The 51,280-nt window shown below is 62.4% G+C and carries 57 protein-coding genes and 1 pseudogene (1 of these 58 cut by a window edge); 28 read left to right on the top strand and 30 right to left on the bottom strand.

Annotation, left to right across the window (positions count from 1 at the left end):
* The 4 genes in view from BX591_RS03250 to BX591_RS03265 are tightly spaced (at most 19 nt apart) and all read right to left on the bottom strand, a layout consistent with a single transcriptional unit that may run on beyond the window.
* Positions 1–416: the 5' portion of an MSMEG_0567/Sll0786 family nitrogen starvation N-acetyltransferase gene (locus tag BX591_RS03250; RefSeq protein WP_111929371.1), read on the bottom strand. 226 nt of this gene lie to the left of the window's left edge; 416 of the gene's 642 nt are visible here — the first part of the coding sequence; it begins with the start codon at positions 414–416; the stop codon falls past the left edge of the window.
* 2 nt (positions 417–418) lie between these two features.
* Positions 419–1,531, bottom strand: a complete 1,113-nt coding sequence (locus BX591_RS03255) for an MSMEG_0568 family radical SAM protein (protein WP_176343030.1) — start codon at positions 1,529–1,531, stop codon at positions 419–421.
* Positions 1,482–2,516, bottom strand: coding sequence for a Nit6803 family nitrilase (locus tag BX591_RS03260; protein WP_111929259.1), 1,035 nt, complete (start codon positions 2,514–2,516; stop codon positions 1,482–1,484). Before BX591_RS03260 ends, BX591_RS03255 begins: the two co-directional genes overlap by 50 nt.
* Before the next feature lie 19 nt (positions 2,517–2,535).
* Positions 2,536–3,018 (bottom strand): MSMEG_0572/Sll0783 family nitrogen starvation response protein, encoded by a 483-nt coding sequence (locus BX591_RS03265; protein WP_035546812.1) that lies wholly within the window; start codon positions 3,016–3,018, stop codon positions 2,536–2,538.
* Between the two features lie 361 nt (positions 3,019–3,379).
* On the opposite strand from BX591_RS03265, the gene BX591_RS03270 reads away from it, so the two are divergent.
* The 3 genes from BX591_RS03270 to BX591_RS03280 all read left to right on the top strand — a co-directional run bounded on the left by BX591_RS03270 (position 3,380) and on the right by BX591_RS03280 (position 8,470).
* On the top strand, positions 3,380–4,771 hold the full coding sequence (locus BX591_RS03270; protein WP_111929260.1) for an aminotransferase-like domain-containing protein: 1,392 nt from the start codon (positions 3,380–3,382) through the stop codon (positions 4,769–4,771).
* A 276-nt stretch (positions 4,772–5,047) separates the two neighbouring features.
* The gene (locus BX591_RS03275) at positions 5,048–6,847 is read left to right on the top strand and encodes a methyl-accepting chemotaxis protein (protein ID WP_111929261.1); all 1,800 of its coding nucleotides are present in this window, start codon (positions 5,048–5,050) and stop codon (positions 6,845–6,847) included.
* Positions 6,848–6,889: 42 nt separating this feature from the next.
* Complete coding sequence (locus BX591_RS03280; RefSeq protein WP_111929262.1) at positions 6,890–8,470, top strand: methyl-accepting chemotaxis protein; 1,581 nt, start codon at positions 6,890–6,892, stop codon at positions 8,468–8,470.
* A gap of 142 nt (positions 8,471–8,612) precedes the next feature.
* Here BX591_RS03280 and BX591_RS03285 read toward each other — a convergent pair whose 3' ends face one another.
* A complete protein-coding gene (locus tag BX591_RS03285; RefSeq protein WP_111929263.1) occupies positions 8,613–8,993 on the bottom strand; it encodes a DUF5594 family protein in 381 nt (126 codons plus the stop codon).
* A gap of 187 nt (positions 8,994–9,180) precedes the next feature.
* Here BX591_RS03285 and BX591_RS36740 point away from each other — a divergent pair, with 187 nt between their 5' ends.
* A complete protein-coding gene (locus BX591_RS36740; RefSeq protein WP_208459602.1) occupies positions 9,181–10,374 on the top strand; it encodes a hypothetical protein in 1,194 nt (397 codons plus the stop codon).
* Between the two features lie 98 nt (positions 10,375–10,472).
* Here the strand turns inward: BX591_RS36740 and BX591_RS03295 are convergent, their stop codons facing one another.
* The 4 genes from BX591_RS03295 to BX591_RS03310 form a co-directional block, all read right to left on the bottom strand.
* Positions 10,473–10,823, bottom strand: coding sequence for a ribbon-helix-helix domain-containing protein (locus BX591_RS03295; RefSeq protein ID WP_111929268.1), 351 nt, complete (start codon positions 10,821–10,823; stop codon positions 10,473–10,475).
* Between the two features lie 172 nt (positions 10,824–10,995).
* Entirely contained in the window at positions 10,996–12,582 is a 1,587-nt protein-coding gene (locus tag BX591_RS03300) for a GMC family oxidoreductase (protein WP_111929269.1), read from the bottom strand.
* 121 nt (positions 12,583–12,703) lie between these two features.
* Entirely contained in the window at positions 12,704–13,390 is a 687-nt protein-coding gene (locus BX591_RS03305; RefSeq protein WP_111929270.1) for a tat (twin-arginine translocation) pathway signal sequence, read from the bottom strand.
* A gap of 110 nt (positions 13,391–13,500) precedes the next feature.
* On the bottom strand, positions 13,501–13,899 hold the full coding sequence (locus BX591_RS03310) for a VOC family protein (RefSeq protein ID WP_111929271.1): 399 nt from the start codon (positions 13,897–13,899) through the stop codon (positions 13,501–13,503).
* 290 nt (positions 13,900–14,189) lie between these two features.
* On the opposite strand from BX591_RS03310, the gene BX591_RS03315 reads away from it, so the two are divergent.
* Positions 14,190–14,600 carry a DUF2000 domain-containing protein gene (locus BX591_RS03315; protein WP_111929273.1) on the top strand — a complete coding sequence of 137 codons (411 nt, stop codon included), beginning with the start codon at positions 14,190–14,192 and terminating at the stop codon, positions 14,598–14,600.
* A 71-nt stretch (positions 14,601–14,671) separates the two neighbouring features.
* On the opposite strand, the gene BX591_RS03320 is transcribed toward BX591_RS03315, so the two are convergent.
* The 3 genes from BX591_RS03320 to BX591_RS03330 are packed head-to-tail and all read right to left on the bottom strand — an operon-like array spanning position 14,672 to position 17,789.
* Complete coding sequence (locus BX591_RS03320) at positions 14,672–15,199, bottom strand: Lrp/AsnC family transcriptional regulator (RefSeq protein ID WP_111929275.1); 528 nt, start codon at positions 15,197–15,199, stop codon at positions 14,672–14,674.
* The gene (locus BX591_RS03325; protein WP_111929276.1) at positions 15,196–16,875 is read right to left on the bottom strand and encodes an acyl-CoA synthetase; all 1,680 of its coding nucleotides are present in this window, start codon (positions 16,873–16,875) and stop codon (positions 15,196–15,198) included. Before BX591_RS03325 ends, BX591_RS03320 begins: the two co-directional genes overlap by 4 nt.
* On the bottom strand, positions 16,872–17,789 hold the full coding sequence (locus BX591_RS03330; RefSeq protein WP_111929277.1) for an SDR family oxidoreductase: 918 nt from the start codon (positions 17,787–17,789) through the stop codon (positions 16,872–16,874). The genes BX591_RS03325 and BX591_RS03330 overlap by 4 nt, the downstream gene beginning before the upstream one ends.
* Before the next feature lie 168 nt (positions 17,790–17,957).
* On the opposite strand from BX591_RS03330, the gene BX591_RS03335 reads away from it, so the two are divergent.
* A complete protein-coding gene (locus tag BX591_RS03335; protein WP_111929278.1) occupies positions 17,958–18,662 on the top strand; it encodes a TetR/AcrR family transcriptional regulator in 705 nt (234 codons plus the stop codon).
* Positions 18,663–18,757: 95 nt separating this feature from the next.
* Here BX591_RS03335 and BX591_RS03340 read toward each other — a convergent pair whose 3' ends face one another.
* From BX591_RS03340 to BX591_RS03355, 4 genes are all read right to left on the bottom strand, one after another.
* Positions 18,758–20,110, bottom strand: coding sequence for a dicarboxylate/amino acid:cation symporter (locus tag BX591_RS03340; protein WP_167444489.1), 1,353 nt, complete (start codon positions 20,108–20,110; stop codon positions 18,758–18,760).
* A 116-nt stretch (positions 20,111–20,226) separates the two neighbouring features.
* On the bottom strand, positions 20,227–20,862 hold the full coding sequence (leuD, locus tag BX591_RS03345) for a 3-isopropylmalate dehydratase small subunit (RefSeq protein ID WP_111929279.1): 636 nt from the start codon (positions 20,860–20,862) through the stop codon (positions 20,227–20,229).
* The gene (gene leuC / locus BX591_RS03350) at positions 20,859–22,280 is read right to left on the bottom strand and encodes a 3-isopropylmalate dehydratase large subunit (RefSeq protein ID WP_111929280.1); all 1,422 of its coding nucleotides are present in this window, start codon (positions 22,278–22,280) and stop codon (positions 20,859–20,861) included. The genes leuD and leuC overlap by 4 nt, the downstream gene beginning before the upstream one ends.
* Before the next feature lie 13 nt (positions 22,281–22,293).
* Positions 22,294–23,172, bottom strand: coding sequence for an alpha/beta fold hydrolase (locus BX591_RS03355; protein ID WP_111929281.1), 879 nt, complete (start codon positions 23,170–23,172; stop codon positions 22,294–22,296).
* A gap of 94 nt (positions 23,173–23,266) precedes the next feature.
* On the opposite strand from BX591_RS03355, the gene BX591_RS03360 reads away from it, so the two are divergent.
* Positions 23,267–24,169, top strand: a complete 903-nt coding sequence (locus BX591_RS03360) for a LysR family transcriptional regulator (RefSeq protein WP_111929282.1) — start codon at positions 23,267–23,269, stop codon at positions 24,167–24,169.
* A 43-nt stretch (positions 24,170–24,212) separates the two neighbouring features.
* On the opposite strand, the gene BX591_RS03365 is transcribed toward BX591_RS03360, so the two are convergent.
* The 5 genes from BX591_RS03365 to BX591_RS03385 all read right to left on the bottom strand — a co-directional run bounded on the left by BX591_RS03365 (position 24,213) and on the right by BX591_RS03385 (position 27,988).
* Positions 24,213–25,124 carry a LysR family transcriptional regulator gene (locus tag BX591_RS03365; RefSeq protein ID WP_111929283.1) on the bottom strand — a complete coding sequence of 304 codons (912 nt, stop codon included), beginning with the start codon at positions 25,122–25,124 and terminating at the stop codon, positions 24,213–24,215.
* Between the two features lie 188 nt (positions 25,125–25,312).
* Positions 25,313–25,549 (bottom strand): tautomerase family protein, encoded by a 237-nt coding sequence (locus BX591_RS03370; RefSeq protein WP_111929284.1) that lies wholly within the window; start codon positions 25,547–25,549, stop codon positions 25,313–25,315.
* An 86-nt stretch (positions 25,550–25,635) separates the two neighbouring features.
* Positions 25,636–26,346, bottom strand: coding sequence for an SDR family NAD(P)-dependent oxidoreductase (locus BX591_RS03375; protein ID WP_111929285.1), 711 nt, complete (start codon positions 26,344–26,346; stop codon positions 25,636–25,638).
* Between the two features lie 218 nt (positions 26,347–26,564).
* Positions 26,565–26,966 (bottom strand): hypothetical protein, encoded by a 402-nt coding sequence (locus BX591_RS03380; RefSeq protein ID WP_111929374.1) that lies wholly within the window; start codon positions 26,964–26,966, stop codon positions 26,565–26,567.
* Between the two features lie 110 nt (positions 26,967–27,076).
* Complete coding sequence (locus tag BX591_RS03385) at positions 27,077–27,988, bottom strand: LysR family transcriptional regulator (RefSeq protein WP_111929286.1); 912 nt, start codon at positions 27,986–27,988, stop codon at positions 27,077–27,079.
* A 112-nt stretch (positions 27,989–28,100) separates the two neighbouring features.
* Between BX591_RS03385 and BX591_RS03390 the strand changes: the two genes are divergently transcribed.
* The 3 genes from BX591_RS03390 to BX591_RS36340 are packed head-to-tail and all read left to right on the top strand — an operon-like array spanning position 28,101 to position 29,167.
* Positions 28,101–28,580, top strand: coding sequence for a cupin domain-containing protein (locus tag BX591_RS03390; protein WP_167444490.1), 480 nt, complete (start codon positions 28,101–28,103; stop codon positions 28,578–28,580).
* 33 nt (positions 28,581–28,613) lie between these two features.
* Positions 28,614–29,021, top strand: a complete 408-nt coding sequence (locus BX591_RS03395; RefSeq protein WP_146749720.1) for a hypothetical protein — start codon at positions 28,614–28,616, stop codon at positions 29,019–29,021.
* Positions 29,018–29,167: a hypothetical protein gene (locus BX591_RS36340; protein WP_167444491.1), complete on the top strand. Its 150-nt coding sequence runs from the start codon at positions 29,018–29,020 to the stop codon at positions 29,165–29,167. Before BX591_RS03395 ends, BX591_RS36340 begins: the two co-directional genes overlap by 4 nt.
* On the opposite strand, the gene BX591_RS03400 is transcribed toward BX591_RS36340, so the two are convergent.
* On the bottom strand, positions 29,168–30,139 hold the full coding sequence (locus BX591_RS03400; RefSeq protein WP_111929289.1) for a LysR family transcriptional regulator: 972 nt from the start codon (positions 30,137–30,139) through the stop codon (positions 29,168–29,170).
* Between the two features lie 123 nt (positions 30,140–30,262).
* Between BX591_RS03400 and BX591_RS03405 the strand changes: the two genes are divergently transcribed.
* On the top strand, positions 30,263–31,120 hold the full coding sequence (locus BX591_RS03405) for an oxidoreductase (RefSeq protein ID WP_111929290.1): 858 nt from the start codon (positions 30,263–30,265) through the stop codon (positions 31,118–31,120).
* A gap of 9 nt (positions 31,121–31,129) precedes the next feature.
* Here the strand turns inward: BX591_RS03405 and BX591_RS03410 are convergent, their stop codons facing one another.
* Positions 31,130–31,984 (bottom strand): alpha/beta fold hydrolase, encoded by an 855-nt coding sequence (locus tag BX591_RS03410; RefSeq protein ID WP_111929291.1) that lies wholly within the window; start codon positions 31,982–31,984, stop codon positions 31,130–31,132.
* A 214-nt stretch (positions 31,985–32,198) separates the two neighbouring features.
* On the opposite strand from BX591_RS03410, the gene BX591_RS03415 reads away from it, so the two are divergent.
* From BX591_RS03415 to BX591_RS03425, 3 genes are all read left to right on the top strand, one after another.
* Complete coding sequence (locus BX591_RS03415; RefSeq protein WP_111929292.1) at positions 32,199–32,831, top strand: CGNR zinc finger domain-containing protein; 633 nt, start codon at positions 32,199–32,201, stop codon at positions 32,829–32,831.
* A gap of 164 nt (positions 32,832–32,995) precedes the next feature.
* Positions 32,996–33,361 carry an RcnB family protein gene (locus BX591_RS03420; RefSeq protein WP_111929293.1) on the top strand — a complete coding sequence of 122 codons (366 nt, stop codon included), beginning with the start codon at positions 32,996–32,998 and terminating at the stop codon, positions 33,359–33,361.
* Between the two features lie 18 nt (positions 33,362–33,379).
* Entirely contained in the window at positions 33,380–33,610 is a 231-nt protein-coding gene (locus BX591_RS03425; RefSeq protein ID WP_111929294.1) for a hypothetical protein, read from the top strand.
* A gap of 21 nt (positions 33,611–33,631) precedes the next feature.
* On the opposite strand, the gene BX591_RS03430 is transcribed toward BX591_RS03425, so the two are convergent.
* Together BX591_RS03430 and BX591_RS03435 are read right to left on the bottom strand one after the other, a co-directional pair.
* Positions 33,632–33,823, bottom strand: coding sequence for a hypothetical protein (locus BX591_RS03430; RefSeq protein WP_111929295.1), 192 nt, complete (start codon positions 33,821–33,823; stop codon positions 33,632–33,634).
* A 111-nt stretch (positions 33,824–33,934) separates the two neighbouring features.
* Positions 33,935–34,843 carry a LysR family transcriptional regulator gene (locus tag BX591_RS03435; protein WP_111929296.1) on the bottom strand — a complete coding sequence of 303 codons (909 nt, stop codon included), beginning with the start codon at positions 34,841–34,843 and terminating at the stop codon, positions 33,935–33,937.
* Between the two features lie 179 nt (positions 34,844–35,022).
* Between BX591_RS03435 and BX591_RS03440 the strand changes: the two genes are divergently transcribed.
* The 7 genes from BX591_RS03440 to BX591_RS37290 all read left to right on the top strand — a co-directional run bounded on the left by BX591_RS03440 (position 35,023) and on the right by BX591_RS37290 (position 42,750).
* Positions 35,023–37,143: a 3-hydroxyacyl-CoA dehydrogenase NAD-binding domain-containing protein gene (locus BX591_RS03440; RefSeq protein WP_111929297.1), complete on the top strand. Its 2,121-nt coding sequence runs from the start codon at positions 35,023–35,025 to the stop codon at positions 37,141–37,143.
* Positions 37,144–37,237: 94 nt separating this feature from the next.
* Positions 37,238–38,446: an acyl-CoA dehydrogenase family protein gene (locus BX591_RS03445; RefSeq protein ID WP_111929298.1), complete on the top strand. Its 1,209-nt coding sequence runs from the start codon at positions 37,238–37,240 to the stop codon at positions 38,444–38,446.
* A 12-nt stretch (positions 38,447–38,458) separates the two neighbouring features.
* Positions 38,459–39,610: an acyl-CoA dehydrogenase family protein gene (locus BX591_RS03450; RefSeq protein WP_111929299.1), complete on the top strand. Its 1,152-nt coding sequence runs from the start codon at positions 38,459–38,461 to the stop codon at positions 39,608–39,610.
* A 447-nt stretch (positions 39,611–40,057) separates the two neighbouring features.
* Complete coding sequence (locus tag BX591_RS03455) at positions 40,058–40,435, top strand: hypothetical protein (protein ID WP_111929300.1); 378 nt, start codon at positions 40,058–40,060, stop codon at positions 40,433–40,435.
* 491 nt (positions 40,436–40,926) lie between these two features.
* Entirely contained in the window at positions 40,927–41,247 is a 321-nt protein-coding gene (locus tag BX591_RS03460; protein ID WP_111929301.1) for a hypothetical protein, read from the top strand.
* A gap of 3 nt (positions 41,248–41,250) precedes the next feature.
* Positions 41,251–42,168, top strand: a complete 918-nt coding sequence (gene trfA, locus BX591_RS03465) for a plasmid replication initiator TrfA (protein WP_111929302.1) — start codon at positions 41,251–41,253, stop codon at positions 42,166–42,168.
* 345 nt (positions 42,169–42,513) lie between these two features.
* On the top strand, positions 42,514–42,750 hold the full coding sequence (locus BX591_RS37290) for a LysR substrate-binding domain-containing protein (protein ID WP_420849320.1): 237 nt from the start codon (positions 42,514–42,516) through the stop codon (positions 42,748–42,750).
* Here the strand turns inward: BX591_RS37290 and BX591_RS03475 are convergent.
* A pseudogene (locus BX591_RS03475) lies at positions 42,747–43,082 on the bottom strand (integrase core domain-containing protein); the annotation flags it as partial. The gene BX591_RS37290 and the pseudogene BX591_RS03475 overlap by 4 nt on opposite strands.
* A gap of 816 nt (positions 43,083–43,898) precedes the next feature.
* Between BX591_RS03475 and BX591_RS03485 the strand changes: the two are divergent.
* Positions 43,899–44,675, top strand: coding sequence for a hypothetical protein (locus tag BX591_RS03485; RefSeq protein WP_111929304.1), 777 nt, complete (start codon positions 43,899–43,901; stop codon positions 44,673–44,675).
* Between the two features lie 270 nt (positions 44,676–44,945).
* Positions 44,946–45,308, top strand: coding sequence for a DUF7673 family protein (locus BX591_RS03490; protein ID WP_111929305.1), 363 nt, complete (start codon positions 44,946–44,948; stop codon positions 45,306–45,308).
* 59 nt (positions 45,309–45,367) lie between these two features.
* On the opposite strand, the gene BX591_RS03495 is transcribed toward BX591_RS03490, so the two are convergent.
* Both BX591_RS03495 and BX591_RS03500 read right to left on the bottom strand, forming a co-directional pair.
* The gene (locus BX591_RS03495; RefSeq protein WP_111929306.1) at positions 45,368–45,607 is read right to left on the bottom strand and encodes a type II toxin-antitoxin system CcdA family antitoxin; all 240 of its coding nucleotides are present in this window, start codon (positions 45,605–45,607) and stop codon (positions 45,368–45,370) included.
* A 124-nt stretch (positions 45,608–45,731) separates the two neighbouring features.
* Positions 45,732–46,358, bottom strand: a complete 627-nt coding sequence (locus BX591_RS03500; protein WP_146749721.1) for a hypothetical protein — start codon at positions 46,356–46,358, stop codon at positions 45,732–45,734.
* A 525-nt stretch (positions 46,359–46,883) separates the two neighbouring features.
* Here BX591_RS03500 and BX591_RS03505 point away from each other — a divergent pair.
* The 5 genes from BX591_RS03505 to BX591_RS03520 all read left to right on the top strand — a co-directional run bounded on the left by BX591_RS03505 (position 46,884) and on the right by BX591_RS03520 (position 49,869).
* Positions 46,884–47,351, top strand: a complete 468-nt coding sequence (locus tag BX591_RS03505) for a hypothetical protein (protein WP_111929308.1) — start codon at positions 46,884–46,886, stop codon at positions 47,349–47,351.
* Positions 47,352–47,408: 57 nt separating this feature from the next.
* A complete protein-coding gene (locus BX591_RS03510) occupies positions 47,409–47,588 on the top strand; it encodes a hypothetical protein (RefSeq protein WP_111929309.1) in 180 nt (59 codons plus the stop codon).
* A 59-nt stretch (positions 47,589–47,647) separates the two neighbouring features.
* Entirely contained in the window at positions 47,648–47,773 is a 126-nt protein-coding gene (locus BX591_RS37120) for a hypothetical protein (RefSeq protein ID WP_276330760.1), read from the top strand.
* Between the two features lie 197 nt (positions 47,774–47,970).
* Positions 47,971–48,282 (top strand): helix-turn-helix domain-containing protein, encoded by a 312-nt coding sequence (locus tag BX591_RS03515; protein ID WP_111929310.1) that lies wholly within the window; start codon positions 47,971–47,973, stop codon positions 48,280–48,282.
* A 1,206-nt stretch (positions 48,283–49,488) separates the two neighbouring features.
* The gene (locus tag BX591_RS03520; protein ID WP_111929311.1) at positions 49,489–49,869 is read left to right on the top strand and encodes a hypothetical protein; all 381 of its coding nucleotides are present in this window, start codon (positions 49,489–49,491) and stop codon (positions 49,867–49,869) included.
* A gap of 338 nt (positions 49,870–50,207) precedes the next feature.
* Here the strand turns inward: BX591_RS03520 and BX591_RS03525 are convergent, their stop codons facing one another.
* Both BX591_RS03525 and BX591_RS03530 read right to left on the bottom strand, forming a co-directional pair.
* Positions 50,208–50,462, bottom strand: a complete 255-nt coding sequence (locus tag BX591_RS03525) for a hypothetical protein (protein WP_111929312.1) — start codon at positions 50,460–50,462, stop codon at positions 50,208–50,210.
* A 37-nt stretch (positions 50,463–50,499) separates the two neighbouring features.
* On the bottom strand, positions 50,500–50,973 hold the full coding sequence (locus BX591_RS03530) for a hypothetical protein (RefSeq protein WP_146749722.1): 474 nt from the start codon (positions 50,971–50,973) through the stop codon (positions 50,500–50,502).
* Between the last annotated feature and the right edge of the window lie 307 nt (positions 50,974–51,280).

Consider the following 51,280-nt stretch of genomic DNA (forward strand, 5'->3'; position numbering starts at 1 on the left):
CTCTGCACATGGGCGAGAAACGTGTCGCAACCTTGCGCGTGCGCGCTGCTAACCGCAAGCCGAATCAGCGTTGCGCCGATCTTGCCGTGGCGCCGGAACGCCGCATGCACCGCGAGCCGCGAGCCGAACCACACGTCGTCGTGATCGCGATGAATCCGCACCGTGCCAACCACCTGCTCCGGCATACCGGCCACGCAACTCACCGCCACCAGTTGCTGCGCGTGCCGATCGATCTCGTCGCGATCGTCGCCGACAAAAATGCCCTGCTCGATGCAGAACACCGCGCGCCGCAACTTGAACGCCTCATCGGCCTCCCAATCCAGCGTGGTCCACTTGATACGGAATTCGCTCGGCGTATAGGGCGCGGACTCAGTGTGGGAATCCCGCGCAATGCCTGCAATCGCTTCACCAAACATGATCACGCCTCGTACGATGAAAGCGACGAACACGCGCCGCATTTGCCGCAACCCGCCTTGATATCGCTCGAGCGCATCGCAGCGGCGTTGAGCATGCCGCCGAGCGGCTGCAACACCGATTTCATGAACTCAGACGTGGGCGCCGGATGATCCTCCAGCGGCGTACCGCTGATCGGCACGAACGGCACCACGAACGGATACACACCCAGTTCGATCAACTCGCGCGAGATCGTCAGAATCGCTTCCGCGCTATCGCCGAGTCCCGCGAGTATGTAAGTGCTGACCTGTCCACGTCCGAACACCGCAACCGCCGCCTCGAAGGCCTGCATATACCGCGACAACGGCACGCTCGCCTTGCCCGGCATGATGCGTTCGCGCAGCGCGGGCGTCACCACTTCGAGATGCATACCCAGCGTGTCGATCCCACTCGCTTTCATGCGCGCGAACCAGCGGTCGTCGTCGGGCGGCTCGCATTGCGCCTGGATCGGCAGATCGACCGCGGCCTTGATCGCGAACGCGCTCTCGCACAGAATCCGCGCACCGCGATCCGGCGTGGGCGGTGTGCCGGTGGTCAGCACCATATGCTTCACGCGGTCGAGCAACACCGCCGCGCGCGCCACTTCCGCCAGTTGCTCGGGCGTCTTGCGCGCGATCGTGCGTCCCGCCGCGAGCGACTGACCGATCGCGCAGAACTTGCAACTCTTGCGGCGGCTCTCGTAGCGAATGCAGGTCTGCAACACCGTGGTCGCAAGCACGTCCGCGCCATGCAGCGCGGCGATCTGCGAATACGGCACGCCGTCGAGCGTCTGCATGCCGTAAAAACGCGGCGCTTTCGGAAAGCCGATGTTCGCGATCGGAATCGTGCCGCGCAGCAATGCGCTCGATCCCGACGCATCCGGTGTTTGCGCAACGAACGGCGAGTGCCACGCGGTGCTGGTATGCACCGGCACCATGATCGTCACGCCATCCACCGTTACCGCCTTGTGGTCCGACGGTCCCGCGCCGCCGCGGCGGCTCGCCGCGCCCACCTCCGGCGAGACCAGCCGCAAGCCGGCCGACTGCAATTCAGTCATCAATTGACGGCTCTCGGCCGACAGCGTCTCGCTGGCGTTCATCGCACTCTCCTGCGGTTGAAATGAAATCGGGCTGCGCCGCGCTGGACCACTCCGGCATCGGCGCGACGGTTTCCGCCGGACGCCGGTTGATCGCGAGACTCAGCAACTCGGGCCGCGCGTAATGGCCGACCGAATCCATCATGCGTTTGCGCTTGGTAATCAGCGCCATGTCGAGATCGGCGATCACCATACCCTCACCTTCCCGCAACGGCGGCGCGAGATGCTGCCCCTCCGGCGACACGATCGCGGTATTGCAACCGCCACGCAGCGCCTTCTGCAGATTCGAATCCGATGTCACCGAAGCGATCTGTTCGTCCGTGAGCCAACCCGTTGCGTTGACCACGAAACACCCCGACTCCAACGCGTGATGCCGGATCGTCACCTCGATCTGCTCGGCGAAAATCGGCCCCACCAGCGAGCCGGGAAACTGGCTGCAATGAATCTCCTCGTGCTCAGTCATCAACGCATACCGCGCGAGCGGGTTGTAGTGCTCCCAGCAGGCGAGCGCGCCGACGCGCGCCACCGCCGTGTGCGCCACCTTGAGGCCCGCCGCGTCGCCTTGCCCCCAGATCATCCGTTCGTGAAACGTCGGCGTGATCTTGCGGCGCTTGAGCACCAGTCGACCATCCACGTCGAAAATCAACTGCGTGTTGTAGAGGCTGCCGTGATCGCGCTCGTTGACGCCCAGCACCACCACCATCCGGTGCAAACGCGCCTGCTCGGCCACCGCCTGCGTCACGGGGCCGGGCACCAGCACGGCTTCCTCGTACAGCTTCATATGCTCGGCGCCGGACGCAACCGGTGGCTTCACGAAGGAAAAGTACGGGTAATACGGCACGAAGGTTTCAGGGAAGACGATCAACTGCACGCCTTCGCGCGCCGCCTTGCCGATCGCCTCGCACACTTTTTCGAGGGTGCCGCCGCTGCGTTCGAAGTCCGGTGAGATCTGAACCGCGGCGGCGCGCACGATGCGTTTGTCGGACATAGTGGTCACCCGTGTTCCGTCAAACCGTCCACGTGTGGATGACGAGCGCGTTGTCCTTGCGATGCAGAAGCTGGATATCGAGCACGTCGAGCGGACTGATCGGCCGGATACCTTCGATCAGCGACGCTTCGCCGTGTCCATACAGCGCCTGCAGCGCGAAACGGCACGCGTAGACCTTGCCGCCCTCTTCCATGAATTTCATCAACTGTTTGTTGAAGTTCAGATGGCCGGGGAACGCTTCGTCGCCGAGGGTCGGAAAGCCGCGTTGCAGACCGAGCGTGACGCCGGGCCCATACAGCAGCACCGAGGTTTCAAAGCCCTTGCGTTGCAAGCGCGTGGCCTGCAGCAGATTGACGAAACCGATCGAGCCTTCGAACGCGACCGTATGGAACGTGACGAGCGCCTTCTCTCCCGGTTCGGCTTTCACGTCCTCAAAGACTTTCTCCTCGTAGTCGACCAGGTAATCGCCCTTCTGATGCAGCGGTTTGTTGACGGCTGGCATGACACTCTCCGATCAGGTTTGCTAAGTAAAAGAAGGCGCGCGTTCAGCGTGTGCGCGCTTCTCTCAATGCAACGGCCGTGCCATTGATCGGCTGCGCGAATGCGATCAATCCGCAATCAATTCCGCCTCGATTCGAAGTCCGACACAAAAATTTTTCGGGTGTGAAGTTTGCATACCGCCGGGACAGGCCGCGCAAGCGCGATACGCAGCGCGTCACCGCACCAGCCGGGTGCGATTCGCGGGCGCGAACGTGTCGGCATGGTGCAGTCATTCACCACGGGCGATCAATCCGATCATTGATCGCATTTAGATCCGATCAAGTTTTATCGGCCCTGCCACCCTAATCGAAAGCGCGCATGCGATGAACAGCCCAACCCATCACTGGATCAAACGTCTCGCCGATATCCGCAAGCCGGCCTACCTCGCGATTCCCGATCTGATCGAAGAAGATCTGGCCACCGGACGGCTACGACCACGCGACCGCTTGCCTGGCCTGCGCGATCTGGCCGAGGAACTGGCGTTGAATTACACGACGGTGGCGCGCGCCTACGCGGAAGCGCGCAAACGCGGCCTGCTCGATTCGCGCGCGGGCAGCGGCACGTTCGTGCGCGGCCGCACGGCCACGTTGCCGCTCACCGGCGGCAGCAGCATTGAAATGTCGATGAACACGCCGCCCGAGCCGCCCGACTACGCGAACCGTCTGCGCGATTCCGCCGCACGCCGGATGGCCGACAGCGATCCGTACCAGTTGCTGCGTTATCAGGACTTCGGCGGCTCGGCCGCCGACAAGGACGCGGGCGCCGACTGGCTCCGGCGCCGCGTGCCGCACGCGGACACGCAGAACGTCCTGGTTTGTCCCGGCATTCACAGCGCGCTGGTGGCACTGGTGTCGCAACTCGCGCGGCCCGGCGGGACGATCTGCCTCGATACGCTCGCCTATCCGGGCATCAAGGCGATCGCCGCACAACTCGGCGTGCGTCTGCAAGCCTTGCCGCGCGACGACGAAGGTCCGCTCGCGCATGCCTTCGAGGCGCTCTGCAAGACCGACAAGCCAAGCGCGTTCTATTGCAATCCGACGCTGCAGAATCCGAGCACGCTGACGCTCGCGCACAAACGGCGCGAGGCGCTGGCCGATGTCGCGTTGCGCTACAGCGTGCCGATCATCGAAGACGACGCCTACGCGATGCTGCCTCAAAGCGCGCCGGATGCGCTCGCCACCTTCGCGCCCGAGTTGACCTACTACGTGACCGGTTTATCGAAGAGCCTCGGCGCGGGCCTGCGCGTTGCGCATCTGCATGCGCCGACGCCGCGTCAAACGCAACGCCTCGCCGGCGCGTTGCGCGCGACCACCGTGATGGCGAGTCCGTTCACGGTCACGCTGGCCACGCAATGGATCGCCGACGGCACCGCGCTCGATATGCTCAATGCCATCCGCAACGAGTCGCGCGCGCGTCAGGCGATCGCGGCACGGCAGCTCGAAGCGTGGCCTTACGACGCGCATCCGGACGGCTTTCACCTGTGGCTGCCGGTGCCGATAGCAAGTGGCTGGAGCGCGTCCGAACTCGCGTTGCAGTTGCGCAGCCAGGGCATCGCGGCAGTCGCGGGCGCGGCGTTTTCCACCGACGGCAATCCGCCCAACGCGATGCGTGTGTGCCTGGGCGGCTCGAAGACGCGCGAAGAATGCGCCGAGGCTTTGCGCATCGTGGCGGAAACACTCGAGCATCCGCATCATCTGCATTCTCCGGTGATGTGAAGCGATCTCGCGGCAACCTGGCATAGCGCTATTGTCTGACGAATACAACGCCTCGCAGAGCGCCTGTTCATGCGGGTTTCGGTGTTTATTGAAAAGCCCGCGGCGGGCGAAAAATTGTGTAGGATCGCGGCGACCCGCCACAAGCGGGTCTCCCGGCCCCTGTCATAAACTGAAAGCATTACCCGCTCAAGTCCACACTGCCCACGCCGTATACCTCTGGTGAGGCCCCCGCCTCACCGACTACGGCTCACTGCTTACTCCGAAAGACTCCCCGACATGTTCTCTTCCATTCGCGCGCGCATCGTCGCCCTGTGCGTCGCCATCGTTGTGGTTGCGCTCGCCGCCAATGCGGTCCTCAACTATGTCGTCGCCAATTCGTATAACGCCGACGCGATCGAAAACAGTCTGAACGCCGTCGAAAGCGGTCACGCCGACGGGATCGACGACTGGGTCGTCACGCACAAGCAGATGATCGACTCGCTGCAGGACGCCGTGCTGCAACCGGACCCGAGCGCCGCGCTGAAGCTGGTCGCCGCTGGGGGCAAGTTCACCAACGTGTATGTCGGCTACGCGGACAAGACCGCGAAGTTCTCCGACCCGACCGGTATTCCGCCCGACTACGATCCGACCGGACGCCCGTGGTACAAGCAGGCCGCCGCGGCCGGTAAGCCGGTAGTCACGCCGCCGTACGTGGATGTCGGCACCGGCAAGCTGGTGGTCGCGTTCGCCGCGCCGGTGGTGCGCGACGGTGTAGTGAAAGCGGTGGTCTCCGGTGACGTCGCGATGGACAGCGTGATCGCCAACGTCAAGGCGATTCATCCGACGCCCGCAAGCTTCGGCATGTTGATCGACGCGAGCGGCCATATCGTCGCGCATCCGGATTCGAAGCTGACCTTGAAGCCGGTCTCCGATCTCGTGCCGGCGCTCACCAGCGACAAACTGGCCGCCCTGCTCGGCGCCGAACATCCGCTCGAAGTCGACGTGAACGGCAGCGCCAAACTGCTGCGCACCGAAGCGATTCCCGGCACCGACTGGTATGCGGTCGTCGCGCTGGATAAAGCGGAAGCGACCGCCGGCATGCGCTCGCTGCTGACTGCTTCGCTGATCGCGCTGGTCGTGATCGCCGGTATCGCAGCGGCGGTCGTGGCCGCCGTCACCGCCGTGTCGTTCAAGCGCCTCTCGAACGTACGCGACGCGATGGACGCGATCGGTTCGGGCGAAGGCGATCTGACCCAACGTCTGCCCGCCGACGGCAACGACGAAGTCGCGCAGATCGCGCGTTCGTTCAATACCTTCATCGACAAACTCAGCCACGTGATGCGCCAGATTCGCGATGCCAGCGAATCGGTGCGCGTGGCCGCGAATGAAATCGCCGCGGGCAACGTCGATCTGTCGGGTCGTACCGAATCCGCAGCGGCGAGCCTGCAGCAAACCGCCGCCTCGATGGAAGAAATCACCTCGACGGTGACGCAATCGGCGAGCGCCGCGAAGCAGGCCGACGACACCGCCGTGTCCGCGTCGCAAGTCGCTTCGCGCGGCGGCGTGGTGATCGCGGAAGTGATTACGACTATGGGTGAAATCGAACACGCGTCGGTGAAGATCGCCGATATCATCGGCGTGATCGACGGTATCGCGTTCCAGACCAACATCCTTGCACTGAACGCGGCCGTCGAAGCCGCACGCGCCGGCGAACAGGGCCGCGGTTTCGCGGTCGTGGCGGGCGAAGTGCGTAGTCTCGCGCAACGCAGCGCGCAGGCCGCGAAGGAAATCAAGGCGCTGATCGAAGCGACGGTGTCGAGCGTCACGTCGGGGTCGGGCCAGGTGCGTCAGGCCGGCGAAACGATGACGGAGATCGTCAGCAACGTCGCCAACGTGACCACCATCATTTCCGAAATCACCCAGGCCGCGAACGAACAGACGCGCGGCATTCAGGAAGTGAATCGCGCCGTCAGCCAGCTCGACGAAATGGTTCAGCAGAACGCCGCGCTGGTCGAGCAATCGACCGCAGCGGCCGCCGCATTGCAGAGCCAGGCAGTGAGCCTCGCGGGCGCGGTGACGCAATTCAAGCTCGATTAATCGCATATCAATCGCACTACCGGTACGCCAGGGAAACACGCAGTGACGTTCTATCGCAATCTGAAAATCGCCATCAAGCTGGCGTTGCTTGGCGCAGTGCTGCTCGCCGCCACCATAGTGGTCGGACTGGAAGGCTGGCATGCGTTGTCCGACACGCATGCGCTGCAGATCCAGTCGGCGCAAACCTTGAGCCAGTACGCGCAGGCGGCCGACACGGCGCGCGTCGCGCAGGTCGAGTTCAAGAAGCAGGTGCAGGAATGGAAAGACCTGCTGTTGCGCGGCGCCGATTCGGCCGCGTTCGCCAAATACCGCGACGCCTTCAACAACGAGGGCGGCACGACCCACGCCGCGCTGACGCGCCTGAAAGACCAGTTGAGCGCGCTGGGCGCGAATGCGGACGGCGTCGACAAGGCGCTCGCCACGCACGCGTCGTTGCAGGACAGCTATCTCGACGCGCTCAAGCGCTACGACGCCGCCGACCCGAATACCGCTCACGTGGTGGACGGGCTCGTCAAAGGTATCGACCGGGCGCCGACGGCCGCGATCGACGACATCGTCGCTTCCGTCATGCAGCAGGCGCAGGCGTCGAATGTGCGCACCGCCGAAGCCGCGCAAAGTGCCTACACGCTGGCCAGCGCGCTGCTGCTGAGCGTGGTGATCGGCTCGCTCGGGCTCGGCGCATTCGCGGTGTGGTTCCTGAGCCGCAGCATCACGCTGCCGGTGAAGCAGGCGGTCGGCGTCGCGCAGGCAGTGGCGGCCGGCGATCTGCGCGCCGACGTGGCCGTGGTGAGCCGCGACGAAACCGGCCAGTTGCTGGTCGCGCTGAACGACATGAACCATCGTTTGCGCACGATCGTCCACGAGATTCGCGAGGGCGCGCATACCATTTCGTCGGCCACGCAGGAAATCGCGGCCGGCAATCTCGACCTCTCCGCACGCACCGAACAGCAGGCCGCGTCGCTCGAGGAAACCGCCGCGTCGATGCAGCATTTCACCGATTCGGTTCAGCGCAACGCGGAGAACGCACGCGAAGCCACCTCGCTCGCGCAAACCGCCGCGCAAGCCGCACGCGAAGGCGGCGTCGTGATGACCGACGCGGTGCGCACGATGGATCAGATCAACGTGGCGTCCAAACGCATCGTCGACATCATTGCGGTGGTCGAGGCGATTTCCGCGCAGACCAATATTCTCGCGCTCAACGCGGCGGTCGAAGCCGCGCGCGCCGGGACGCAGGGTCGCGGTTTTGCGGTGGTGGCCAGCGAAGTGCGCAGCCTCGCGCAACGTTCCGCCGACGCCGCGCGCGAGATCAAGACGCTGATTCGCGAATCGGTCGCGACGATCGAGGCCGGCACGCAACTGATCAATCACGCGAGCACTACGATGGAAGGCGTGGTGCAAAGCGCCGGCAGCGTGACGCGCATCGTCGAGGCGATCGCGACGGCCAGCGTCGATCAGGCAACGGGTATTGCCGAAGTCAACGACGCGGTGACGCAGATGGATCAGGTGACGCAGAGCAACGCGGCGCTGGTCGAGCAGGCGGCTGCCGCTGCCGACGCGGTGCAAAGCAAGGCGTCGGGGCTGGTGCAGAGCGTGAGTTTCTTCCAGTTGGGCGCAACGGCCTGATGGAGCGGCGCCGCGTTCGTTGCGGCGGCGCAGGTTGAAGCGAATGTAGTGGCTGCGGTTGTCGTGTTCGTTGGCTACTTGTAAAACGCCGCACATGTTGCGGCGTTTTTGCTTCTGCAACGCGGCGCAGGTTACGCGCTGCTTACGATTCGAAGTCGAGCCCGCCGATCAAGGCCACCGGCTCGGCCTGCGTATGCGACAGAAAATCCAGCTCGCGCGCATGGTTCCATGCGGCAAGCTTGCGCGGCAACGCGGCCAGATAACCCGCGAATCTCGCCTCCCCTTGCGCGCCCATCAGTCGTTCGATTTCGTCGCTGTCCCACGTCAGGTACAGATTCAGCGGATGCGGATAGTGGCCGAGATTATCGAGCGGCGCGGCATGGATACGCACGCGCGTAGGTTGCCCGTGACCGCCATAGGGCAGCACTTCGGTATGCACGGTGGCGGCGAAACAGGCGGCGATCGCTGCGGCGATGCGCGGCGCAAACTGTTCGTCGAAACGGGCGGCATTCTCCGGGCGCATCTGGGTCTCCGACTTTCATGCTCGATGAGCGAAGCATCCTAGCATGCAAGCGCGCCTGGATTTGTTGCGTCAGTGCCGCGCTTGTTGTGCTTACGGGGGTTTCCTATAATCCGCGGCTAAGCCTGACAACCAGAGGCAGTCAATGTTCCAGAAGCAGTTGCAAATCCAAGCCCAAAAGCAGTTCCAGATGCCATTTACAACGCGGCTGCGAACGCGGCGGCAAACGCGGCGGCAAACGCGAATCGCTTTCCTGCTCGCTGCTGCCGGATGGTTCAGCACGCCAGCCATGGCGGCCGATCTGATCGCGACGAAACCCGGTGTGATGTGTGTCTCGGCGCAGGCGCTCGCGCAACTCACACTGCCCAATGGCGAGAGCCGCAGCCACGGTGCGACGGCCACGCCCGAACAACTCGCGCAAGCGCAGGCGGGCGGTTGCATCGATATTCAACCGGGCATTACCGTCAACGTGCTGACGGCGCGCAAGAATACGTCGGTGGTGAGCTACCAGCGTCCAGGTGCGACGACGGTCGAGACATTCGTCGTGCCGAACATCGATTTCTCGCCGGTCTTTACCGACGACGCAGCGGCATCGCAACCGGCCGCGCAAAAGCAAACGCAAGCGCAAACGGCAGCGCCGATGCCGACGCCAATTCAAGCGCCTGCGGCAACGCCGGCAACACAGGCAACACCCGCCGGAACCGCACCGTCCGCACCCACCGTCACCGCCCCCGACGGCTATCACGTCATCCAGCGCGCGCCGGGCCTGGATGGCGATTCGATCGAACTGCTCGAAGACGAACGCATCACCCCCGCGCTGCAAAAGCAGCTATGGGGCACGGGTGCTTCGGAAGAAGGTCTGCCCGGCAACGATCCGAAGCCGCTCGCGAAAGCGCAGTTGCGCCTCGTGTCGACGTCGGGCGCGATTGCGGCCACCCGGCAACTGGACTATCCGTTGGCCCGTGTCCAGCCCGCGCCGCTGCACGGTCTGCCCGGTCCGGTGCTGTTTCTCACCGTCGATGCCACCGCGCCGATGGGTTCCTACAGCGGCCCCGCCACGCAAATCCTGATGCCGCCCAGGCAGTCGCTCGACCCCGTGCAATACACCACGGACGACGGCAAAACCAGCCCGCTCGTGCTCGCCGCCACCGGCAAGTCGGCCTGGAAAATTTCGCCGGCGCGCAACGGCGGCGCCGATGAGATTCAACAGGTGGCGTGCAGCCCAGATTTCGACAAGAAAGACAGCACCGGCGACGACGACGATTTCGTGACGCGCTACGAAACCTACCGCTTTGTCGACGGCAAATGGCTGCTCGCACGACGTCAACGCCCGGGCATCTGGGAAAGCGAGCAGGAATTCCCGAAGCGCAACATGTTTCCCTGACCGCGTGAGGCGATAGCGCGCTGTTAACGGCCCAAGCGCGCCCCTCAGCACCCTCAGCACCCTCAGTACCCGACGCTCACCGCGTCGCGCGTGACACGTCAAACCGTCTTCAGCATCCGCGGCCGTGCTTCGTTCACGGCCGCCGTCGGTTCAGGCGCCGTCCCGGACACGGGGGCGCCCTTCTCCGTGCGCATCGACAGATAGCGCAGACAGCACACCCGCAGAAACGACGCGAAGTTGGTCGGCATTTCGCCGCGCAGCGCGATCAGCTCGTCGTAGAGTTTGACCGCGAACTGACTGGTCGTCATGCTCTCGCGCGCCGCGATTTCGTGCAACACGTCCCAGAACAGGTTTTCCAGCCGGACGGTCGTGATCACTCCGTGAATCCGCAACGAACGGGTGCGCGATTCATAGAGGATCGGATCGGCGTTGATGTAGATCCCACACATGACGTTTGCTCCGTGTTTCGCGTCGCATGCGGCGGCGCCTTCATGACGCCGCCGCACACGCCGCTTCTGGTCAACATACGCTGGCCTGCGCCGCCCGACAATCGCGTCGAACCCGAACGCGGCGCTGGTCCCGACAAATCAACCAACCAACATATAAACAAACACACCCTCGCTAAACCGTGCGTTTGCCCATCTGCGCCGCAATGTGATCGGCCTGACGGATCGCCAGTGTCACGATCGTCATGGTCGGATTTTCCGCCGCGCCGGTCGTGAACTGACTGCCGTCCGAGATGAACAGGTTCGACACTTCGTGCGTCTGGCCAAAACTGTTGCATACGCCGTCTTCGGCACGCGCGCTCATGCGTGCGGTGCCGAGGTTGTGCGTGGACGGATACGGCGGCACGCGATACACCGTCTTCGCGCCGGCCGCTTCATACACCGCGGTGCCCTGTTTGAACGCGTGCTCGCGCATGGCTTCGTCGTTCGGATGATCGTCGAAATGCACATTCGCGACCGGCTGACCGTACTGATCCTTCACGTCGGTATTCAGGGTCACGCGATTGCTGTCGCGCGGCATATCCTCGCCGACAATCCACATGCCCGCCGTGTACGCGTACTGATCCATCGCCTGCGCGAAGCTCGGGCCCCACGCGCCGGGGTTCAGAAACGCCGCGTAAAACGGCAGCCCGAGCGACACGGTCTCCATGTGATAGCCGCCCGCGAAACCGCGCTGCGGATTGAACACCGCCTCGTCTTCGATAATGCCGGCCATCGTGGTGCCCTTGAACATGTCCACCTTGTCGTTGAACACCGCGTACACCGAGCCCGTGGTATGGCGCATGTAATTGCGGCCCACCTGCCCCGAGCCGTTCGCGAGCCCTTGCGGGAATCGGCTCGAATGCGAGTTCAACAGCAGGCGCGGCGTTTCGATCGAATTACCCGCGACGGCAACGATGCGGGCTTTCTGGCGCTGCAATTTGCCGTTGCCGTCGTAGTACAGCACCTCCTTCGCCTTGCCGCGCGCGTCGGTCTCGATTCGCACCACGTGCGCCTGAGTGCGCAATTCCATATGGCCGGTGGCCTGGGCGCGCGGCAACTCGGTGTACAGCGTCGACCATTTCGCGCCGGTGCGGCAGCCCTGAAAACAGAAGCCGCGCTGGAAGCAATGCGCGCGATCGTCGCGCACCACGCTATTGATCGCCATATGGCCGGTGTTGCATTCCTTGTAGCCGACCTTCATGGCCCCGGCCGACATCACCTTGAAGTTGTTGTTGCCCGGCAAACCCGGCAGACCGTTGGTGCGCGTCACGCCCATCTTTTGCTGGGCACGGTCGTAGTAGGGATCGAGTTCCGCGCGGGTGAGCGGCCAGTCGAGCAGATTGGCGTCCTTGATATCGCCGTAGGTGGTTTTGGCCTTGAATTCGTGCGGCTGGATGCGCAGGCTCGCGCCCGCCCAGTGCGTGGTCGTGCCGCCCACGGTCTTGCAGATCCATGCGGGCAGATTCGGGAAGTCCTTGGCGACGCGCCAGGTGCCCGACGTGGTGCGTTTGTCGAGCCACGACAGCATCTGGAACGCGCCCCATTCGTCGGTGGTGAAATCGGCTTGCGTGTGTAGTTTGCCCGCTTCCAGCACGACCACGTCGATCCCCTTCTGCGCCAGCTCGTTGGCGAGCGTACCGCCGCCCGCGCCCGAGCCGATGATGACGACGACCTTGTCGTCGTTGTGCGAAAACCGCACCTTGTTGTTGTCCTGATTCATATCGTGTCTCCAGTGTCGACCCGAGTTAGCGCTTTAGCGCTTACTCGGGTCCCATGCACAAGCTGTCGACCCGAGTTGGCGCTTTAGCGCTTACTTGGGTCCCATGCATTCGCAGCGTCGATTAACTATCCGACGGGATCGGACCGCTCGCCCCGGCCGGCGGATTCGGCAGCCACGAGAGACTGTTGAACCCCTTGGTCAGATAACCGCCGTCGCCTTCCGACGCGCCATAACCGAAGTGCGCATACGCCATCGTGTTGGCGTACAACGACACCACCGCCGTACTACGGATCGTGTTGAAGAACGGCGTGCCGGCGAGCGCCGCGACGTCCTGCGCCTGATCGGCGGGCGGTCGTTTGAGCCAGTCCGAACCCGCCCGCGCGTCGAGTTGTCTGACGCCGTCAGCAAGCTGCTGACGCACCGCAGGATCGGTTTTCGCCTTCGTGTCGAGGTCCTTGACCACCAGCGCGTACACCGCGTCGTCCAGCGTGGCGTGCGGATAGAGTTGTCGCGTGAAGGCGAGGATCACTTCGCCCTGATGCGTGTCGAGCCCTTGCAGTTCGAGCGCCCAGACGCGGCTCGGCGCGAGCGTCGACAGCACCGACGACAACGCCAGCGTGCCCATCAGCACGCCGGTGCCGCGCAACAGCGCGCGGCGCGTAAGCGGAATGCGCATGGCTACGGCCGCCGCCTGCGCCGCGCGATGCTCGTGGCCATGAGGATGCTCATGGCCCTGCCCGGGTTCATGATGATGATGAGTGGCGTGTGCGTGATCGGACGCGACGATCGGAATGACCGTTGTCTTCATGTCTGTCTCCTTGTTGACCGGAACCGGCGCGGTGGCGCTGATTCGAGTCCCATGCAAGATAATTTCTGTGGGGTATTGCTCAACACGCGGCGGCCGCCGTTTTGCCTGTTCTATTGATAGTGGTCGTAGCGTTCCAACACTTCGATCTTGTAGCCGTCAGGGTCCTGAATGAAAAAGTAGCGCGCCAGCAATTCACCGCCGTCGTTGTGAAACTCCCGTAGATCGTTGGGCGTCATGCCGAGCTCGATCAACCGCTGCCGCTCGCTTGTCGCGTCGTCCACGCAAAAGGCGACGTGACCGTAACCGTCGCCGTGCGAATACGGTTCCGCGCGGCCTTTATTCCAGGTCAGTTCGATTTCCGCGTCGGCTTCGTCGTTGCGCAAATAGACCAGCGTGAACGCCGGAAAGTCGAGCCGGTGCGAGACGTCGAGATTGAAAGCCTTCTGATAGAACTGCAGAGAACGCGGCAGATCCTGCACGCGGATCATCGTATGGATGAGTTTGGCCATCGGTGTCCCCTCCTGTTTGATTCAAGTTTAGGAGGCCGCCCGCGTGAGTGGTAATGCACGGCTAAATCGCGCCAGGGACTTGCCCTATGTTGCACGTCAGGTTGCATTGCAGCACGCGCGCGCCGAATGGCATCAGGCAAAACCCGCTTGCGACGCGACGTCGGCGCGAATTCGGCGAAGCGCATTCGTTTTCACCGCGAGGCCCTGCACAAGCTGCCGTCCTTTCCCTAACATTCCGGCGTGGACCGGTTTTTATCTGTGCGCTGACGCGCTGTGGAGCGGTGTGGAAAATGGAATTCGATACGAAGGTCGCGATCATCGTGCTGGACGATCTGGCCGTATGGCAAAAACTCAATGTCACCGCGTTTCTCGCGACGGGTATCGCGGGCGCCGCGCCTGAAGCACTCGGCGAACCGTATGAAGACGCCGCCGGCCGCCGGCACGCGCGGCTGCTCGGCCAACCGATGATGGTGTATCAGGCGGATGGCGCCGGCCTGCTGCGCGCGTTCCGTCAGGGCATCGAGCGGGAATTGACGCGCGCCGTCTATGTGCGCGCGATGTTCTCCACCGGCCACGATCAGGCGAATCGCGAGGTATTCCGTGCGGAACCGGCCGACGCGCCCGATCTCGTCGGGCTGGCGGTGCGCGGCTTGAAGAAAGCGGTCGACAAGGCGGTCAAGGGCCTGTCGCTGCATGCGTGAGCGGCAGCGTGGGACGTGGTGACGCGATATAGCGGCGCCATGGGGACATGGCCACATGCGGCGCCCCAAACTCACAGCGCCGGACTCGGCCCACGCTCCAGATACGTGGTCAGCGCAATATAACTGCGCGTGCCCGTGAAGCCTTCAATGGCATGAATCCGCGCCAGCAGTTGTTCGAGCGTCTGCGTATCGCGCGTGCGGACTTTGAGCAGCATCGCACTTTCGCCCGTCACCGTGTGAATCTCCTCGACGTCCGAGAGCTCCTTGAGCGCCAGCAGTTGCCGCGTGACCGCCCAGCTCGTCGTGTCGACATGCACGAATGCGAGCAACGGACGATTCAGCCGCGCGGCATCGAGCGCGGCGACGGTGGCCTTGATCACGCCTTCTTTCTTCAAACGCCGCGCGCGCTCATGCACCGCGGGCGCCGACAGAAACAGCAGTTTGCCGAGTTCCGCGTAAGTGCGCGTGGCGTCTTGCGCGAGCAAGGCCAGCAGTTTGCGGTCCGTGTCGTCGAGCGCGGCCGCGACGGCGGGTTGCGCACCGGGTGCTTTCAGCGCCTTGCCGGTGCGGCTCGACGGTGGACGGGTGGTATCGGTCATCGGGATTCAAGTTTTGCGGCGGGATGTTCGCCATCTTGCCCGAGTCCGTCGCGCAACGCGCGGCGAATCACCTTGCCGGTGGCCGTCAACGGCAGGCTGTCGACAAAGCGGATCTCGCGCGGATACTCGTGCGCGGCGAGTCGCGTTTTGACATGCTGCTGGATTTCGCGCACCAAGGCGTCGTTGCCGGTAAAACCGGGTTTCAGCACCACGAACGCCATGACGATTTCGGTGCGTTCGCGATCGGGTGCACCGATCACGGCCGCCATCGACACCGCCGGATGACGCAGCAGCGAATCCTCGATCGAAGCCGGGCCGATCCGGTAGCCGGCGCTCGTGATTACGTCGTCGCCACGGCCGACGAAGCGGATGAAACCGTCCGCGTCGCGCGTGCCGAGGTCGCCGGTCACCAGAAACTTGCCGCGGTATTTCTCGCGCGTGGCCGCTTCGTTGCCCCAGTAGCCGAGGAACATCACCGGATCGGGCGCGGCCACCGCGATATCGCCGATCGCGCCTTGCGGTAGCTCGTTGCCGTGGGCGTCGACAATCGCCACATGATGCCCCGGCACCGCGCGGCCGATCGCGCCGAAGCACGGCTCGAACAGCGCCGCGCACGACGACACCACCACGTTGCACTCGGTTTGCCCGTAGAACTCGTTGATCGTGACACCCAGCGCCTTGCGGCCCCAGCCGATCAATTCCTCGCCGAGCGATTCGCCGCCGCTCGCCACCGCGCGCAGCGCGAGCTGCCAGCGCTCGGGATGCTCGACGCCACGCATCATCTTCAACGCCGTGGGCGGTAAAAACGTATGCGACACCGCGTGGCGCGCCATCAGATCGAACGCGGCCTCGCCGTCGAATTTCGCAAAGCGGCGCGCCAATACGGCCACGCCGTGATGCCACGACGGCAACAGCACGTCGAACAGACCGCCGATCCACGCCCAGTCCGCAGGCGTCCACATGAGCGTGGCCTGCGCGGGGAAACCCTGTTGCGACAGCTCGACGCCCGGCAGATGCCCGAGCAGAACGCGATGGCCGTGCAACGCGCCCTTCGGCTTGCCGGTGGTGCCGGAGGTGTAGATGATGACCGCGGGATCGTCGGCGCCGGTATCGGCCGGTGTGAAGTCGGCCGACGCGTTGCTCAGCGCGTGCCAGAACGAGCGGAGCGGATTTGCTTGCGCGGCGTCATCGCTGCTTTCATCGGCGAGATCCACGCTGAACACATTGCGTAAGGCCGGCAAGGCCGCGCGAATTTCGGCAATCTTTTGCACACCCGCGTGGTCGGTGATCAACGCGACCGCGCCGCTGTCGCCCAGGCGGTGTTCGATCGCATCGATGCCGAACAGCGCGAACAGCGGCACGGCCACCATGCCCGCCTTGTACGCGGCGAGATGCGCGACGGCCGTCTCGATCGACTGCGACAGGAAAATGCCGATACGGTCGCCGCGTTGCGCACCCGCTGCGCGCAGCGCGTTGGCGAAACGATCCGACAGCGCCTTTAATTCGTCGAACGTGTAGTGCGTGGCGCGGCCTTCGGGATCTTCATAGATCAGCGCGAGACGTCCGGAACCGTCGGCCCATTTGTCGCAGACGTCCACGCCGATGTTGTAGCGCGGCGGAATCCGCCACGCGAAGCGGGCCGTCAGCGACTCGTAGGTCTGGCCGTCGAGATTCATGGTGTCTGCTCCTGCAAGCCGGTCGGCGGTTGATAGCGTGGGAAACCGTTGTACTCGATCGTACGCCCGGCAGCGGGCAGCGGCCATGAATGGCGCGCGTTCGGCACGCCGCCATCCACGCGAATCACCGTGCCGTTGATAAACGCCGACGCCTCCGACAGCAGAAAGACGGCCGCGCTCGCCAGTTCGGACTCGGTGCCGAAGCGTTGCAGCGGCACTTTGTGTTTCAGCGAACGCAGCAGCGTCCGATAGCTTTCGTCATAGCTGTCCATGCCGGCGGAAGCGATCCAGCCCGGCGCGACCGCGTTGACCCTCACGCCCGAGTGCCCCCATTCGCACGCGGCGGTTTCCGTGAAGTTCCACACGCCTGCGCGCGCCGCGCCCGAGTGGCCCATGCCGGGCATGCCGCCCCAGATGTCGGCCAGCATATTGACGATCGCGCCGCCGTGGTGCTGCATCCATTGCGTGTAGCACTCGCGGGACATCAGGAAGGTACCGTGCAGATTGTTGCGTACCACGGCGTCCCAGCCGTTCAGCGAAATCGTCTCCAGCTTCGCAGGGAATTGGCCGCCGGCGCAGTTGAAAAGGCCGTCGATCTGACCGAGGTTCTGAACCACGGCGGCAACCGTGTCGCGCACCTGCTGTTCGTTACGGATATCGCACGAGTAGATGCGATGACCGCTGACGTTTTGATGATCGGCGACGAGTTCGGCTTGCACGGCTTCGAGTTTGTCCGGACTACGGCCGATCAATGCGATCGTTGCGCCCAACGCGGCGAGTTCATGCGCCGTACAGCGGCCCAGCCCGCTCCCCGCCCCCGTGACGACGATAACCTTGCCTGCGAACAGGCCTTCGCGGAAGACAGAACGGTAGCCGTTCAACGACGGCGAAGTACTCGGCGAAGCGGTGGGCATTCGGGTGTCTCCTTCACAATCTGCTCGATATCAATTTTTGAGTTTAGCTCAAGTTGTATGAACGCACAGCGTCGAGCCAGTTTTTGGCTCGAACCTATACCAAACTATCACTTCAAATACATTTGAGCTAGACTCAACTCACACACTTCTACTTTCCTTCTATCGACAATGACCGTCTCCGCCGCATCCCGTCGCGTGCCTGTGCAGGCGCGTTCCGAGCAACGTCTCAGGGCTATTCTCGAGGCCGCACGGCTCGTCTTCTCCGAGGTCGGCTATGCGTCCGCCACGATGACGGAGATTGCGCGCCGAGTGGGTGTATCGGAGGCGACGATCTTCACGTACTTCGCCAGCAAACGGGATCTGTGCGTACGCGTGCTGGGCAATTGGTACGATGAAATCATCGCGCAGGTGGAAAGCGAATTGCCGCTGATCGACGGCACGCGCAGCCGGTTCGCCTACCTGGTGCGCACGCATCTATACCGATTAACGGTGGACGGAACCGGCTTGTGCGCACTGATTCTTTCCGAGGGCCGCGAGAAAGACGACAAGTTCGGCGACGTCATCGTCGAACTACAGCGCCGCTATACGGCGCCGATGATGCGGGTACTTGCCGAGGGTGTTGCCAGTGGCGACGTGCGGGACGACATGCCGCTCGGCCTGTTGCGTTCGGCCATATACGGCCCGATGGAGCATGTGCTATGGGACGCCGTGCGCAAACAGAGGGAAGTCGACATCGAAGCGACAGCCGCGTCGTTGAGCGACCTGCTGTGGCAAGGACTGGTGCCACCCGACACGCGGCGGGCGGCGTTGCGGCAATTGCGCAACGATATTGTGGGCGCGGTAAGGCGATTCGAAGCGGCGGAGTCGAAATAAACACGCGCGCGTCTCCCGGGGCACGCTACGCCACGCCACACGTTCAACGCTAGCTAAGCGCGCGAACACGGCGTACTCGTGCCGACATGGGTCAATCACGCGGAACGTGGCACCTCTTCGCGCTCCGGCATGCTACCCGGCGCGGCCGCCGCTTCCACCTGTGACACCGGCGCCACCAGCACCCCCGGCCCCGGCTTCGCCAATGCCGCCTTCATGCGATCGCGATCCAGTTCCTTCTCCCACGCCGCGATCACGATCGACGCCACGCCGTTGCCCATCGTATTGGTCAACGCCCGGCACTCGGACATGAAACGGTCGATGCCGAGTATCAGCACCATCGCCGTCACCGGTACGGTCGGCACTACGGAAAGACTCGCGGCCAGCGTGATAAAACCCCCGCCCGTCACCCCCGTCGAGCCCTTCGAGGTGAGCATCGTCACCGCCAGCAAGGTGATCTCCTGGGCGAGCGTCAAATGCGTATTGGTGGCCTGAGCGAGAAACAGCACCGCCAGCGTCATGTAGATATTCGTGCCGTCCAGATTGAACGAGTAGCCGGTCGGCACCACGAGCCCCACGATCCCGCGCGAGCAGCCGAGCCGCTCGAGCTTTTCCATCAATTGCGGCAATGCGGCTTCGGAGGTCGACGTGCCGAGCACGATCAGCAGTTCGTCCTTGATGTAGACCACGAAACGCCACAGACTGAATCCGCAGGCGCGCGCAATCAGGCCGAGGCCGCATGAGACGAACAGGAACGCGGTCAGATAAAACGTGCCGATCAGTTTCATCATCGGCAGCAGCGAGACGATGCCGTATTTGCCGATCGTGAACGCAATCGCGCCGAACGCGCCGAGCGGCGCGAGGCTGGTGATCATGCGCACGATTCTGAAAAAGGTTTTCGACAGCAGTTCGATCAAACCGATCAGCGGTTTCGCGGGCTCGCCCATCACGGCCAGCGCGGTGCCGAACAGCATCGCGATCAGCAGCACCGGCAGAATGTCGCCCTGCGTGAACGCGCCGGCGAACGTCTCGGGAATGATATGCATGAAGAAGCCCGTGAGCCCATCGCCATGTGCGGCTTGCGCGGTATAGGACGACACCGCGCCGGCGTCGAGCGTGGCGGGGTCGACGTTGAAGCCCGCGCCCGGTTGCAGCACATGCGCGGCCAGCAAACCGATCGCCAGCGCCAGCGTCGACACGACCTCGAAATACAGCAGCGCCTTGCCGCCGACCCGGCCCACCTTGCGCATGTCGTGCATGCTCGCAATGCCGGTCACGACCGTGCAGAAAATCACCGGGCTGATGATCATGCGCACGAGTTTGATAAAGGCATCGCCGAGCGGCTTCATCGCCACCGCGTGGCTCGGCCAATAATGACCGAAGGCCACGCCGATCACGATCGCGACGATCACCTGCATGTACAGCACCTTGTAAAGCGGTTTGCGTTTCATGTCTCCTCCGATTTGCTTCAGGCAAATTTTGGGCAAAGCGCGACCCTTCCCTTCTCGCGGGGATTGGGTCACGCGTTGCGGTTGAACGACGGCGCGGCACGCCGCCTGACTGACGGTTACAACACGGCGGCCCAGGGGTGCCGGGCGAGGTGAGCGCACTCGAAGGCTTCGATATCCGGCAGCGAGGCGAGCGTGAGGTCGATGGTGTCCATGCCTTCGATCACCATCTGCCTATGCCGCGCGCCGAGCGGAAACGGGAAGACGAGGCCGCCGACGGACGTCACAGTTTGTTTCTCGATGTCGATATGCAGTTGCGCGGCGGGATACGCGCTTGCGTCGCGCAGCAGCACGTCGATCTGCTCGCGCGCCAGTTGCACCAGCAACAAGCGGTTATTCATCGCGTTCGAATAGAAAATCTCCGCGAAACTCGGCGCGATGATGGCGTCGAAACCGCCTTGCTGAAGTCCCCAGACCGCGTGCTCGCGACTCGACCCGCAACCAAAATTCGCGCCGCCCAGCAGAATACGTGCGCCGCGAAAAGCCGGTTGATTGAGCACGCAGTCGTCGCGCGGCGCGCCTTGCGCATCGAAACGCAGGTCGTACAGCAGACCCTGGCTGAGCCCGGCCTTGTCGATAATGCGCAGGAACTGCTTCGGCATGATCTGATCGGTGTCGAGGTTGTCGATCGGCAACGGCGCGGCCGTGCCGTGAATGCTCGTCAATCTCGTGACGCGGGTGGAATTCGTGCTCATGATTGCGTCTCCAGCGTGCGGACGTCGGTGATGCGTCCAGTCAAGGCGGCCGCTGCGGCCATCGCGGGGCTCATCAGATGCGTGCGGCCGCCGCGCCCCTGGCGCCCTTCGAAATTGCGGTTGGTGGTGGATGCGCAGCGCTCGCCGGCCGTCAGAAAATCGTCGTTCATCGCCAGACACATCGAACAGCCGGGTTCGCGCCATTCGAAGCCCGCCTCGCGCAGCGTCGCGGCCACGCCTTCGGCTTCCGCCTGACGACGCACGCTGCCCGAGCCCGGCACGACCATCGCGCGCACGCCTTGGGCGACATGGCGACCCGCCACGATGGCGGCGACGATACGCAAGTCCTCGATCCGTCCGTTGGTGCAGGAGCCGATAAACACGCGATCGATCGGCGTGCCGGCAATCGGCTGCCCGGCATCGAGGCCGATATAGTCGAGCGCACGCCGCAACGATGCGGCGGCTTCCGGCGTGGCCTGGGCGGTGGCCGACGGAATTCGCGCGTCGACCGCGATGGCCTGATCGGGACTCGTGCCCCACGTGACGAACGGCGCGATGTCGTGCGCGTCGAAACGGTGTTCGATATCGAAGCGCGCGCCCGGGTCCGATTTCAGTTCGCGCCAGTCGTTCAGCGCGGCGTTCCAGGCGGCGTCGTCGAGCGACGCGGCATGGGCGCGGACATACTCGAACGTCGTCGCATCGGGCGCGATCAGCGCGGCGCGCGCGCCCGCTTCGACGGTCATATTGCACAAGGTCATGCGTGCTTCCGCCGACAGCGACGCAATCGTCGAACCAGCGAATTCCACCGCATAACCGCGCGCGCCTTGCGCGCCGATCCGGCTGATGATCCACAGAATCACATCCTTCGACGAGGTGCCGTACGGCAACGCGCCGTCGATCGTGATCCGCATGGTCTGCGCGATGCGGTACACCAGCGTCTGCGTGGCAAGCACATGCTCCACCTCCGACGTGCCGATGCCGAAGCCAAGCGCACCGAGTGCGCCATACGTGGTGGTGTGGCTGTCGCCGCACAGCACGGCCATGCCGGGACGGATCAGACCGCGCTCCGGTGCGACGATATGTTCGATGCCTTGCAGCGGATCGTTGGCATCGTGCAATTGAATTCCGGCCGCGCTGCAATTGCGCGCCAGGTTAGTCGCCTGCAATAGCGAGGCGGCGTCGCGAATCACGCGGGGCGACTCCGCGTGCGTCGGGATGATATGGCTGACCACCGCAAGCTGCTGCTTCGGACGGCGTACATGGCGGGCCTTGTCCTTCAACGCGCTGAATGCCTGCGGGCTGGTGTATTCGTTCATCAGATGCAGATCGACGTACAGCAGCACGTTCTGCGCATCGATCCGTTTGACGACGTGCGAATCGACCAGCTTCTGATAGAAGGTAAGAGAGGGAGATGACATGGTGGACACGCGCCTAAGCCTGCAAGAACGGAAGCACGCGTTCGAGCAGCAACTCGGGCGCTTCCTCGGGAATGTAATGACCGCACGGCAACGCCTCGCCGCTCACCTGCGCCGACCATTGCCGCCATTCGGCGAGCGGCTCGAAGCACTGTTCGATCACGCCTTGCGCGCCCCATAACGCGAGAAACGCGCAGCCGATCTTTTGCCCTTCGTCCAGCGAGGCGCGGTCGTGATCGAGGTCGATCGAGATACTCGCGCGATAGTCCTCGCAGATGCCGTGCGCGGTCGCGGGGTCGCTCAGACAGCGCAGATACTCCGCGTACGCCTGCCCGGTGAACGGTGCGAGCCCGGCACTGCGCGCGCCGATGGTCTGCTTCAGATACAGATCGGCGTCCGCGCGAATCAGCGTCTCGGGAAACGGCGCGGGCCGCACGAGAAAAAACCAGTGCCAGTAAGCGCGTGCGAAGGCAAACGAGGTTTGCTCGTACATCGCGAGCGTCGGCGCGACGTCGAGCGTCACGAGTTTCGTCACGGCGTGCGGATGATCGAGCGCCATGCGCGCGGCGACCCGTCCGCCGCGATCGTGACCGATCACGGCGAATTGGCTGAAGCCTTGCGCGTGCATCAACGCAACCTGATCCGCGGCCATGCGGCGTTTCGAATAATTGCTGTGATCGTGCGCGCCGGGCGGTTTGCCGCTGTCGCCGTAACCGCGCAAATCCGCGGCGATCACCGTGAAGTGCCGCGCCAGCGCGGGCGCGACCTTGTGCCAGATCGCGTGGGTCTGCGGATGGCCGTGCAGCAACAGCAAAGCCGGCCCCCTGCCGCCGCGAATCGCGTTGATCCGAATCCCGTCGACTTCGGCCGACGCGTCTATGAAGTCTGCAAACATCGTTGCCTCCGGTGTGTGAATGCAGTCTAATTGATGCCTGCAGCGATGTGGTTTCTCTTCAGGCAATCCAGAATTAACTTTTAGGAACGAATCAATGGACGGCTTTTCCGACCTGAATCTGTTCGCCCTGGTCGCGCGCCACCGCAATCTGGCCGCCGCCGCGCGCGAACTCGGCGTGACGCCGCCGTCCATCAGCAAACGCCTCGCGCAACTCGAACAGCGCCTCGGCGTGCGGCTGGTCAACCGCACCACGCGGCGCGTCAGTCTTACGGCCGAGGGCGAGATCTATCTGACGAACGGCTCGCGCATCCTCGACGATCTCGCCGAACTCGAACAGCTGGTGACGCAGAGCCGCGCCGAACCGACCGGTCTGTTGAGGGTGAACGCGTCGTTCGGTTTCGGCCGCGCGCATATTGCGCCGGCCATTTCGCGCTTCAGCGAGCGCTTTGCGTCGATGAAGATTCAACTCCATCTGACCGACCGGCCGCTGAGCTTGCAGGAGGAAGGCTTCGATCTCGGCATTCGTTTCGGCGACGTGCCGGACGCGCGCATCAATGCGCGTTTGCTGTTGAAGAACCAGCGTCTGGTGTGCGCGTCGCCGGCTTATCTGAAGCGGCATGGTGCGCCGCTCATGCCGCACGATCTCACGCGCCACGCGTGCCTGGTGTTACGCGAAAACGAATCGGCGTATGGCACGTGGCATTTTTCGCGCGGCAAGAAATCGGAGACGGTAAAGGTAGACGGCCCGTTGAGCAGCAACGACGGCAGCGTCGTGTTGAAATGGGCGCTCGACGGTCGCGGCATGACCGTGCGCTCGGCGTGGGAAATCGGCGAACACGTGCGGCGCGGCGAGCTGGTACCGGTGTTGAGCGACTGGACGCTGCCGAATGCGGACATCCACGCAATCTATCTGGAGCGGCACAGCCTGTCGGCCAAGCTCAGAACGTTTATCGACTTCCTCGGCGACGAGTTGCGGGAGAGCGTGAAGCCGATCTAGAGCGCGTACGGCGGGTGCGGCGGTCGCGCCGCAGGCATGACCGTCACGTCCCGAGCTTTGCCATCAGAAAGTCGACGAAGCTCCGCACCCGCGACGACAGATGCCGGGCATGCGGATAAAGCAGCACGAAGGGCCGTGAGCATCCGCCATAAGGAATCAGCAATTCCTTCAGCGTCCCATCCGCAATGTCTTTCTCGACGATGAAACGATAGGTCTGGAACAGGCCCGCACCGTGCCGCGCCAACGTCACGCCGGCCAGCACGTCGCCCGACGAGACGTTGCCGCCGCGCGTCATCATCTCGAGCGCATCGCCTTCCTGTTTGAAGAGCCACGGAATGTTGCGGCCGGTGCTGGGCAACGCGTACTGAATGCAGTCGTGCAGGAGCAGATCGTCGGGCGTCTCGAGCTTGCCGGCGTTGCGCAGATACGCCGGCGACGCGACGACCACCAGTTCCGCGTCCTCGATCTTGCGCGCGATCAAACCGGAATCGCTCGGCGCACGGCCGCGAATCGCGAGATCGAAACCTTCGTCGGCGAAGTCGATGTTGCGGTTGCTGAGGTGGGTCTCGACCGTGATGCCGGGATAACGCGCGCGGAATTCCGCCAGCAAGGGCAGCACCCGATAGTGGCCGTACGGGGTCGGCATGCTGATTCGCAGCACGCCGCTCGGCGCGCTTTGCTGACCGGTGGCTTCACGCTCGGCGTCGGCAAGCTGACCGAGCGCCTGGCGGCATTGTTCGAAGTAGCGGCGCCCCGCGTCCGTCAGCCGGATCTGCCGCGTGGTGCGCACGAACAGACGCACGCCGAGGCGCGCTTCGAGACGCGAAACTGTGCGGCTCACCGCCGCCGGCGTGACGCCCGCGGCGGTCGCGGCCACGGTAAAGCTTTCCAGTTCGGCTGCGAGGCAGAACAGTTCGATACTGCCCAGAAGGACATCTTCAAATTGACGCTGCATGGCTTCCCGACGAGCTTCGGTGGCGGCGTTGTCGCCTGGCGAAAATGCGTCCGGGAGGGCCGCACGCCGAGCGCTCGACACTGGACGCTTAAGGTTGCGCAGCGCGGACCAACGAAGCCGCCTGCGGTGCGCAACCAGGATCCGCACAGAATATCAGGACTATCGGGCAAAGCGGGTCGCCGCAGCGTTCACTCCGCCTTCAATGCCCGCTGCTTGCGAAACGCCTCGACCGGCATGCCGCCCCACCCCCAGTTCTGCAGGTTCACCTCTTCGATGACGACAAAGGTCGAGTCGAGCGGCTTGTTCAGCACGTCGAGCAGCACCTGGCTGACGCCCGCGATAAGCCGGGCTTTTTCGTCGGCGGTAACGGAATCGTTGCCGGGTTGGGACCCCTCGCGGGTCACCTGGATCGTGACGATAGGCATGTCGTGCTCCGTAATGATGGATTGGATGGCTTGGATGGCTTGGCGCCGGCCGAGTCGAAGGCGCCCTTGCGGCGCCCCGGGATCGATCAGTGGCCGGCGCTTTGGCCGCCGTCCACGTGCAGGATTTCGCCCGTCACGAACGGCGCGGCGTCCAGATACAGCACGGCGTTCACGATATCGCTCATTTCGCCCATGTGGCCCATCGGATGCAATGCGCCGAGCGCCGCGTGCGTTTGCTCGGCGTGCATCGGCGATTTGATGATGCCCGGCGAGACCGCGTTGGCGCGGATGCCCCGTTTCGCGTACTCGATGGCGAGGGATTTGGTGGCCGCGTTCAGGCCGCCCTTGGTCAGCGACGCCAGCACCGAAGGCACGCCGTCGATCGCATGATCGACCAGGCTCGTCGTGATCGTGACCACGTGGCCGCTTGCGTGCTTTTCCATCTCGGCGATCGCCCGTTGCGTGATGTGGAAGAAACCGGACACGTTCACGCCGATGGCGGCCGCATAGTCTTCCGCGGAATACTGCGTGAACGGCTTGGCGATGAAGATGCCCGCGTTGTTGACCAGCGTATCGACGCGGCCAAAGCGCTCGACCGCTGCGGCGATCACGCGTTGCACGGTGGCCGGATCGGCGATGTCGCCGGCAACCGTCAGCACGTTGGGATCGTCCGACGAACCGACCGAGCGCGCGGTCGCGACGACCCGGTAATCGAGCTTGCGGAACGCCTTGACGAGTTCCGCGCCAATGCCCTGCGATGCGCCGGTGACGACGACGACTTTTTGCGATGTGCTCATGATGAACCTCTGGATGACATGTTTGGGATCAGATGCTGATCGGGCCACGGGCTCCGATGGGTATGAAATCTAGGCGCATTGGCTCAGGTTTCGAATACCCGCCGTGGACAAACAGTCGTGCGTGCGAAGTACAAATGAAGCGTGGTGCGGGTTCGAGGCCGAAAATGACGCGACGCGGCGGTTCGAATGCCGCGTCGCGTCATGTCGCGTCATGTCATTCACTGCTCACATTTCACGTCCTGCCTGCGCACCTGGATGATGACCGGATAGGTGCCGTGCTCGAGTTCCACCCGGGCAACCACGGCCATTGTGGTGTCGTCGATGTCGTCATACACGCTGACCTCTTCGCGCCGAAGATTGGTGACGCCGGTGCAGCCCGACGCGCGGCCTTCGTCGGAGACCTTGCATTGAATCGGGTTGTCGGCGATGTAGCGGTATTTGTCGCGCTCGGGCGTGGCCAGATATTCGCGGAAACTTTGCGCCGCGCCGCCAACCCCGGTGACGTAGCCAATTGCGCATTGCAGTTTGGGGGTGTCGCTGCCGGTCGAGGTTTGGGCGATCGCGCCCGTGCTGGCGGCGGCGATCGATGCCACGAGGGCCGAGGCAAAAAGAAATTTCATGGCGTCGTTCACGCAGGTCGTCTCGAAGAAGGGATTGTAATAGCTGGTTCGCAGCTGGGTCGGCAAGCGGCGCAAGTTCAGGCCCGCCCGGGCGGAACGGTCCCGGACGCTCAGGCCCCGACGGCGTAGCCCGCGCCTGGCCGCATATTCGTCAACGCGTCGATCAGCGCATCCACCCGCACGGGCCGCGTTCGCGAGCCCGGCACGATCACGTTGACCGGCAGCGGCGCGGGACGGCAGTGCGGCAGCAACTCGTCCAGCGCCCCGCTATCCAGATGCCGGCGCGCCATGAACTCCGGCACCTGGACGAGCCCCGCGCCCTGCACCGCCGCGCCGATCAACGCCTCGCCATGACTGATCCGGAAACGCGATTTTGGCGCAAGCGTGACGGCTTGCCCCTTCTCGACGAATTCGAGCGACCGTTCCCGCCCGCTCGTCGGCATTCTGAAAGCGACAACCGCATGGTTCGCGAGATCGGCGACCGCGCGGATTTTCGGGTGAGCGGCAAGATACGCCGGGCTCGCGCACAACACTAGCGGCTGCGAATCGAATTGGCGTGCGATCATGCTCGAATCGTTCAACGCGCCAAAACGGATCACCGCGTCCAGTCCCTCGCCAATCACATTGACCTGCTCGTCCGAGAGCCGCAGATCGAAATCGAGCGCTGGATAACGCCGCTGCAAAGCGGTCAGGACCGGCAACACGATCTGGGTGCCGTAGCCGATCGGCGCGCCGATGCACAGCGTGCCAGCCGGCTCGGCGGCGTCGGACACGCTGCGCAGATCGAGTGCGTCGATCTCGTCGAGCAGCCGCGAACACTTGGCAAAAAGCGTCTGACCTTCCTCGGTCAGATGCACGGAGCGCGTCGTCCGATTAAACAGCCGCACGCCAAGCTCCTGTTCGAGCCGCGCAATGCTTTTCGCCACCGACGAAGGCGCAAGGCTCAACTCCCGCGCGGCACGCGCAAAGCTGCCATGCCTCGCGACGGCGGCAAAATTGAGGAACTGACTCAGGTTTTTCATTCAGGCTATTCCCGACAATCTGTCATCAATGAAACGGCAGTGGGGAGATCAAACGACGGTGCATAGGCGGGTAAATTGGGCATCGACAAACTCGACACCCAAGGAACCCATCATGTCTTTCCAGAACATCAAACCGGTCGACTACGATTTCGGCGGCTCGCACGCCCGGATGCTCGTTTCCGGCAAGCAATCCGGCGGATCGTACTGCATGATCGAAATCTTTTCTCCGGCGGGCCGGGCCACGCCGGCGCACCGGCATCAGCATGAGGACGAGACGATCCATATGCTGGAAGGCGAACTCGACGTCAATATCGAAGGCACGACGCACACCTTCCGCGCGGGTGAGACGCTGTATCTGGAGCGCGGCACCGCGCATCAACTGATTAACCGCTCGGACGCAACGGCACGCTATCTGGTCATCTGCGCGCCGGCCGGCTTCGACGAATTCGTCGAGACCTGCGCCGAGGTGCGGCCCGCGCCCTACGAGACGGCGCCGCCGAGCGACGCCTCGAAACAAAAAATGCGCGACGCGGCGCCGCGCTTCGGTATTACGTTGATTCCTCCGCAGAAGGCGGCGCCCACGCCGGCATAAAGGACCATCGGCACCACAAAGGCGTGCCCGGCGATGCCGCCATTACCGTTTGTGCGCCACCGCGACCTTGCGACCCGGATGATCCAGCGGGACGGCCGGCTAACGCCATTGCCGCAGCCCGCGCCTGAAAGCCGGTGGTCGTTCCCGGCCCCGCTCGGCGACGCGGAAGTGGTGATGCTGCCGTTCACGGAGGGGCTCGCGGTGTCGCGCCATCTGCGGGTCGGGACAATGGACTCGTGGCTGGCGACGGCCGCGCTGCGCGACATTCGCAATCCGGATACGCCGCCGCCCCAGCCCAACGACGAGCAGGGACGCTCGACCCAACAGTTCGTCGTCGATGTCGTGATCGCGCAGAACGGAACGACGCGGCGCGCGACTGCAACCGGACGCGACATCTATGCCGTGACCGCGCCGATCGTCGTCGAGCCCCCGAGCGCTTGATTCGCGGCAGGTCCACGAGTCAAGGCGGCGTAGTCAGTCTCGGCGAGATTTTCGACGCGAGGCATTTTCTCGCCGCGCTCGATACGCTGAGCGTTTCCTATGACGTCAAGGGCGACCCGCTGCTCGCGCGCGCACCGTCGCACTAGTCACGCTCGCGCGCTCGCGGCCCGGCCCCGTCGTGGCGAGCGCGCGGCGCGCAACTCCGCCGCATCGAGAAAGAAAGCGCGGTTGTCGGCCATGCGTTCGATCATGAAGTCGATGAAGGTCCGCACGCGCAACGGCTGCTCGGTGCGATGCCCGTAGTAGATATACAGCGCGCCGTACTCCGTGACATGTTGCGTGAGCAACGGAACGAGCCGGCCGGCGCGAATGTGAACCGCCGCGTTGAAACTGCCCAGTTGCCCGATGCCGAGGCCCGACAGCACCGCCTGCGTTTCCATCTCCGTGTCGTTCACGCAGATGGTGGGCGGCACGTCGCGATAGACGATCTCGTCGCCAATCTGAAATTGCCATTGCGCGAGCTTGCCAGTGTTGGCGCGGCGATAGCCGGTGCAGCGATGCTGCGCCAGTTCGTCGATGCTGCGCGGCGCGCCGTTGCGCTCGATGTACGCCGGCGACGCGCACACGATCAACTGGATCGGCACGAGCCGGCGCGCGATCGACCCGCCCGCCGGCTGCGGCCCGCCGCGAAAGCCCACATCGGCGCGCTCGGTCACGAGATCGGTGAAGTGGTCGTCGAACTGGACTTCGAGCCGCGCGTGCGGATAAAGCCGCTGGAATTCCTCGAAGTACGGCCATAGCACCGGCATGCCGAAGGCCCGCGGCGCGCTCACGCGCAACAGGCCATCCACTTCCTGTTTCGAACGCCTTGCGTCGCCGAGCGCGGACGAGAGGATCGACAGCGCCGGTTGCACGCTATCGAACAGCCGCTGCCCCTCCTCCGTCAGGCTCAGCTTGCGGGTGGTGCGGTGAAACAGCCGCACGCCCAGTTCCTTCTCCAGTTGCATGACCGCATGGCTCGCGGCCTGCGGCGAGATGCCCTGATCGACGGCCGCGCGCCGCAGGCTGCCGAGCGCCGCGGCTCGCACGAAGGTCGTGATCGCCCGGATTTCGTTCATGGCCCGCGCTCCCGATTCGCAAATAAACGTTGATTATGAGTCTAGCAATTGACGGCTAGTGAATGTCAGTCTCTGCTTTTACCATGGCCTCACTTCAACGCCACAACACGCAGGAGAAACATCATGGCTGACACGCAACGCGGCGTTTTCAAGCGGGTATGGTTGATCACCGGGGCCGCGCGCGGCATCGGCGCGCTGATCGCCGAGGCGGCGCTCGCGGACGGTAACGCGGTGGTGGCCGCGGGGCGCAACGTCGCGGCGATCGTCGAGCGGTTGGGCGACTCGCCCGCGCTGTTGCCGGTTGCGCTCGACGTCACCGACGAAGCGCAGGCCAAAGCCGCCGTGCAGGCCGCAGTGGAAAAATTCGGCCGCGTCGACGTGCTGGTCAACAACGCCGGCTTCGGCCTGCTGGGCGCGGTGGAAGAATCCGCCGACCAGGACGTCCGCCGTATGTACGACACCAACGTGTTCGGCCTGCTGAACGTCACGCGCGCCGTGCTGCCGGTCATGCGTGCGCAGCGCGCGGGACACGTCATCAATATTTCGTCGATCGGCGGCTATCGGGCCGCAGCGGGATTCGGCGTGTACTCGTCGACCAAGTTCGCCGTGGAAGGCATCACCGAAGCCATGCATGCCGAACTGAAGCCGCTCGGCATTCACGCCACCGTGGTCGAGCCGGGTTATTTCCGCACCGACTTTCTGGATGCGTCGTCATTGGTCGTGGCGCCCCACGTGATCGACGATTACGACGAAACCTCGGGCGCGGTGCGCCGCCGGGCGATGCAAATGAATCACAACCAACCCGGCGACCCGAAGAAACTCGCCGCCGCGATGCTCACGCTGGTCGACGCCGCCACGCCGCCGCTGCGGCTGCCGCTCGGCAACGACACGCTCGCCGCGATCGCTGCAAAAAACGCTTACGTGGCAGAGGAAATGGACATGTGGAGGACGCTGTCGGCCTCGACCGATTTCGCGGATTGATCCGCCGCATCAACGGATGAGGAAATCGCCGATCGCATCGGCGATTTCCGAAGCATGCGTTTCCAGCGCGAAATGGCCCGTATCGAAGAAGCGCACCACCGCTTGCGGCATATCGCGCTTGAATGCCTCAGCGCCGGGCGGCAAAAAGAACGGATCGTGCTGGCCCCACACCGCCAGGAACGGCGGCTGATGCGTGCGGAAATATTGCTGGAACGCGGGGTACAACGCAACGTTGTTTCGATAGTCGCCGAACAGGTCGAGCTGGATTTCGTCGGCCCCTGGGCGGTTCAGATAAAACGCGTCGAGCGTATAGCCGTCGGGCGAGACAGTCGTCGTATCGGGCACGCCGTGGGTGTATTGCCAGCGGGTCGTCTCGAGCGTCAGCATCGCGCGCAGCGCTTCGCGGTTGGCAGGTGAAGCGTCCTGCCAATAGGCGCGGATCGGATTCCACCCGTCGCTGAGGCCTTCTTCGTACGCGTTGCCGTTCTGCGAAATGATCGCCGTGATTCGCTCGGGATGCCTGAGCGCGAGCCGAAAGCCGGTCGGCGCGCCGTAGTCGAATACATAGACGGCGTAGCGATCGAAACCGATCACTTCGGTGAAGCGGTCGATCACGTTGGCGAGGTTATCGAACGTGTACGCGAACGTGTCGCGGGCCGGCATATCCGACTGCCCAAAACTGGGCAGATCCGGCGCGACGATATGGAAGCGGTCGGCCAGCTTCGGAATCAGATCGCGGAACATGTGGCCCGAACTCGGGAAGCCATGCAGCAGGAGCAACTTCGGCGCGCCCGGCCGACCGGCCTCGCGGTAGAACACGTTGAAACCGTCGACGTCGGCGGTGCGATAGGAAATGGCGGACATGGTTTTCACCTGTGAAAAAAGAAGGGGCTGACGACCGGCGTGTGATCGACCTGATACGACGCACCCTCGCCATTCATTCGGATGGAAAAGGACATCGATTTACTTGTAACCACTAAAATCGTCATTTAAAGGTTACTAACGCATCATGTAACTTGTCAAGACGATTTTTAGTGGTTACGATTGACGCATTACTTTTTCGCATTCGTCAGAAGACATGGACTACCGTGAGATTCCCGCGATCTTCGTGGCCGACGCGGCCGGCCTCGACTTCCTGAACTCCATCGCCACACCGGTGGATGAGCCCGCCGACTGGATCGGCGACGGCGCAGGCTTGCTGGCCTGGCTGGAACAGGCCGGGCTCGTGCCGCTCGCCGCGCTGGCGGAGATTCGCGCGCGCTCGACGGCCGCCGAACTCGATCGGGTCGCCGGGCAGGCGCGCGAACTGCGCGAGTGGTTTAGGGGCTTTGTGCAGAAGCGCAAGGGGCGCGCGTTGAGCGCAAAAAATCTGCGCGAGCTGGAACCGCTCAACCGGCTGCTGGCGCGCGACGAACAGCATCGCGAGATCGTCGCCGGTGTAGCCGGCGCCGCGAGCGTTTTCGAATTGAGTGACCAGCGGCGCTGGCGCTGCGCCGAATCGTTGCTGATGCCGATTGCCGAGGCCATGGCGAAACTGGTCTGCGAGGAAGACTTCACGTATGTGAAAGCGTGCGAGGGGCCGAAATGCACGCTGCTGTTCGCCGATCACACACGCGGACACGCGCGGCGCTGGTGCAGCATGGCACTGTGCGGCAACCGGGCGAAGGTGGCCGCTCATCGCAAGCGAATCAAGGAGCAGGAGACGGGTTGAAGGTGCGGGAACGTTAAGCGCGAACCACCCGGCATCGATCCCTCGCAATTTCGGCAGAGCCGCCCTATTTGTGCGATTATTTGCCGGCGCTGGCCTTCTGGGCGAAGCAGCCTGGGCCGCGTCGAACAGCCGATAGTTCGTGACACTCTCTTCGAGGCGTAGCCATGAAACCAGTCATCGCGCAGCTTGTCATCGTTTCCCTGCTCGGCACATCGGTTGCCGCGCTAGCTCAGCAACCTCATCACGACGATCAACACGGCGGCCCGCCACCTCACGGCATGCGAGGACACGGCGCACCGCGCGAAGCCGATAACGGCCGTGAGGGCGGCCCGATTCCGCACAGCGACTGGCATAAAGGCGAGCGGCTTCCGTCCGAGTATCGCGATCGCAGTTACGTGGTCGACAACTGGCACGAACACGGGCTGCATGCACCGCCGCGCGGTTATCAATGGGTCGGCGTGAATGGAGATTACGTGCTCGCCGCCGTGGCCAGCGGCGTGATTGCCGACGTGCTGCTGTCCGGGCACTAACCAGCCGGCACGGTAGCCATGCTGCTGCATCTCTTTCGTGGTCCCGGCCGCGTGTTCGGATTGACCGCCGACGCGAACGGCGCGAACCTGCCGGCACAGTTTGCCCCGTGGGCGCCGTTTAAGTCGGTTGAACTGAACCGGGACCGTGCCACGCCTGGCGTCGATTCAGCGGCATGTCTCGACGATATTGCGCAGCAGGGTTTTCATATTACCGATGCGCATGTTCGGATTGCCGATCAGTTCATCTGATCAGCACGCCCGATACGGCGCTCACATACGCTTGTCGTTGCGCTGCGCGCGGCTTGCGCGCCAGCGCAACAGCAGACCCATGAGTCCCGCGAAAACGGCGGTGCCTGCGTAGCCGGCGAAACGAATGGCGTCTTCGCTGGGCAGGCGGAACATCAGTAGCGTGATCAACGCGAGCGCGGCCACCACGGCCAGAAGCCGGACGATCCATTTCATCTGACACCTCCGCGTCCCAATGGTTGTGAAGTCAAGCGTCGCCTCACAGCCAGCATACCCGCGCACGCGGCAAAAACAATGTGCGGCTTTCCCGATCCGGGACTGCCCGGATTACGCTCCCGCTCCCCTGCCGCTGCCTTGCGCCTGCTGCAAAATAAACTCGATGAACGTCGCCGCCGCGCGCGTGTGATGCCGGTTCGGCATATAGAGCAGGTACATGTGCGTGCCGAAGATGCTCAGACGCCATTCGTCGAGCGCGGTCACTACCGCGCCGCGTTTCAGATCGTCCTGCACCACGTAGTCGGGCACGAGTCCGACACCCAAGCCCGCGAGCACCGCGTCGCGCAGAAACAGAAAGTTCTCGGAGATCAGTGTCGGCTCGAGCAGCACTTCGTGCCGCTCGTCGCGCCAATAAGCGGCCACGCGCAATTGCCGGCCGACCACCGCCGACGTGATCAACGGCGCGGTGCGCAGATCGTCGAGCTGAGTCGGCATGCCACGGCTGCCGGCGAACGCGGGCGACGCGCACGCGACATAGCGCACCGGCCCCATGTCGCGCGCGACCAGGTTTTGCGGTGGCTCGGACATCACCCGCACGGCGATATCCACTTCGTCGCGCATCAGGTCTTCGACACGGTTTTCGAACATCACGTCCAGCACGATGCCCGGATAGAGCCGCTTGAACGCGATCAGCCAGTCGGACATGACCAGTTGCCCGTAGCCGCTCGGCACGCTCAGCCGCACCCGCCCCTGCAGGCTCTGGCCGAGCGTGGCGACCGATTCGCGGGCGGCCAGCAGTGCGTTCTGGACCGCGCGGCCATGCTCGTAGAGTTGCAGGCCGATTTCGGTCGGCTCGACCCGCCGCGTGGTGCGCCTGACCAGTTGCAGACCGATCGAGCGCTCCAGCTGGTTCAGGTGATAGCTCACGTTCGCGCGGCTCATTTTCAGCCGGCGCGCGGCCTCGCTCAGGTTGCCCGCGTCGAGAATGTCCACCAGCAAGGTCAGCGAATTGACGTCCACGGCGGCGCCTTTGTCAAAATAATTTTGACAGTCTGTCAACCACCCATGTGATTGTCAATAAACCTTGACCGCCGCACAATCGCAGAATTCGCCAGACGCGGTCCGCCCGCGCGTGCCGCCAGGCATGGCGTCGGGCATAGCCGCAAGCCGCTACAGATAAACCGTTCAGGAGACACCCCATGCCCCCCACCCCTTCGACCGATGTCGTCACGCACGCGCTGCGCGGCAAGGTGCTGCTCGTGACCATCGACCATGCGCCGGTCAATGCCCTTTCCGCCGACGTGCGACGCGGCCTCGCCGCCGCGATCGACGCCGCCGACGCCGATCCGGCCGTGGAGGCGGTGCTGATCGTCGGCGCCGGGCGCAACTTCATCGCCGGCGCGGACATTCGCGAGTTCGGCAAACCGCCGGTGCCGCCTTCGCTGCCGGACGTGTGCAACCGCATCGAAGCGTGCACCAGGCCGGTGGTGGCCGCGATTCACGGCGCCGCGCTCGGTGGCGGCCTGGAAGTGGCGCTCGCCGCGCACTACCGGATCGCCGTGGACGGTGCGAAGCTCGGCCTGCCCGAAGTGCAACTCGGCCTGCTGCCGGGCGCGGGCGGCACGCAGCGCACACCGCGCCTGATCGGCGCCGCCGCCGCGCTCGACCTGATGCTCAGCGGCCGTCATGCGAGCGCGCAGGAAGCGCTGGCGCTGGGTCTGGTCGACCGTGTCGGCAGTAGTGACGATCTGCTTGCCGAAGGCCTCGCCTACACGCAAGAATTGTTGACGGCCCATGCGCCGGTGCGCCGCACGCGCGAGGCCACGGCACTCGCCGATCGCGCCGCGAGTCTCGCCGCGGTTGCCACGGCACGCGCGGACACCGCGAAGAAATCGCGCGGTCTGTTCTCGCCGCTCAAGATCGTCGACGCGGTCGAAGCCGCCATCGACCAGCCCTTCGACGAAGGCCTTCGCAGCGAACGCAAGCTGTTCCTCGAATGCCTCGACAGTCCGCAACGTGCCGGGTTGATTCACGCGTTCTTTGCCGAACGTGAAGTACTCAAGGCGCCTGAAACGCGCTCCGCCAGACCGCGCCCGCTCGAGGCCATCGGCGTGGTCGGCGGCGGCACGATGGGCGCGGGCATCGCCGTCGCGGTGCTCGACGCGGGCTTGCCGGTGACGATGATCGAACGCGACGACGCGTCGCTCGCGCGCGGCCGCGCGCACATCGAAAAGGTCTATGACGGCCTGATCGCGAAAGGCCGCCTGAGCGTGGAGAAAAAAACCGCCGTGATGGCACGCTGGAGCGGCAGCACGTCGTACGATGCACTCGCCAACGTCGACCTCGTGATCGAAGCCGTATTCGAAGATCTGGCCGTGAAACAGGCCGTGTTCGCCGAACTCGATCGCGTCTGCAAAAAAGGCGCGGTGCTCGCGACCAACACGTCGTATCTCGACATCGACGCGATCGCGTCGAGCATCTCGCGCCCCGCCGACGTCATCGGCCTGCACTTCTTCTCGCCCGCGAACATCATGAAGTTGCTGGAAGTGGTGGTGCCGAAGCAGGTCAGCGCCGACGTGGTGGCCACCGCGTTCGAACTCGCGAAGAAGCTGCGCAAGACACCGGTGCGCGCGGGCGTGTGCGACGGTTTCATCGGCAATCGCGTACTTGCCGTGTATCGCAGCGCCGCCGACGCGATGATGGAAGACGGTGCGTCGCCGTATCAGATCGATGCCGCCGTGCGCGCCTTCGGCTTTCCGATGGGACCGTTCCAGGTGGTCGATCTGGCGGGCGGCGACATCGGCTGGGCTACGCGCAAACGGCGCGCGGCGACCCGCAATCCCGCCGCTCGCTATGTGCAGATCGGCGACCGCCTGTGCGAGCGCGGCTGGTTCGGCCAGAAAACCGGCCGCGGTTTCTATCTGTATGCCGAAGGTTCACGCAGCGGTAAGCCCGACCCCGAAGTCGAAGCGATCATCGACGCCGAGCGCGAACGCGCCGGCATCACACCGCGCACGTTCACCGACGAAGAGATCGTGCGCCGCTACATGGCCGCGATGATCAACGAAGGCGCGAACGTCGTGCATGAAGGCATCGCGCTGCGGCCGCTGGACGTCGACGTGACCTTCCTGTACGGCTACGGTTTTCCGCGCTATCGCGGCGGTCCGATGAAATACGCCGACATGGTGGGCCTGCCGGCGATTCTTGCCGACATCCGCGAGTTCGCCAAAGCCGACCCGCTGTTCTGGCAAGCGTCGCCGCTGCTGGTCGAGCTGGTCGAACGCGGCGCCGACTTCGCGAGTCTGAACCAGACGGCCTGAAGCGACCGCTCTTTTGCGCCTGTCATGCAGCACGGCCGGTGGCGCGCGACAGCGCCCCGCCCCGCCCCGCCCACTTTTCACGGAACACGCCACTATGGATCTCAACTTCACCCCTGAAGAAGAAGCCTTCCGCGCCGACGTGCAGACGTTCCTGCGCGATAAGCTGCCGCAGCGTCTCGCCGACAAGGTGCACGGCAGCCGTCGTCTGACGCGCGACGACATGGCGCAATGGCATGCGATTCTCAACGCGCAAGGCTGGCTCGCGAATCACTGGCCGCAGGAGTTCGGCGGTCCCGGCTGGAACGCGGTGCAAAAATTCATTTTCGAAAACGAATGCGCGTTGGCCGGCGCGCCGCGCGTGGTGCCGTTCGGCGTCAACATGCTGGGACCGGTGCTGATCAAATACGGCAGCGACGCGCAGAAACGCCATTGGCTGCCGCGCATTCTCGACGGCTCCGACTGGTGGTGCCAGGGTTATTCGGAGCCGGGCGCGGGCTCGGATCTCGCGGCGGTCAACACGCGCGCGCTACGCGCTCTGGATACGCAAGGCGAGCACTACGTGGTCAACGGCCAGAAAACGTGGACCACGCTCGGCCACTTCGCCAACATGATTTTCTGCCTGGTGCGCACCGACACCGACGCGCGCAAACAGGCCGGCATCAGCTTCCTGCTGATCGACATGAACACACCCGGTATCGAAGTCCGGCCGATCGTCACGCTCGACGGCGAGCACGAAGTCAACGAAGTGTTTTTCACCGACGTGCGTGTGCCGGTCGAGAACCTCGTCGGCGAAGAGAACAAGGGCTGGACCTACGCGAAGTATCTGCTCACGTACGAGCGCACCAATATTGCGGGCGTCGGGTTCTCCGTGGCCGCCTTCAACCGGCTGCGCAAGATCGCCGCGAAGCAGCAGCGCAACGGCCGGCCGCTCGCCGACGATGCGTCATTCGCGGCACGCATGGCGCGCGTCGAGATCGATCTGGAAAACATGAAAACCACCAACCTGCGCGTGATCGCGGCGGTGGCGGGGGGCGGCGTGCCGGGCGCGGAGAGCTCGATGCTGAAGATTCGCGGCACCGAGATCCGTCAGGAAATCTCGTCGCTGACGCGTCGTGCGATGGGACCGTATGCGCAGCCGTTCGTCGAGGAAGCCTTGCACGATGGCTTCGATGGCACGCCGGTCGGCCCCGCCGAAGCAGCCAGCGCCGCGTCGCTGTACTTCAACAATCGCAAGCTGTCGATCTTCGGCGGCTCGAACGAAATCCAGAAGAACATCATTTCCAAAATGATCCTGGGACTGTAAGGGGCGCACCTCATGAACTTCCAGCACACCGAAGACCGCCGCATGCTGGCGGACTCGCTGAACCGCTTCGTCAGCGAGCAGTACGGCTTCGAAACGCGTGACCGGATCGCACGCTCGGCGCAAGGTTTCAGCAGCGAATTGTGGGGACGCTTTGCCGAACTCGGCGTGATCGGCGCGTTGTTCGACGAAGCGAACGGCGGGTTCGGCGGCGGCGGGTTCGATATTTCCGTCGTATTCGAATGTCTCGGCCGCGGGCTCGTGGTCGAGCCGTTTCTCGACACGCTGATGGTGGGGCAAGCGCTGGCGCGCAGCGGGAACGACACGCAGCGCGCGTTGCTGGAAGGGTTGATCGACGGCTCGCGGATCGTTGCGCTCGCACAGGGTGAGCCGGATGGGCATTATGAGTTGGCACGTGTTCAGACACGTGCGCAGCGTGATTGGCATGCCGATGCTGATGGCGGCTCGTGGCAGTTGAACGGCTCCAAGGCGGTGGTTCAACACGGCGAGCAGGCTGGGCTGTTTCTGGTCTCGGCTCGCACGCATGGCGCCGATGATGCGCAAGAAGGTATCAGCCTCTTTCTGGTGCCACGCGATACGCCCGGCGTCAACGTGCGCGGCTATCGCAAGATCGACGGCGGAGGTGCCGCCGAAGTGACCTTCGATCACGTCACGCTCGACCTTGACGCCTTGCTCGGCACAGCCGGAGAAGGTTTCGCGACACTCGAATATGCAATTGGCTGCGGTGTACTCGCGTTGTGCGCGGAGGCCGTGGGCGCAATGGATGTCGCCAAAGACCACACGCTCGACTATCTGCGCACGCGCAAGCAGTTCGGCGTGCCGATCGGCAGTTTCCAGGCCTTGCAACATCGCATGGCGGATCTGCTGCTCGAGATCGAGCAGGCGCGCTCGGCGGTGATCAATGCAGCGGCCGCGCTGGGTGCGCCGCGCACGACGCGCGAACGGGCGTTGGCGGCGGCGAAATACAGCATCGGCAGAATCGGTGCGAGGGTTGCCGAAGAATGTATCCAATTGCACGGCGGCATCGGCATGACGTGGGAGCTGCCGCTCGCTCACTACGCGAAACGCCTCGTGATGATCGATCATCAACTCGGCGACGAGGACCATCATCTCGAACGGTTTATCGCACTCGGACGGGGGGAGTAGCAAGTCAGCGGTCGTTGTGCCTGGAATGGCGGTGGCGGTGGCGGAAACAGATCGGGCAATCTGGTAGAAACTGGCGGACGTTCGGACCGCCGCACGATCGCTGGACCCGCAGAAGGCTTAACCCTGGTCAGCGCCGGAATAGAAAAAGGCCCTACAAGCGATGCTTGTAAGGCCTTGATTTCTTGTGGTCGGGGCGAGAGGATTTGAACCTCTCTGTATCGACCATGGAATAAGGCCTTCCCGGTAATTCGTCAACGTCAAACGCGCGTCGAATTGACAAGGTAACTGAGGCTCACTTTACCACGGAAGGCGCGGGTTTTCTCCGGGATCGCACTGGCTTGGTATGCGTATTCAGCCGATTCCCTTTTATCACCCGGCGTTTGCCATCATCAGTCGCCAGGACCAAAACCTTTCCTTTCATGGGCTCTGACATAACAGGAGTTTCTAATGGAAAACATTCCACAAATCGGCAAACAGGTCACTTGTGACTTCATCCCGGATGCCATGCTCGTCTATGCCACCCGAAATCAGACCATTTTCAACTGCGACGATGAATTGCTGACTGTCCGGTTCGACAGCACTGAAGCGCCGGTCGGCTCGGTCGGGCGACTTGTGGTGTCTCACACCCAGCGTGGAGCGCAGTGGCAATTCCGTCCATATCGTTTCCCAAACTGGCGCAGGGTCCCGAATCAGGATACCCCCACCACTTGGGTATGGCACTGTATCGAAACGGGCGAACTCATCACCACGACAATCGGTACTGTACCCGGCCGTGGGCCGGGCACCCCGCTGCCGCCAGATGATGCAAATCATCTGCCTTTCTAACGCAGGACACAGGAGGGCTAATTTGCCCTCCGTTTTTGCTCAAACCGATTCCACTATAAGCTCTGGCCATGGCGGCCAGCTTGCCGCAGCATCCATGGGTTTCAGTGCCCCAAGGATGTCCCAAGACTTGACGGTTTGGGGACATTTTTTTCGTGTATGATATTTCCAAGGTTCACGATGACTCCCGCCTGTAGACACTGAGAGTCTATGGTTATCGTGTCTCCTGATGAGCGCAGTATCTGCGTCGCCTGAAAACTGAAGGTGGGTGAGAGTCAGCGAACCAAGAGAGATATGCTGATTTCAAAAGAGCCAGACAGCCCTCGCTACTGAGAAGCACAGGGTAGCAAGTGGGAAGCCGGTAAGCGCACGCCGTTTTCCCACCCTACTCTAAGCGTCAAACACCCGTACCGGGCGTACCACCAAGCGCAGCCCCGTGCCTTGGCTACCAACCCTAACCGGCTCTCGCAAGCGCTCTTAGCTTGTGAGCCCGTATGTCCAAACTGCATCCCAAGGTTGTCATTGTCGACAACCTTCCGAGAATCCTGTTCGTCGAACAGTTATCGATTCTCATCGGCAAAACACCGACAACCATCCGCACCTGCGCAACTAACGCCAAGTATCAGCATCTCATTCCAAAGCCGTTCAAGACGCCGTACTCGCGGCGGCTCTGCTGGTACGAGCACGATGTGCTCTCTTGGATCGACTCGCATCGCCCCGACCCGGAACCCCTCCGCCGTCCACGCGGCAGACCCACGAAGGCGGCGCAGCTAGCCCGGCTGCGCCACGAGGAGCTCGCACAAAAAGGCAGGTGAGTGATGATCTCGCCAGCCAAGACTGCACTCACAATCGCCCAAAAACTTCAGGAAGAGTCCCGTCAGAATACGCTATGTGTGCGACGACCGAATGTACCGTTGCCCCAGAACGCAGTTCGGGTTCAGATGGCTTCTTGGCCGGATTCAGTCCGTGGCGTACCGAACATCTTTCTACGGTCTGCACTCTTCGGCGCGATCGCGAAGGGCAAGCGGCACTATGCCGAGCGTCTGCAACTCGCGACCTTCGACAGCGTGCATATATTTTTTACGGGTCAGATTTTTGACCAGGGCGATCTTGACGTCTACGCGAGCCTTCTACACGTCATGCGCGGCCAAAGAATGGGGGAGCAGTGCCGGGTAACCTCGTATGCGCTGCTCAAACTAATGGGCAAAGGCGACACGGGCAAGAACCGCGCGACACTTCACAGACGCCTGACCCGACTGCAAAGCGGCACCGTTGAAATCAAGCAAGACAATGGGGTTTGCTACACCGGCGGCCTGATCGGTAAAGCACTCAAGGAGGATGAAACACAGCAATGGTTAATCACGCTAAATCCCAGCCTACTTGCCTTATTTGCCCGTGATCAATTCACGCACGTTGACTGGGCCATGCGGCGCGAACTAGATGGCAAGCCACTGGCCCAATGGTTGCATGGCTTCTACTGCAGCCATGCCAAGCCGTATCCGCTGCGCATGGAAACGCTACTCAAGTTATGCGGCAGTCAGGATGGCAATCCACGTAGCGCACAACAAACGCTGCGCCGGGCATTGGGCGTGGTCAGCGATGCCAGCGAGGCTTACGGCCTGAAATTCCGCATCAACGTGCGTGGGCAGCTCGTATGTGTGGAGAAAGCGGTGCGTGGGGCACAGCAGCGGCACTTGGCCAAGAGGACTCAAGCTCCCCGGAAACCTCATGTCTGATGCCGTTTCAGCGCCTGCCGGATGCCGTTCTAGCACCTGCCGGATACCGTTCCAGCACCTGCCGGATACCGTTCCAGCGCCTGCCGGATACCGTTCCAGCGCCTACACTGGCCACAACAAAATGAGCGCCAAACCCAGCGCCGGAAAGGGTGCGTGCGACTCATCCTCGCATGCCTAATCGAATTTAATCTTTTCTAATCTTTTTTAATCGTCAATGTCCTCGCCGATGGCGGCAAAAAACGACGCCATCGGCAACCTTCACCGGATCACCCATCCTACGGATGGGGGCGCCATCGCCACGCCATAGGCGTGGATCACCGTTCAAGCTGAGACCGCCATCCGAACATCCGGGTGACGCTTCACCAGGCCATGTCGGGCGAAGTGGTGGAGCGCGTACGCAGCGGAGAATTGGACGCTGGTTTCACGCTGGCTGACGTTTCCGCAACGGGTCTGTCAGTCGACCGATTGAGCGAAATCGGCCTGGTCGTCGCGCTGCCACCAAAGTTCACATTGCAAGCCTATAGCCTAGGCTTGGCAGATATTGTGAACCGCCTCGGGAATCGTGGAGGCAGGTTGGTTTAAGTTGATGCGGGATCAGCGGCAGCTGTTTCAAGTTGCCGATGGTAATTTGCCTCAGCTTCGGCAGGCGGGATATCCGAGGGGTTCCATCAACCGATGATGATGAACTAGGCTACCCACTGCAGCGTTGCCAGTTCAACGGATTCCCGCGTTTTCCAGGTGCGGCGAAGAATCAGTTCAGCCTTGTACAAGCCATTGATCGTTTCAGCCAGGGCGTTGTCATAGCTGTCGCCCCGGCTGCCGACCGACGGTTCGATGCCCGCTTCGGCCAGCCGTTGGCTGTAGCGAATGCTGACGTATTGGGACCGTCTGTCCGAGTGGTTTATCAAGGTTCCGCCGTCGCCCGGGGCATTCCAGCCACATCCTGATCAGATGCAGCACACGCCGATCTACGATGCGTCGCGCGAGCGACAACATCAAGTCGGCGTGCGGAATACTGCCAAAGTAGTCCGCCAGGTCCGCGTCAACGACGTCCGTTTGCCCTCGGTGCAGCCGTTCCTCCACCTCGATCACCGCCTGCTGGGCATTGCGGCCCGCACGATAAGCGTACTGATCCGGTGGAAGGTCCGCTTCGAAGATCGGTTCGAGCACCAGCATCGCTGCTGTCATGCACAGACGTGCATAGCTGGACCATGGTGTGGGCATGCGCGACTGCTTTCCGTCACACATGACTTTGACTGGCTAAATCGAATAACTGCGGTAACGCGTGCGTATGTTCCCGCTGCATTGATCGGTGAGGTCGCGAGTTTTTTCTAATTTATAAGTAATAGTCTGCGCATGGCGAGCATCCGCTCGCGCGATTTCTCGATCGAAATCGCAAAACAGGAACCTCTATTAATTACGTCGCCTTCGGCGACCCATTTTTACGACCGCAAACCCTCGTGACGCATATGATGTCTCTTTATGCTGTCCTCGCTGACCTCATATCGACCGGCTTGTCACCCCGCGTATGTGCACTGCACACTGTACATATCGCAGTGCGCAGTGCGCAGTGCACATATCGCATTGCACATTCGATCAGCAAAGCGCGGACGCACTCGGCATCGCAGATCATCCATAACACGTATTGATAATTGTAAAAGTAGATTTATATTCCATTTAATCAGTTATACTAATTTATAATGATGGGAATCATCCTCGGTGTATGCGCCATGCTCCATTCCGACAAAATCCGCTACATGCAGCGCCTCCAGCAGGCTGCGACCCATCAGCACTTCTTCTATACGTCGGGACGAACGGACCTCGCGGGCTTCGACCGACTTGCAAAAAAATTCGCTGAAGCCTACGGCACGGAGCTCAGTCGCCAGACCAAGCACAAACGCCGAATGGCCGGTGAGGCCAGCACCTACCTGCATGCCGTACGATTGACTGCGCGGAGCGAAAACGGACAACGGTTTGTCGACTGGGTATTACTGGCAAGCGAAGGCCGTGGCCTCGTAACCCAGCGCGAGCAGCTTCAGGATCTACGCGATCCGCATTCGCGACTGAAATCATCGGATCAGCAACACGAACTGGTCCACGACGGCAAATCCTGGTCGTGGCGATTAACCCATCGCAGCTACAACCTGTGCCTCGATCGCATTCATCGGATCGCTTCATTGTCCCCGGATCGGCGCCGGCAGATCCAAATCGATGGCGTCTTGCGGGATGCCGATGCCGAGATCCTGCTCGACCGGCTTTACGCTGAGCCGGGTTTTCGTCTCGTGCGTCGGCAGGTCGGCAAGCTTGTCGCCGAACTACGGCGCGACTGGAAACGCCTGCGGCCGGCCAGTGGGCCGCAATTGTCCAAACGTTCTTTCCTTGCTTATGTCCGTTTCCTGCCGGATCGGCCCGTGATTAGTGGACTGACGCATGCGGAAAGACGCGAGGCCTTTCTGTGCGCATTTCCCGAACAGGCTGAAAACACGGTCGTTTCCCGGCGTTACTGATCAGACGTAACGCTTCAGCGTCCCCAAATCAACATGGCCAGGTGACCAGGGGCGCGATCGATCCAACCGCGCCGGAAATCACCGCCGACAATGCAACGACCACTTCCCGGCCCTGTGCGCGAGGAAACAGGCGATCTGCGATCGCAATCATCCTTCCGTCCATTATCGGGTCCTCCACTCTCTACGTTAGGTCAAGCCCGGTATCCGAACTCGTATATAGGCACGTGTTCGACATAACGATGTGCCACGACAACCAACCGGAGCCATCACATGTCGACTCGCGACCCCTTCCAGGAATTTCTCAACCAGATCCTGCACAATAACCAGCCCAACCAGGACCTCGTCGACGATGGGGTTCCTGCCCTGCGCCAGCTGTTCGCCATCGCCCACGAGGACTCGGGAGCGAGCTATGTCGTTACCCTGTTCCTGCTCGGCCTGTACAACTCGAAGCGTTTCCCGTTTCAGCTCACCGACCTGCGCATGCTCGACCGGGAATGCTTCGACGACGTACTTCGTGTTCTTAAGATGGACACCCTAGCCTGCTCGCACAGCATCGATCAATATTTTTGCCTTGGTACAAAACGCTTTGAGCAACTGGCGATCGACTGGGGGCTCATTGACTCATCCGACTAATTGACGCAACGCCCCGTGGCAATGCCACGGGGAGAAAGCCCAGGCACGGAATCGTTCTATCAGAACATCCGGTACTTTTTAAACGGAAGCCCATGTTGCTCAACGTAAGCGTTGGAGCTCTCGATGGCCTCCGCGTTTTCCTTCAGCCAAAGCTCGGCACGCCTGTCGGACATGGCGCGGGCAAGTTCCGCTTCTGTCACGTTCGAGACATCAACGCCCAGAATTTTTGCGTCAGAAAGAAGGTTTTCAGTCGGCGAGACATTTGCCCTTCTTTCCGGGATGCCGGTACAGGTTGCCATCGTCAATCTCCACGCTGATCATCAGTAAGCACAGCGTCAACACATGGTGTATCCTCTTCCCTGATTCTAGAACGCAAAATACGGCCCGGTTCCGCCCGGCGTCGAGGCATTGTCGATGGCGGCCTTAGCGCGCAGCTGGTGTGTCAGCCCCCAGGCGCTTCAGACCATCCACGAAGCCGCCGACGTAATCCGGGCTGAATTCGAACGTCAAACCCTTGCGAACCTCGTGTGCGACCGTCACCGGCTTGTAGCCGTCGCTCGTCGACTCATATTTCGTCAGCGTCTTGCCCGCGAAAATCCGGACAGGCTGATTCTGGCGATACGCATCCTCAAGCACGCTGGCCGGCAGGTCGATCATCTGGGTCCACGAGGCCCCGCTACCGGTGCTGTTGAAGCATTCGAGGTTCTTGATCGTCTCGCCATTCATGTCGGCGACGTGGCCGAGCGGCACATAGGTACCGTCGCTCTTCACCAGCCAGAACTCGATGCCCTGGCCCGCATGGAAACCGTGATAGCCATGCACGACCTCGTTATCGGTCGGGCAGCGCTCTTCCGGATGATTCGTGCGCCACGCATCGACAAAGCCACCGTTCACGATCACGCCAGCGACGATCCGGTATGCCTGTGCGTGCCCGGCCGTGTTGTAGTTCGTCAAGGCCAGTTGCAGATTCAGATCGAGCCAGCCGTGGAAATCCGGGTCGTTGACGAACTGCTGCCGGTAAAGCTGCGGTGCGGCATACGTCCGGACCATATTACAACCGTCGCAGCCGGGATATCCGGTCCTGACCGCGACCTTCCCGGCGACCTGGTCCCGCGTAAGCGGTGCGGTGCTGACTGCGCAGCCAGACAGCACAATGACACCCGCGAGCGATGCGGCAAACAGAAACTTCTTCATTGTTGATCCCCGAATAGAAAACGACGCGCAGCAGTGGACAGCATCCTGCCCACGGCATGGATGACAACCAGATGGATAGGCAGCTGGAACCTGAAAACGATTTAGGTCAGGCAGGCGCGTGCTCGGTGCGTCACGGCGAGGTATTTCGACTTTGACTTCTCAATTTCTGTGGCCCCGAGGTGCTGTCTTGTTCTTCCGGCGCAAATTTCCACCGGAGAGCTGCGTTATTTGTAGCTGTTACCTGAATAGGTTGCTACGATATTCGTAGCATGTCAACTGACAGCCTGATCATGCCAGGGAGCCATCCCGACGAGTCGATGTCATGTGGAGCATCCGCTTCCCGCGGAGTAGCCCGGAGACTCGCAACAGAAGGGAAACAAGATGAGGTCGCTGATACTGGCCTATAGCCGATTGGCCCGGGCACCGTTCATGATTCGGACATTGGTGGGTCTGCTGACGTTTGCAACGGCGGTCCTGATCGAAGTTTTGCTGGATGCTGTCTGGACGCATTTCCACATCGACCTGTATACCGCCGACCGCTTCGTGCACGTGGTCGCCTCGCCCATCGTCGGTCTGCTGGTTGCGCCCATGCTGTCTTCTCTCGCCCCCCTATTTCATGGAGTGCCGTCAGGCAGAACGCAGCGATTTGACGGTGACGATCCATTCGATGGAGGAAATGAAGTGACTTCTCATGCCCTGCGTCACGACGACTTCGATTTCCCCAAGCTTCACGACGACGACTCACGGGATTGGCCGGGACGTCTCGACTCGGGCGCGGACTGGCGCACTGATCCCAGCTATTCGTGGTTTTCGGAAAACATTTTCTACGACGATCCACATCGGTCGTGAAACCATGCGGGCTGACTATTCCCCGCGGGTTTCGCACGTCTCGAAGGAGTATCTCCAATGAATGCTTTCATGCGCGAATTCATCAAGGCGGCCAGGGAGGCCCCACGGCTATTCTTCCTGCCACTCACCGGTGCAATTGAAGCGGTTCGCCGGGAGGTGGGTGACAGCCGATGCGGTCGGGACCCGGAAGAGCCCGCCAATGCCCGCTCCCATCGTGGTATCCACGATTCGCGCTGATCGGGAATCACCGGGCACGGACCGAGTCCTATACCGATTTCCCTGACCTGATACGAGTCTTGGCGCTGACCCTATACATTCTTGCCGTCGGCATCCCGATTGTGATCGGCGCATTCTGGCTGGCAGTGAAGCAACTCGAAGCCGAGAAGGCGAAGAAAGCTCGCGACGAGAAGCGGCAGGCGTAGGCAGGTGCCTGAGGCACCACTCTCGATCGACGCCGATAGAACGCTCCTGACATCGACAGGCTTCCTTGCACCGGTTCGCAACCAGAGACCGGCTTGTCACCCTCTGGATTATCGCGCACCAACACTACGATCTTCGTAGTATCTGGAAAATCCATTAACTACGACATTCGTAACCTTGGAAGATACAGGGTTACGCAATGTCGGCAGCAGGAAATACGGTTTTTGGAAGTCGGCTGAAAGAAGCCCGGCTTCGCGCCGGCCTGTCGCAAAAATCGCTTGGCATCGCGGCCGGCCTTGATCCGTTCGTCGCCAGCACGCGCATTAATCGCTATGAACTGGATATCCACAAGGTGGATTACCCGTTCGCCTGCCGGCTGGCGGCTGAGCTTTCGGTACCCGTGGCCTACTTCTATACAGACGACGACGAACTGGCGGAATTGATCCTGCTGTACGGACAGGCATCGAAACGGGGACGAAGCCGGTTGCTTGCCGCTGCCCGCGAAATGTAATCGCACGCGGTCCTGGCGCAGACCCCGCCTGTATCGGTATACCCGCTGAACCGGCAACAGAAAGGAAAACTGCCGGGTTGAACTACCCCGGCAGCGGTTGTGCGCCACGTCCTGTGACGACTTTGGCCATGCGGCCGTCGGTCTGATGTTTTTACTACGTCGTTTCTCCGTGAAAATGAGCAGGGCTGCCACGCCCTGCCATGGTTCAGAACACACTCGTACACTTCAAAATACCGCCCCGGCCTTTCGCTCCGCCCGGACAACCGTCAGGTCTGCCCTCGCATCGCTGCTAATCAGCCAGTCTCCCTCACCTTTACCTTGCCCGGTGCCACCCGGGCTCTATCGGTATGTCGGTGATTCCCACGTTAGTCACGTACGTCGACATGACACGCCGCCGCGCTCTGCTATCAATGATTGGCCCTGTGGGCCTACCCCGCCTTGCGGCGGGTTTCAGGGGGGCGAGGTTCCAGAGCCCCTCCCTTACTGCATTGACGCTTCATCACGCCCTGACTAGCTGATCCACCTCCCGGCGAACCAGCCAGCGGCTTGTCACGACTTACCCGGATGCATCCTCTGCGGATGCAACGTACGGCTTGAGCTATCCAGCGATCTCATTAGCTTGCGCCAACAAGTACCAGACGATCCAGATTTCTCCTCACGTCCCTGCGCCATTCCTGACGCCTCAGCAGCCCACCGCCCGGGACACCGTCCAACCCTCTCGGGCCGCCCGTTGTCGGGATTCCCACCCATTCGCACGTGGCAGGGTTACCTCAGTCACCTGAGGCCCCGTGTCCGTGTCGCCCAACTTCCCGCTCCGCAGAACTGGATTGGGTCGAAGGGGACATTGCAGCCCCCAGCGCCCTGCGTAACGTGGCGAGCCCGATTATGGGCACCACGCTTCAGCGGTCAATTTCAATCGATTGGCAGTCGACTGAAACAGAAGTGCACGAACATGTCTGGGATTGGCAGCCCCGGCACATTCAGGAGAGTGTGTAGACCACCGATCCTTTCACAGATCGCATAGTTATCCTAACAGCAATTCCGGAAATCACCATACGCGCGCCTGTTATAGGGATATTCGTCGAGCGGCAGGGTAACGGGTACGCATACTCGGCCGATCCCGTTTTATCAATTCGCGTTCGCCATCACCCGCTGTCAGGCCAAACACCAATCCCATCGTGGCCCGGCGCAACAGGAGAATGAGCAATGGAAAACGTCCCTCAATCCGCAAAGCACGTCGCGTGCGATTTCTTTCTTGATGTCGAATTGCTTTGTATCGTGCGCGATGAGGCGGTGTTCGATTTCGGTGAAGAAGTTCGCGTTATCCGGCTGGAGAACAGTGCAGCGCAGGTTGGCGAAGTCGGGCGCCTGGTGGTATTTCACACCGGGCACGGCGAACGGTGGCAGTTTCGCCCCTATCGATCAGGCAGCTGGCGCAGGGTGCCCGAACTGGACACCCCGTCATGCTGGACCTGGCGCTGCATAGAAACCGGCGAATTCACCGCCACCGCGATCGGCACCCTGCCGAGCCGTAAGCCAACCGCTCATCTTCCACCGGAAGATGAGGGCAACGGGTTGCCGTTTTAATGAAGGACACAGGAGGGCAAATCGCCCTCCTGTTTTGACTTGAGGCGTCCGACCGGCCGAGTGCAACCCGAAGCTGCCTGTGGATGACCTCCCGCCGGAAGGGCGGATTGCAAAGCTGTAGCGGATGTCCGAAATGCTATATGAAGAAAACGTAGCCGAGAGAACAAATTGAAAGTTGACATGACGGTCGGCGATCGACGCAGAGCTGCTGTGGTGCCCGTGCCAGCGCTGCTGCGAGACCATGAAAGTGAGCGAGCGCGTGTGCCATTCGCGTCATTGGAATTCCCCACGCTCCGTAATTCGCAAGAAGTGTCATCTCCTTCCCTCTAGGGGTTCGATCAGGCAACTCCGCGTTTTATCCAGAGATCTCCAAATGCCTTGTCCGCATCAACTTTCCGCGAAAGCACATACTCCAGAAAATCCTCGACATCATCTTCTGAGGGTACATTCGGTACCGCCTCAAGTTGTATGAGTTTTCGGAAACCGCCGTAGTGTTTATGTAACGTTATGAGGCCGACCCCGAAGCGGCTGCAGGCGGACTCCATGGCTTCCAGTCCCTCTAACTCAGCCCCTTTTGCCCATTCAAGTACCACATATGCCTCATGTGCAAATTTGCGATGGGATGCTGCTTCATAGATAGCTTCTACATTCCATCTTCGCCATTGCTTTACTTCGTAAGTAAGTCGTCACGATAAGCTTATCGATACGTTGTCGCGGATAGTTCCGGACTGAAAATTTGACAACATCCGGATTAGTCCACTTGCCACGATTGCGAAGCGATCCGATATCGAAGCCAAACGCGTTCTCTTCATTGTCGTAGGCTTCATTGTCGATAACCTTAATCAGCTCCTGATAGAGATCGGCCTCTTTCCCGACGGCCGATTCTGGTGAGGGAACAAGATGTTTTACGCCCTTGGCGGTTAAGGCTATGCCGCCTGAGTGGCAGCGATATTTCTCAATCAACGCTTCGCTGAGAAGTTCTTCTTTCAACAAGCCATATCGTTGATCGGAGACGTTCAATATCGTTTTTGCCTGTTGATTCGATGTGCCGCCTTCTTCATTTAGCAACCACAAAAGACGATCTCGATCGGTCGGTTTAGCCATAGGAATCTTGGAAGTGAAGGATGAAAGCGTTCGGTTTTGGGGTGACCAACCCGCTGGCAGCACGATTATGTTACCTCGATATCTATGCTTTCGGGTATAGCCGACGCGACTGACATAATCCGCGCACGTCCGTTGTCTGGCGCGGAATCGACGTTTGAATGTCCGCCGTAGTGCGTAGTGGCCACACCCCGCCCGACGCGATCGGGTCTGTTCGGTAGAGTCGAGATGTGGCGCGGTGGCAGTAGGTTCGGTTTGTCTGTTGCCGCCCCTTTCGTCTGGCGGTGCCCGAGTAACCTCGCCCTAACTC

Origin of the sequence: Paraburkholderia bryophila, assembly GCF_003269035.1 — a bacterium.
Classification (GTDB): Bacteria; Pseudomonadota; Gammaproteobacteria; order Burkholderiales; family Burkholderiaceae; genus Paraburkholderia; species Paraburkholderia bryophila.

Coding starts and splice junctions, on each gene's coding strand:
- BX591_RS03325 (WP_111929276.1), bottom strand. CDS start 16,875: ATGAATCTCGACGGCCAGACCTACGAGTCGCTGACGGCCCGCTTCGCG.
- BX591_RS03515 (WP_111929310.1), top strand. CDS start 47,971: ATGTCGGCAGCAGGAAATACGGTTTTTGGAAGTCGGCTGAAAGAAGCC.
- BX591_RS03485 (WP_111929304.1), top strand. CDS start 43,899: ATGCTCCATTCCGACAAAATCCGCTACATGCAGCGCCTCCAGCAGGCT.
- BX591_RS03530 (WP_146749722.1), bottom strand. CDS start 50,973: ATGGCTAAACCGACCGATCGAGATCGTCTTTTGTGGTTGCTAAATGAA.
- BX591_RS03505 (WP_111929308.1), top strand. CDS start 46,884: ATGAGGTCGCTGATACTGGCCTATAGCCGATTGGCCCGGGCACCGTTC.
- BX591_RS03395 (WP_146749720.1), top strand. CDS start 28,614: ATGCCGCCATTACCGTTTGTGCGCCACCGCGACCTTGCGACCCGGATG.
- trfA (WP_111929302.1), top strand. CDS start 41,251: ATGATCTCGCCAGCCAAGACTGCACTCACAATCGCCCAAAAACTTCAG.
- BX591_RS03440 (WP_111929297.1), top strand. CDS start 35,023: ATGCCCCCCACCCCTTCGACCGATGTCGTCACGCACGCGCTGCGCGGC.
- BX591_RS03425 (WP_111929294.1), top strand. CDS start 33,380: ATGCTGCTGCATCTCTTTCGTGGTCCCGGCCGCGTGTTCGGATTGACC.
- BX591_RS03295 (WP_111929268.1), bottom strand. CDS start 10,823: ATGTGTGGGATCTACATCAACGCCGATCCGATCCTCTATGAATCGCGC.
- leuC (WP_111929280.1), bottom strand. CDS start 22,280: ATGTCATCTCCCTCTCTTACCTTCTATCAGAAGCTGGTCGATTCGCAC.
- leuD (WP_111929279.1), bottom strand. CDS start 20,862: ATGAGCACGAATTCCACCCGCGTCACGAGATTGACGAGCATTCACGGC.
- BX591_RS03405 (WP_111929290.1), top strand. CDS start 30,263: ATGGCTGACACGCAACGCGGCGTTTTCAAGCGGGTATGGTTGATCACC.
- BX591_RS03265 (WP_035546812.1), bottom strand. CDS start 3,018: ATGCCAGCCGTCAACAAACCGCTGCATCAGAAGGGCGATTACCTGGTC.
- BX591_RS03390 (WP_167444490.1), top strand. CDS start 28,101: ATGTCTTTCCAGAACATCAAACCGGTCGACTACGATTTCGGCGGCTCG.
- BX591_RS03410 (WP_111929291.1), bottom strand. CDS start 31,984: ATGTCCGCCATTTCCTATCGCACCGCCGACGTCGACGGTTTCAACGTG.
- BX591_RS03340 (WP_167444489.1), bottom strand. CDS start 20,110: ATGAAACGCAAACCGCTTTACAAGGTGCTGTACATGCAGGTGATCGTC.
- BX591_RS03370 (WP_111929284.1), bottom strand. CDS start 25,549: ATGCCTATCGTCACGATCCAGGTGACCCGCGAGGGGTCCCAACCCGGC.
- BX591_RS36740 (WP_208459602.1), top strand. CDS start 9,181: ATGCCATTTACAACGCGGCTGCGAACGCGGCGGCAAACGCGGCGGCAA.
- BX591_RS03450 (WP_111929299.1), top strand. CDS start 38,459: ATGAACTTCCAGCACACCGAAGACCGCCGCATGCTGGCGGACTCGCTG.
- BX591_RS03500 (WP_146749721.1), bottom strand. CDS start 46,358: ATGGTCCGGACGTATGCCGCACCGCAGCTTTACCGGCAGCAGTTCGTC.
- BX591_RS03360 (WP_111929282.1), top strand. CDS start 23,267: ATGGACGGCTTTTCCGACCTGAATCTGTTCGCCCTGGTCGCGCGCCAC.
- BX591_RS03365 (WP_111929283.1), bottom strand. CDS start 25,124: ATGCAGCGTCAATTTGAAGATGTCCTTCTGGGCAGTATCGAACTGTTC.
- BX591_RS03300 (WP_111929269.1), bottom strand. CDS start 12,582: ATGAATCAGGACAACAACAAGGTGCGGTTTTCGCACAACGACGACAAG.
- BX591_RS03510 (WP_111929309.1), top strand. CDS start 47,409: ATGAATGCTTTCATGCGCGAATTCATCAAGGCGGCCAGGGAGGCCCCA.
- BX591_RS03400 (WP_111929289.1), bottom strand. CDS start 30,139: ATGAACGAAATCCGGGCGATCACGACCTTCGTGCGAGCCGCGGCGCTC.
- BX591_RS03270 (WP_111929260.1), top strand. CDS start 3,380: ATGAACAGCCCAACCCATCACTGGATCAAACGTCTCGCCGATATCCGC.
- BX591_RS03495 (WP_111929306.1), bottom strand. CDS start 45,607: ATGGCAACCTGTACCGGCATCCCGGAAAGAAGGGCAAATGTCTCGCCG.
- BX591_RS03385 (WP_111929286.1), bottom strand. CDS start 27,988: ATGAAAAACCTGAGTCAGTTCCTCAATTTTGCCGCCGTCGCGAGGCAT.
- BX591_RS03275 (WP_111929261.1), top strand. CDS start 5,048: ATGTTCTCTTCCATTCGCGCGCGCATCGTCGCCCTGTGCGTCGCCATC.
- BX591_RS03445 (WP_111929298.1), top strand. CDS start 37,238: ATGGATCTCAACTTCACCCCTGAAGAAGAAGCCTTCCGCGCCGACGTG.
- BX591_RS03490 (WP_111929305.1), top strand. CDS start 44,946: ATGTCGACTCGCGACCCCTTCCAGGAATTTCTCAACCAGATCCTGCAC.
- BX591_RS03260 (WP_111929259.1), bottom strand. CDS start 2,516: ATGTCCGACAAACGCATCGTGCGCGCCGCCGCGGTTCAGATCTCACCG.
- BX591_RS03320 (WP_111929275.1), bottom strand. CDS start 15,199: ATGACCGATACCACCCGTCCACCGTCGAGCCGCACCGGCAAGGCGCTG.
- BX591_RS03520 (WP_111929311.1), top strand. CDS start 49,489: ATGGAAAACGTCCCTCAATCCGCAAAGCACGTCGCGTGCGATTTCTTT.
- BX591_RS03420 (WP_111929293.1), top strand. CDS start 32,996: ATGAAACCAGTCATCGCGCAGCTTGTCATCGTTTCCCTGCTCGGCACA.
- BX591_RS03305 (WP_111929270.1), bottom strand. CDS start 13,390: ATGAAGACAACGGTCATTCCGATCGTCGCGTCCGATCACGCACACGCC.
- BX591_RS03330 (WP_111929277.1), bottom strand. CDS start 17,789: ATGCCCACCGCTTCGCCGAGTACTTCGCCGTCGTTGAACGGCTACCGT.
- BX591_RS03380 (WP_111929374.1), bottom strand. CDS start 26,966: ATGAAATTTCTTTTTGCCTCGGCCCTCGTGGCATCGATCGCCGCCGCC.
- BX591_RS03415 (WP_111929292.1), top strand. CDS start 32,199: ATGGACTACCGTGAGATTCCCGCGATCTTCGTGGCCGACGCGGCCGGC.
- BX591_RS03460 (WP_111929301.1), top strand. CDS start 40,927: ATGTCCAAACTGCATCCCAAGGTTGTCATTGTCGACAACCTTCCGAGA.
- BX591_RS03285 (WP_111929263.1), bottom strand. CDS start 8,993: ATGCGCCCGGAGAATGCCGCCCGTTTCGACGAACAGTTTGCGCCGCGC.
- BX591_RS03355 (WP_111929281.1), bottom strand. CDS start 23,172: ATGTTTGCAGACTTCATAGACGCGTCGGCCGAAGTCGACGGGATTCGG.
- BX591_RS03255 (WP_176343030.1), bottom strand. CDS start 1,531: ATGAACGCCAGCGAGACGCTGTCGGCCGAGAGCCGTCAATTGATGACT.
- BX591_RS03430 (WP_111929295.1), bottom strand. CDS start 33,823: ATGAAATGGATCGTCCGGCTTCTGGCCGTGGTGGCCGCGCTCGCGTTG.
- BX591_RS03455 (WP_111929300.1), top strand. CDS start 40,058: ATGGAAAACATTCCACAAATCGGCAAACAGGTCACTTGTGACTTCATC.
- BX591_RS03375 (WP_111929285.1), bottom strand. CDS start 26,346: ATGAGCACATCGCAAAAAGTCGTCGTCGTCACCGGCGCATCGCAGGGC.
- BX591_RS03315 (WP_111929273.1), top strand. CDS start 14,190: ATGGAATTCGATACGAAGGTCGCGATCATCGTGCTGGACGATCTGGCC.
- BX591_RS03335 (WP_111929278.1), top strand. CDS start 17,958: ATGACCGTCTCCGCCGCATCCCGTCGCGTGCCTGTGCAGGCGCGTTCC.
- BX591_RS03310 (WP_111929271.1), bottom strand. CDS start 13,899: ATGGCCAAACTCATCCATACGATGATCCGCGTGCAGGATCTGCCGCGT.